The organism is Planctomycetota bacterium (genome assembly GCA_035574235.1).
Taxonomy (GTDB): domain Bacteria; phylum Planctomycetota; class MHYJ01; order MHYJ01; family JACPRB01; genus DATLZA01.
In genome coordinates, this window is sequence record DATLZA010000165.1 from 1 (window position 1) to 50,644 (window position 50,644).

At 68.2% G+C, this 50,644-nt stretch carries 53 protein-coding genes and 1 pseudogene; 16 read left to right on the forward strand and 38 right to left on the reverse strand.

What is annotated here, in order from left to right:
* The 13 genes from VNO22_15230 to VNO22_15290 form a co-directional block, all read right to left on the reverse strand.
* Nucleotides 1–380 (reverse strand): hypothetical protein (locus VNO22_15230; GenBank protein ID HXG62720.1); only part of this gene is annotated, 380 nt, incomplete at its 3' end.
* A 50-nt stretch (nucleotides 381–430) separates the two neighbouring features.
* Nucleotides 431–1,474: an L-threonine 3-dehydrogenase gene (gene tdh / locus VNO22_15235; GenBank protein ID HXG62721.1), complete on the reverse strand. Its 1,044-nt coding sequence runs from the start codon at nucleotides 1,472–1,474 to the stop codon at nucleotides 431–433.
* A complete protein-coding gene (locus tag VNO22_15240) occupies nucleotides 1,471–2,313 on the reverse strand; it encodes a deoxyribonuclease IV (GenBank protein HXG62722.1) in 843 nt (280 codons plus the stop codon). The genes tdh and VNO22_15240 overlap by 4 nt, the downstream gene beginning before the upstream one ends.
* A 49-nt stretch (nucleotides 2,314–2,362) precedes the next feature.
* Nucleotides 2,363–3,424 carry an HD domain-containing phosphohydrolase gene (locus VNO22_15245; protein ID HXG62723.1) on the reverse strand — a complete coding sequence of 354 codons (1,062 nt, stop codon included), beginning with the start codon at nucleotides 3,422–3,424 and terminating at the stop codon, nucleotides 2,363–2,365.
* A 65-nt stretch (nucleotides 3,425–3,489) separates the two neighbouring features.
* Entirely contained in the window at nucleotides 3,490–4,464 is a 975-nt protein-coding gene (bioB, locus tag VNO22_15250) for a biotin synthase BioB (GenBank protein ID HXG62724.1), read from the reverse strand.
* Entirely contained in the window at nucleotides 4,457–4,729 is a 273-nt protein-coding gene (locus VNO22_15255) for a NifU N-terminal domain-containing protein (GenBank protein HXG62725.1), read from the reverse strand. Before VNO22_15255 ends, bioB begins: the two co-directional genes overlap by 8 nt.
* Nucleotides 4,722–5,993 (reverse strand): Phenylacetic acid catabolic protein, encoded by a 1,272-nt coding sequence (locus tag VNO22_15260; protein HXG62726.1) that lies wholly within the window; start codon nucleotides 5,991–5,993, stop codon nucleotides 4,722–4,724. The genes VNO22_15255 and VNO22_15260 overlap by 8 nt, the downstream gene beginning before the upstream one ends.
* A 2-nt stretch (nucleotides 5,994–5,995) precedes the next feature.
* Nucleotides 5,996–6,586 (reverse strand): ABC transporter substrate-binding protein, encoded by a 591-nt coding sequence (locus VNO22_15265; protein ID HXG62727.1) that lies wholly within the window; start codon nucleotides 6,584–6,586, stop codon nucleotides 5,996–5,998.
* Nucleotides 6,587–6,613: 27 nt separating this feature from the next.
* Nucleotides 6,614–6,901, reverse strand: a complete 288-nt coding sequence (locus VNO22_15270; protein HXG62728.1) for a hypothetical protein — start codon at nucleotides 6,899–6,901, stop codon at nucleotides 6,614–6,616.
* Between the two features lie 41 nt (nucleotides 6,902–6,942).
* The gene (locus VNO22_15275; protein HXG62729.1) at nucleotides 6,943–7,734 is read right to left on the reverse strand and encodes an enoyl-CoA hydratase/isomerase family protein; all 792 of its coding nucleotides are present in this window, start codon (nucleotides 7,732–7,734) and stop codon (nucleotides 6,943–6,945) included.
* A 103-nt stretch (nucleotides 7,735–7,837) separates the two neighbouring features.
* Nucleotides 7,838–8,986, reverse strand: coding sequence for a M28 family peptidase (locus tag VNO22_15280; GenBank protein HXG62730.1), 1,149 nt, complete (start codon nucleotides 8,984–8,986; stop codon nucleotides 7,838–7,840).
* 7 nt (nucleotides 8,987–8,993) lie between these two features.
* Complete coding sequence (locus tag VNO22_15285; protein ID HXG62731.1) at nucleotides 8,994–10,325, reverse strand: thioredoxin-like domain-containing protein; 1,332 nt, start codon at nucleotides 10,323–10,325, stop codon at nucleotides 8,994–8,996.
* Nucleotides 10,326–10,529 carry a hypothetical protein gene (locus tag VNO22_15290; GenBank protein HXG62732.1) on the reverse strand — a complete coding sequence of 68 codons (204 nt, stop codon included), beginning with the start codon at nucleotides 10,527–10,529 and terminating at the stop codon, nucleotides 10,326–10,328.
* A gap of 60 nt (nucleotides 10,530–10,589) precedes the next feature.
* Between VNO22_15290 and kbl the strand changes: the two genes are divergently transcribed.
* Entirely contained in the window at nucleotides 10,590–11,789 is a 1,200-nt protein-coding gene (gene kbl, locus VNO22_15295; protein HXG62733.1) for a glycine C-acetyltransferase, read from the forward strand.
* Here the strand turns inward: kbl and VNO22_15300 are convergent.
* Nucleotides 11,770–12,285: a DUF309 domain-containing protein gene (locus tag VNO22_15300; protein ID HXG62734.1), complete on the reverse strand. Its 516-nt coding sequence runs from the start codon at nucleotides 12,283–12,285 to the stop codon at nucleotides 11,770–11,772. The genes kbl and VNO22_15300 overlap by 20 nt on opposite strands.
* A gap of 29 nt (nucleotides 12,286–12,314) precedes the next feature.
* On the opposite strand from VNO22_15300, the gene VNO22_15305 reads away from it, so the two are divergent.
* The 7 genes from VNO22_15305 to VNO22_15335 all read left to right on the forward strand — a co-directional run bounded on the left by VNO22_15305 (nucleotide 12,315) and on the right by VNO22_15335 (nucleotide 21,108).
* The gene (locus VNO22_15305) at nucleotides 12,315–13,010 is read left to right on the forward strand and encodes a methyltransferase (protein ID HXG62735.1); all 696 of its coding nucleotides are present in this window, start codon (nucleotides 12,315–12,317) and stop codon (nucleotides 13,008–13,010) included.
* Nucleotides 13,007–13,831, forward strand: coding sequence for a ChbG/HpnK family deacetylase (locus VNO22_15310; GenBank protein ID HXG62736.1), 825 nt, complete (start codon nucleotides 13,007–13,009; stop codon nucleotides 13,829–13,831). The genes VNO22_15305 and VNO22_15310 overlap by 4 nt, the downstream gene beginning before the upstream one ends.
* Nucleotides 13,828–14,859: a glycosyltransferase gene (locus VNO22_15315; protein HXG62737.1), complete on the forward strand. Its 1,032-nt coding sequence runs from the start codon at nucleotides 13,828–13,830 to the stop codon at nucleotides 14,857–14,859. The genes VNO22_15310 and VNO22_15315 overlap by 4 nt, the downstream gene beginning before the upstream one ends.
* Before the next feature lie 9 nt (nucleotides 14,860–14,868).
* Nucleotides 14,869–15,435 carry a Uma2 family endonuclease gene (locus tag VNO22_15320; protein ID HXG62738.1) on the forward strand — a complete coding sequence of 189 codons (567 nt, stop codon included), beginning with the start codon at nucleotides 14,869–14,871 and terminating at the stop codon, nucleotides 15,433–15,435.
* A gap of 68 nt (nucleotides 15,436–15,503) precedes the next feature.
* On the forward strand, nucleotides 15,504–16,808 hold the full coding sequence (locus tag VNO22_15325) for a YceI family protein (protein ID HXG62739.1): 1,305 nt from the start codon (nucleotides 15,504–15,506) through the stop codon (nucleotides 16,806–16,808).
* On the forward strand, nucleotides 16,808–17,263 hold the full coding sequence (locus VNO22_15330; protein ID HXG62740.1) for a hypothetical protein: 456 nt from the start codon (nucleotides 16,808–16,810) through the stop codon (nucleotides 17,261–17,263). Before VNO22_15325 ends, VNO22_15330 begins: the two co-directional genes overlap by 1 nt.
* A gap of 50 nt (nucleotides 17,264–17,313) precedes the next feature.
* On the forward strand, nucleotides 17,314–21,108 hold the full coding sequence (locus VNO22_15335; GenBank protein ID HXG62741.1) for an amidohydrolase family protein: 3,795 nt from the start codon (nucleotides 17,314–17,316) through the stop codon (nucleotides 21,106–21,108).
* 8 nt (nucleotides 21,109–21,116) lie between these two features.
* Here VNO22_15335 and VNO22_15340 read toward each other — a convergent pair whose 3' ends face one another.
* Nucleotides 21,117–22,274, reverse strand: coding sequence for a DNA methyltransferase (locus tag VNO22_15340; GenBank protein ID HXG62742.1), 1,158 nt, complete (start codon nucleotides 22,272–22,274; stop codon nucleotides 21,117–21,119).
* An 18-nt stretch (nucleotides 22,275–22,292) separates the two neighbouring features.
* Between VNO22_15340 and VNO22_15345 the strand changes: the two genes are divergently transcribed.
* Complete coding sequence (locus VNO22_15345) at nucleotides 22,293–23,288, forward strand: FAD:protein FMN transferase (GenBank protein HXG62743.1); 996 nt, start codon at nucleotides 22,293–22,295, stop codon at nucleotides 23,286–23,288.
* Nucleotide 23,289: 1 nt separating this feature from the next.
* Here VNO22_15345 and VNO22_15350 read toward each other — a convergent pair whose 3' ends face one another.
* Complete coding sequence (locus tag VNO22_15350) at nucleotides 23,290–24,576, reverse strand: Gfo/Idh/MocA family oxidoreductase (GenBank protein ID HXG62744.1); 1,287 nt, start codon at nucleotides 24,574–24,576, stop codon at nucleotides 23,290–23,292.
* A 177-nt stretch (nucleotides 24,577–24,753) separates the two neighbouring features.
* Between VNO22_15350 and VNO22_15355 the strand changes: the two genes are divergently transcribed.
* Entirely contained in the window at nucleotides 24,754–25,341 is a 588-nt protein-coding gene (locus VNO22_15355) for a DNA starvation/stationary phase protection protein (protein HXG62745.1), read from the forward strand.
* On the opposite strand, the gene VNO22_15360 is transcribed toward VNO22_15355, so the two are convergent.
* The 5 genes from VNO22_15360 to VNO22_15380 form a co-directional block, all read right to left on the reverse strand.
* A complete protein-coding gene (locus tag VNO22_15360) occupies nucleotides 25,342–26,616 on the reverse strand; it encodes a Gfo/Idh/MocA family oxidoreductase (protein ID HXG62746.1) in 1,275 nt (424 codons plus the stop codon).
* A 14-nt stretch (nucleotides 26,617–26,630) separates the two neighbouring features.
* Complete coding sequence (locus VNO22_15365) at nucleotides 26,631–27,578, reverse strand: PIG-L family deacetylase (protein ID HXG62747.1); 948 nt, start codon at nucleotides 27,576–27,578, stop codon at nucleotides 26,631–26,633.
* A 16-nt stretch (nucleotides 27,579–27,594) separates the two neighbouring features.
* Nucleotides 27,595–28,848, reverse strand: a complete 1,254-nt coding sequence (locus VNO22_15370) for a Gfo/Idh/MocA family oxidoreductase (GenBank protein ID HXG62748.1) — start codon at nucleotides 28,846–28,848, stop codon at nucleotides 27,595–27,597.
* Nucleotides 28,849–28,859: 11 nt separating this feature from the next.
* Nucleotides 28,860–29,507, reverse strand: a complete 648-nt coding sequence (locus VNO22_15375; protein HXG62749.1) for a DUF1080 domain-containing protein — start codon at nucleotides 29,505–29,507, stop codon at nucleotides 28,860–28,862.
* Nucleotides 29,508–29,568: 61 nt separating this feature from the next.
* Nucleotides 29,569–29,997, reverse strand: coding sequence for a hypothetical protein (locus VNO22_15380; protein ID HXG62750.1), 429 nt, complete (start codon nucleotides 29,995–29,997; stop codon nucleotides 29,569–29,571).
* Nucleotides 29,998–30,134: 137 nt separating this feature from the next.
* Between VNO22_15380 and selD the strand changes: the two genes are divergently transcribed.
* Together selD and VNO22_15390 are read left to right on the forward strand one after the other, a co-directional pair.
* Nucleotides 30,135–31,124: a selenide, water dikinase SelD gene (gene selD, locus VNO22_15385; GenBank protein HXG62751.1), complete on the forward strand. Its 990-nt coding sequence runs from the start codon at nucleotides 30,135–30,137 to the stop codon at nucleotides 31,122–31,124.
* A 7-nt stretch (nucleotides 31,125–31,131) separates the two neighbouring features.
* A complete protein-coding gene (locus VNO22_15390) occupies nucleotides 31,132–33,111 on the forward strand; it encodes a DUF5127 domain-containing protein (GenBank protein ID HXG62752.1) in 1,980 nt (659 codons plus the stop codon).
* A gap of 59 nt (nucleotides 33,112–33,170) precedes the next feature.
* On the opposite strand, the gene VNO22_15395 is transcribed toward VNO22_15390, so the two are convergent.
* Both VNO22_15395 and VNO22_15400 read right to left on the reverse strand, forming a co-directional pair.
* The gene (locus VNO22_15395) at nucleotides 33,171–34,982 is read right to left on the reverse strand and encodes a hypothetical protein (GenBank protein HXG62753.1); all 1,812 of its coding nucleotides are present in this window, start codon (nucleotides 34,980–34,982) and stop codon (nucleotides 33,171–33,173) included.
* 110 nt (nucleotides 34,983–35,092) lie between these two features.
* Nucleotides 35,093–35,551 carry a fibronectin type III domain-containing protein gene (locus tag VNO22_15400; GenBank protein ID HXG62754.1) on the reverse strand — a complete coding sequence of 153 codons (459 nt, stop codon included), beginning with the start codon at nucleotides 35,549–35,551 and terminating at the stop codon, nucleotides 35,093–35,095.
* A gap of 19 nt (nucleotides 35,552–35,570) precedes the next feature.
* Between VNO22_15400 and VNO22_15405 the strand changes: the two genes are divergently transcribed.
* A complete protein-coding gene (locus VNO22_15405; GenBank protein HXG62755.1) occupies nucleotides 35,571–35,969 on the forward strand; it encodes a peptide chain release factor-like protein in 399 nt (132 codons plus the stop codon).
* A 26-nt stretch (nucleotides 35,970–35,995) separates the two neighbouring features.
* Here VNO22_15405 and mscL read toward each other — a convergent pair whose 3' ends face one another.
* Together mscL and VNO22_15415 are read right to left on the reverse strand one after the other, a co-directional pair.
* On the reverse strand, nucleotides 35,996–36,403 hold the full coding sequence (gene mscL, locus VNO22_15410; protein ID HXG62756.1) for a large conductance mechanosensitive channel protein MscL: 408 nt from the start codon (nucleotides 36,401–36,403) through the stop codon (nucleotides 35,996–35,998).
* Between the two features lie 31 nt (nucleotides 36,404–36,434).
* The gene (locus VNO22_15415) at nucleotides 36,435–37,430 is read right to left on the reverse strand and encodes a DUF481 domain-containing protein (GenBank protein HXG62757.1); all 996 of its coding nucleotides are present in this window, start codon (nucleotides 37,428–37,430) and stop codon (nucleotides 36,435–36,437) included.
* Between the two features lie 156 nt (nucleotides 37,431–37,586).
* On the opposite strand from VNO22_15415, the gene VNO22_15420 reads away from it, so the two are divergent.
* Entirely contained in the window at nucleotides 37,587–37,793 is a 207-nt protein-coding gene (locus tag VNO22_15420; GenBank protein HXG62758.1) for a hypothetical protein, read from the forward strand.
* Between the two features lie 15 nt (nucleotides 37,794–37,808).
* Complete coding sequence (locus tag VNO22_15425; GenBank protein HXG62759.1) at nucleotides 37,809–38,117, forward strand: TlpA disulfide reductase family protein; 309 nt, start codon at nucleotides 37,809–37,811, stop codon at nucleotides 38,115–38,117.
* 12 nt (nucleotides 38,118–38,129) lie between these two features.
* On the opposite strand, the pseudogene VNO22_15430 reads toward VNO22_15425, so the two are convergent.
* The 11 genes and pseudogenes from VNO22_15430 to VNO22_15480 form a co-directional block, all read right to left on the reverse strand.
* Nucleotides 38,130–39,125 (reverse strand): annotated as a pseudogene (locus tag VNO22_15430) (serine hydrolase domain-containing protein).
* Entirely contained in the window at nucleotides 39,116–39,943 is an 828-nt protein-coding gene (locus tag VNO22_15435; GenBank protein HXG62760.1) for a D-amino acid aminotransferase, read from the reverse strand. Before VNO22_15435 ends, VNO22_15430 begins: the two are co-directional and overlap by 10 nt.
* Before the next feature lie 48 nt (nucleotides 39,944–39,991).
* Nucleotides 39,992–41,125 (reverse strand): M64 family metallopeptidase, encoded by a 1,134-nt coding sequence (locus tag VNO22_15440; GenBank protein HXG62761.1) that lies wholly within the window; start codon nucleotides 41,123–41,125, stop codon nucleotides 39,992–39,994.
* A 72-nt stretch (nucleotides 41,126–41,197) separates the two neighbouring features.
* On the reverse strand, nucleotides 41,198–41,566 hold the full coding sequence (locus tag VNO22_15445; GenBank protein ID HXG62762.1) for a hypothetical protein: 369 nt from the start codon (nucleotides 41,564–41,566) through the stop codon (nucleotides 41,198–41,200).
* Nucleotides 41,567–41,697: 131 nt separating this feature from the next.
* Nucleotides 41,698–41,988 (reverse strand): hypothetical protein, encoded by a 291-nt coding sequence (locus VNO22_15450; protein ID HXG62763.1) that lies wholly within the window; start codon nucleotides 41,986–41,988, stop codon nucleotides 41,698–41,700.
* A gap of 62 nt (nucleotides 41,989–42,050) precedes the next feature.
* Complete coding sequence (locus tag VNO22_15455; protein ID HXG62764.1) at nucleotides 42,051–43,499, reverse strand: NAD(P)(+) transhydrogenase (Re/Si-specific) subunit beta; 1,449 nt, start codon at nucleotides 43,497–43,499, stop codon at nucleotides 42,051–42,053.
* Nucleotides 43,496–43,786 (reverse strand): NAD(P) transhydrogenase subunit alpha, encoded by a 291-nt coding sequence (locus VNO22_15460; protein ID HXG62765.1) that lies wholly within the window; start codon nucleotides 43,784–43,786, stop codon nucleotides 43,496–43,498. Before VNO22_15460 ends, VNO22_15455 begins: the two co-directional genes overlap by 4 nt.
* Nucleotides 43,783–44,910: a Re/Si-specific NAD(P)(+) transhydrogenase subunit alpha gene (locus VNO22_15465; GenBank protein ID HXG62766.1), complete on the reverse strand. Its 1,128-nt coding sequence runs from the start codon at nucleotides 44,908–44,910 to the stop codon at nucleotides 43,783–43,785. Before VNO22_15465 ends, VNO22_15460 begins: the two co-directional genes overlap by 4 nt.
* 68 nt (nucleotides 44,911–44,978) lie before the next feature.
* Nucleotides 44,979–46,460, reverse strand: a complete 1,482-nt coding sequence (locus tag VNO22_15470) for an aldehyde dehydrogenase family protein (GenBank protein HXG62767.1) — start codon at nucleotides 46,458–46,460, stop codon at nucleotides 44,979–44,981.
* 37 nt (nucleotides 46,461–46,497) lie between these two features.
* Entirely contained in the window at nucleotides 46,498–48,153 is a 1,656-nt protein-coding gene (locus VNO22_15475) for an electron transfer flavoprotein-ubiquinone oxidoreductase (protein ID HXG62768.1), read from the reverse strand.
* Between the two features lie 64 nt (nucleotides 48,154–48,217).
* Nucleotides 48,218–48,649 carry a hypothetical protein gene (locus VNO22_15480; protein HXG62769.1) on the reverse strand — a complete coding sequence of 144 codons (432 nt, stop codon included), beginning with the start codon at nucleotides 48,647–48,649 and terminating at the stop codon, nucleotides 48,218–48,220.
* Nucleotides 48,650–48,845: 196 nt separating this feature from the next.
* Between VNO22_15480 and VNO22_15485 the strand changes: the two genes are divergently transcribed.
* Entirely contained in the window at nucleotides 48,846–49,223 is a 378-nt protein-coding gene (locus VNO22_15485) for an STAS domain-containing protein (protein ID HXG62770.1), read from the forward strand.
* Here VNO22_15485 and VNO22_15490 read toward each other — a convergent pair.
* Nucleotides 49,220–50,347: an NADH-quinone oxidoreductase subunit D gene (locus tag VNO22_15490; protein ID HXG62771.1), complete on the reverse strand. Its 1,128-nt coding sequence runs from the start codon at nucleotides 50,345–50,347 to the stop codon at nucleotides 49,220–49,222. The two genes, VNO22_15485 and VNO22_15490, sit on opposite strands and share 4 nt — an antisense overlap.
* Before the next feature lie 24 nt (nucleotides 50,348–50,371).
* Nucleotides 50,372–50,644: NADH-quinone oxidoreductase subunit B (locus tag VNO22_15495; protein ID HXG62772.1), on the reverse strand; the 273-nt coding region annotated here is incomplete at its 5' end.

Consider the following 50,644-nt stretch of genomic DNA (forward strand, 5'->3'; position numbering starts at 1 on the left):
CGCGCCCGCGAAGCCACGGGGAACATCGCCCCCGGAAGGCTCCTCATCGCTTCGAGGGCCGCCCCTTCCGCGCGGGTCCCCGCAGGAAAGGCCGTCCGGCCGCGAACCTCGCGGGCCAGGAAATCCGAGTCGCGCAGATCCGCGCCGGCGACCCGCGCGACCCCGAGCGCCGCGGCGGCTTCGTCGGGCTTCTCCCGCGGCTCGGTCACATGGACGCTCGGGATCGCCAGCTCCTGAAGGAGGCGCGCCTGGGTTCCCGACACGACGTCCCCCGGCGCGTGCAGTTCGATGCCCGAGACGTCGAAGACGTAGGTTTGCAGAACGACCGATCCGAGGCGGGCGATTTCGCCGCCCCAGGACTCCGCGTCGATCTCTCTCATCCCCGGTCTCGCTGCGCCCGAACATTATAACCGCTGATCCCCGGAACCCCTTATGGATAGAGAAGCACCTTTCCTACCGGGCGGTCCGAGGCGGCGCGCGTCTCGAACGCGCGCTCGTAGTCCTCGAGGGCAAACCGGTGTGTGATGAGCGGCGCCGGATCGAGCTTTCCGCGCTCCATCAGGCGCTGCATCAGTTCCCACGTGCGGAACATATGCCGGCCCACGATTCCCAGGATGCGACGGCCCGTGAGAATGACGTCGTTGGCGAGGTTCAGCTCCAGCGGCCCCGGAGGGATGCCGAACGCGACGAACGTCCCGCCTTTGCGCAGCGACCGGAGGGCCGTCACGATGGCCTGCGGGTTCCCGGACATGTCGATGGCGATGTCGAGTCCCGCCCCGTCTCCGTGGGACTCCAGGCGCGCCATGAGATCGGGATTGGCTCCGTCGAGAAGCTCGTCCGCCCCCATCCGGCGCGCCAGCTCCAGGTGATGGGGGTTGACGTCGATCGCCAGGACCTTCACCGCTCCCAGAGCCTTGGCGGCGGCCACGGTGAAAAGCCCCGCCGGACCGCAGCCGAACACCGCGACCGTCTGCCCGGCCACCTGGGCCTCCGAGGCGGCGTAGACGGCGTTCCCGAGCGGTTCCAGGAGCGCCGCGACGTCGGCCGTCATGCCGGGCGGATTCTTCCAGGCGCACACGGCGGGAACGGCCAGGTACTCCGCGAAGCCGCCCGGGCGGTGCACTCCGACGATCTTCAGGTTGTCGCAGATGTGCCGCAGGTCGTGGCGGCACTGGTAGCACTTGCCGCAGGGGATGTGGCTCTCCACGGAGACGAGATCGCCGACCGCGATCCCTTCGACGCGGGGGCCGGTCTCGACGACTTCTCCGGCGATCTCGTGGCCGAAGACGAGCGGCGGGCGGATCACCGATTGAGCCCAGCGATCCCAGCGATAGATGTGCAGGTCCGTGCCGCAGATCGAAGCGGCCCGCACGCGCAGAAGAACCTCGTCGGACCCGCACCGCGGCGGCTCCACCCGCTCCAGAGACGCCCCCGGCGCGGGCTCCTTCTTCACGACGGCGCGCATCAGGCTCATGAGGCGGCCAGCCCGCGAAGAAGCCCCAGGTTGACGGCGTCCATGTCTCCCTCCTTGGGCGTCTCGATGACCTTGGGAACGTCTCGAAAGCGGGGGTCGCGCATGAGGCGCCGGAACGGCTCCAGCCCGATCCGCCCGCGCCCGATATGCTCGTGCCGATCGACCCGGCATCCCAGGCCCTTCTTCGAATCGTTCAGATGAAAGGCCTCGAGGCGGCGAATCCCCACCGCGCGGTCGAAAGCGCCCAGGGTGTCCTCGAAGCCCTGAGGCGTGGACAGATCGTAGCCGGCGGCGAAGACGTGGCAGGTGTCGAAGCAGAACCCCACGCGCTCCGGCTCCGGCACGCGATCCAGAATCGCCCCGAGGTGCTCGAACCTCCAGCCCAGACATCGCCCCTGCCCCGCGTTGGTTTCGAGAAGCACCCGCACCCCGAAGCCGCGCGTCCGGCGCAGCGCCGTTCCGAGCCCCCGGGCCATGCGGCGGATCCCTTCGGCCTCGGAAGCCTCTCCGGGAGAGCCGGGGTGGGTCACCAGAAACGCCAATCCCAGCGCTTCGCACCGCTCCAGCTCCTCCACGAAGGCGCGAACCGACTTCTCCCACAGCGCCTCGGCGGGAGAGGCCAGGTTGATGAGGTAGGTGTCGTGCGCGAACGCCGTGCGGATGCCGCAGGCCGCCCGGGCCCTCCGGAACGCCGCGATCTCCTCCTCGGGGAGCGGGCGGGCCCGCCACTGGCGCTCGTTTTTCACGAAGATCTGAATGACGTCGCAGCCCGCGTCGCGTCCCCGCTCGCAGGCGCGCGCCAGCCCCCCGGCGATCGACATGTGGGCGCCTAGATTCATCGAGGCGCCGGAATTATAGGTCGGGGGGAGGCTCGAATCCAGAAGACCCTCAGGGGACCGCGGGGCGCGCGGCCGGGGCGCCCTGCCGGGCCCGCTCCATCTCGACGAACGCCCGCACGCAGTCGGGATCGAACTGCGTCCCGGCCGCCTTCTCGATTTCCCGGAGCGCCTCCTCGTGGCTGAGGGCTTTGCGATACACGCGATCGTAGACCATGGAATCCCAGGCGTCGGCCACGGCGATGATCCGGGCGCCCAGGGGAATCTGGTTTCCCCGAAGGCCGTCGGGATATCCCTGTCCGTCCCACCGCTCATGTTCGTGCTTGACGATCTCCACGATGGGCCGCAGTTCGTCGATCGGCGAGAGGATCTGCTCCGCCACGAGAGGGTGGAGCTTGATGTGCTCGTATTCGCTTTCGGTGAGGCGGCCCTGTTTGTTGAGAACCTCGTCGCGGATTCCGATCTTGCCGATGTCATGGAAGAGCGCCCCGAGCTCGATCTGGCGGATCTGCTCGCGCGGAAGGCCCATGGCGCGGGCGATCTCGACGGACTTCTCGGCCACGCGGCGCGAGTGCCCCTCCGTGTAGGGACTCTTGGCCTGGAGCGCCTTCTCGAGCGCGCGGATGGTGTTGACGAACTGCGTGCGCATCCGCTCGCGGTTCTGGAGCACCTCCTCCGTGCGGGTCGTGATCCGCTCCTCGAGGGCCACCGTGTACGCCCGCTCCTCCAGGCGCCGGGAATGCTTTTCGAGCGCCACCCTCAGGCGGAAGCTGGCCTTGCGCAGGTCCAGCGGACGCGTGATGAAGTCGTACGCTCCCAGGCGGGCGGCCTCCACGGCCAGAAGCTCGTCCTCGTCGCCGATGATGAGGAGGAAGCCCAGCGCCGGGTTGACCTTGAGGAGGCGGCGCACATGTTCCAGGGGGGGCTTGAGGAGCGAATCGACCACCAGGAGTTCCGCCGAGGCCGATCGGGCCGCGGTCCCGGCTTCCTCGGGGGTCGCCGCGCAGATCAGGCGCAGCCGGTCGAGAACCAGGCCGCGCGCGAAGCTCTCCCGCGTCGCCGCATCCGGCGAAAGGAGGATCAGATCGCCCCGATTGTCCTGCCCCGACCCCATTCCCGACTTCTTATTGTATAGCCCACACCGGGAAGGTCGAAGGCGGAAAATGCGCGCGGAGGCGCCTATTCCGTCTGTATTTCGAAGCCGAGGTCGCGGATCATCCGCAGATCTTCGGAGTCGGAATTGCCGCCCGTCGTCAGGTAGCCGTTGGTGAAAATGGAATTGCAGGGGTAAAGCACGAGCGCCTGCAGCGCCCGCAGGTTCACCTCCCGTCCTCCGGCGCAGCGAATGTCGCGCGAAGGATTGACGAAGCGGACCATCGAGAGGACCTTCAGGCAATACTTGGGGTCCTGAAGCGGGCGGTCGCCCATCGGGGTGCCCGGCCGGGGATTCAGGAAATTGATCGGGATCGAGCTTACCCCCAGACGCCTCAGCTCGAACGCCAGATCCACGACATCCTCGTCCGACTCGCCCATTCCGACGATGCCGCCGCAGCAGGACTCCATCCCGGCCTCCTGGACATACTGGACGGTCCGGACGCGGTCCTCGTAGGTATGGGTGGTGCAGATCTTGGGGAAATGCCGCGCGCTCGTCTCGAGGTTGTGATTGAACCGGTCCACCCCCGCCTCTTTCAGGCGGCGCGCCTGGTCCGGCCGGAGGATCCCGAGCGAGGTGCAGATCCGGATGCCCACCGTGCTCTTGATTTCGCGGACCGCGTCGCAGATGACGTCGAGCTGGCGGTCGCTGGGACCGCGGGTCGACGTCACAATGCAGTACTTCCACGCCCCGGCGGCCTTCGCGCGGCGCGCGCCCTCGACCATCTCCTCGCGGGTCTCGAGGCGGTAACGCTCGATGTCGCCCGTCGCGATGCGGGACTGCGAGCAGAAACCGCAGTCCTCCGGGCACATCCCGCTCATCGCGTTTTCGAGAACGTGGATCTTGACGCGGTTGCCGTGGAAGTGCCGCCGAACGCGGTAGGCGGCGTGAAGGACGGGCAGGAGTTCCTCGTCCGGAGCGCGCACGACCGCGAGAGCCTCTTCGCGGGAAGGCGCCTTCCCCGCGATCGACCGTTCCGCCAGAGCGTTCCAATCAGTCATGCAGATGCCTCGTCAGCGCGTCGGCGACCCGGGGTTCCAGGGCGGACCACTCGACGCCGGGATCCTTCGTGATCGAGATGAAATCGTTCAGGCAAAAAACGCTCCGCACGCCCGGAATTTCCAGAAGCGCGCGGGCGAGCGGCTGGCCTTCGGCCTGGGCGGCGGACGAAAAGCTCAGGGGGCTCGGAAACATCGCCCGTCCGAGTCCCACGCGGACGGCGTTCGGATTGGGCGTGGGGCCGATCCGAAACGGCACGCTACCCATAGAACGGAAGCCCTTCCTCCCTGACGTCCCGGCCGGCCCGGGAGGCACGCAGGTTGTCCACATAGACCTTGAAATCCGGCCCGGTGATATAAGCATCCGGAAGGCTCCGGCGCAAGACGGAAAGGTAGGCGGAAAGGTCCGGGATCGGCTTTCCCTCCACGTCGCAGGTCTCGAACGCGTGGACGCCGCGGCGCCGGAAGAAGCGCGGACTCGGGCGGTAAAAGAGCTTCTCCCGGGAACACCCCTTCCAGGCTTCGCCGGTCGCCCGGATCCGCGCCGCCAGCGCGGGCGCCTCGAGCCGGTCGATCGACGGATCGAACACCCGCAGCACCTCGTAATTGAGGGCGTCGATCACCTCCGTCTGAAGCTCCTCGTAATACTGCGCCTGGGCTTCCCCGTTGAGGCGGTCCTTGAAGCCCAGCTCGACGACGGTCTTCCCGCCCCGCTCGTCTCCGAACATCTCCAGGCCGCGGGGAATCCATTTGTTGAGGTGCTTCTGGATCATCTCGGTGGAAACGTTGCCCTCGTCTCTTGCGGCTTCCGCGGCCCAATGCCGGAGCGGATGAATGCCGGTCGAGATATGGAACGCCTCCTCGTAGAGCATGGGGCCCATCGAGCGCGCCATGGGGGCGTAGGAGAAGGCCCGCTGCATCTCGAGCTGGTACTTCCCCACGCGGTCGATCACCGCCGCGAAGACGACGTTGTCCACGAACGAATCGAAGAACAGGTTGAAGGCGTCCAGGACGTGCTCGCCCGTCCGCATCGCCAGAAGCTGCTCCACCGTCTCGCCGGCGACGTCCTTGCCCACCTTGGTCCAGTCGTCGGAGGCCAGCACGTAGAGCATCTGATAAGCATGCCGGAATTCCTCCGCCATGACGCGCATGACGTTGAACTGGACCCGGGGATCCTGCGCCTTGGCGAGGGATTCGCGATGCTGCTGGATCGACCCGAGCTCCGTCGAGCACTGGGCCTTGATGATCCGCGCCGTCTGCAGGATCATCTCGTCGTCGAGCTCCGCCGCGCGTTCGAAGCGCGGGCGGCCCCGAAAGCGGCCGACCTCGACCACGGGACTCGGAAGCGGTCCGAGCTTGGCCACGAGCCGGAAGGGGGGCTGGGAGGGATAGAACTCCGACCACCGGCGCAACAAGTACTCGTATTCGTCGGGGAACGTCCGGCGCTGCCAGTCGAGGATGCGGCGGTGCAGAGGTTCGGGAAGCGTGCGGATTTCGAACTCGTCTTCGGAGATCCAGCCCCGGGACGGCATCGCTAGGGCCTCACTCTCCGCCACCCCCGCCGCCTTCGGCGGGGAAAGGCTTCCGGGTGGAGGATTTCGGCCAGAATCTCCAGCCCGTCCACCAGCCGCGGTCCCGCCCCGTTGAAGTACGACGGTCCGTCCACGAGATACACCTCGCCGGCCCGGACCGCCGGGAGGCGGCCCCACTCCGGCCGCGCCCGCAGGACGGGCAGCTCCCTCTCCGCCCGTTTCATTGTAAACCCGCACGGCATGAGGATCAACGCCTCCGGGGCGAAGGCCTCGATCTCCGACCACTCCACCCGGCGCGAGTCCCTCTTTTCGAGCGCCAGACCGTCCCGGCCGCCCGCCATCTCCACCATCTCCGGAACCCAGTGGCCGCTCGTGAAGGGCGGATCGAACCACTCCATGCAGAAAACCCGCCGACGCGGAAGGCCCCGCGCCCTCCGCCGGACGCGCGCGATCCGGTCGCGGAGCCGCCGCTCGAGCGGACGGGAATCGAGCCCGAGCGCGCGCCCCAGTTCGCGCAGGTCGCGGAACATGCCCTCGAAATCGTGCGCATGGAGGGCGAGCACCCGCGGGCGCGCGTTCAGCCGGTCGAGCACCTGCTCGACGTCCCGGGGGGCCGTCGCTCAGACGTCGCAGAGGTTCTGCGTGAGAAGGAGATCCGGCCGGAGCTTCCTCACCCGCTCCGCTTCGATCCGATAGAGGCTTTCCCCCGAGCGCGCGGCCTGCCGAACGAGACGGTCGATTTCGGCGCTGGAAAGCCGCTCCGGATCCACGATGCTCCGCGACACGACCGGCTTGCGCCGGGCGGCCGGCGGATAGGTGCATTCGTGAGAGACGCCCACGAGACACCGACCGGCCCCGAGGGCATAGACCATTTCCGTCGCCGTGGGCTGAAGCGAAACGATCCGCACGCCGCGATTGTAATCGAGCGCGTCCGCGGCGTGAAGCCTCCCTATTGCCCCCGGAACGAGGGAGGCCGTTTCTCGACGTAGGCCCCCAGACCCTCGCGGGCGTCGTAACTTTCGAAGAGCTGCTGCTGAAGCTCCCGTTCGAGCGCCAGCCCGTCGGCGAAATCCACCTCCGCGCCGCTCTGGACCGCGCGCTTGATGAGGCCGACCGCCTTGGCCGCCTTGTGCGGCGGACAGAAGCCCCGGACGTACTCGTACACGCGCCCGAGGAAGGCCGCACGGTCCGGCGCCTCGTAAACGAAGTTCAGGATTCCCCGCTGGAGCGCCTCGTCGAATTCGAACAGGCGGCCGCTGGCCATCATTTCGATCGCGGCGGATTTTCCCACGACGCGCGCCAGGCGCTGGGTGCCGCCGGTGCCGGGCAGGACCCCCAGGTTCACTTCCGGAAGCCCGATCTTGCCGGCCCCCTTCCGCGCGATCCTCAGGTCCGCCGCCAGCGCGATTTCCAGTCCCCCGCCCACGCAGGTGCCGTTGATCGCCGCGACGACGAGCTTCGGGGTCTGCTCCAGACGGTTGAGCGTCTCGTTCGCATGGAGGCAGAAGAAATACTTGAAGCGCGGCGTGACGGACTGGAGCATCCGGATGTCCGCCCCGGCGGAGAAAAACCGCTCTCCCGCCCCCGTCAGAACAATGGCGTGCACCGCGTCGTCGAACCGGGCCTTGAGAATCGCCTCGTCGAGCTCCCGCATGAGCTCGTGCGTGTAACAGTTGGCCGGGGGGTTGTTGAGGGTGAGGGTGGCGATCGGGCCGTCGGACGAATACTCGACGAGCGGCATGGCGATCCCTTTCAGAAGACGGTTTGATTGTAGGAACGCCCGCTCGGAACCGTCAAGGCGGGCTCGTTTCCGGGCCCCCTCTCTTTTGCAGGCCGCTCCGCCGTTATTCCTCCGACCGCGGGCGGCGGGCGGACAGGGTCGCCTTCGCGCGCAGCCGGCGCCCCTCGCGCTCGAATTCGACCTCGATCTCCTGCCCCGGGCGGCGCGAGAAGAGAAGCTGCGAGTACGCCCGGACGTCCGGCACGTCCCGGCCGTCGAGCGCCACGATGACGTCCCCTTCCCGCAATCCCGCCTTCTCCGCGGGGCTCCCCGCGGAGACGCCCGACAGGCGCACCCCCTTGCCCTCGAAGCCGTAGTCGGGAACCGACCCGAAATAAGGCGTCGCCCCCGAGGGCGCCGGGCCGCCCGCCGCCGAGGGCGAAGCGACCTTCCGGAACGCCATCCGCTCCGGAGCGTCCGCGATCCTCCGGACCAGGCCTTCGACGAGATCCGCGACGCGCGCGAGGCCGTCGTAATTCACCCGATCGGCCGTGTCGGTGGGCTTGTGATAGTCCGCGTGCGCCCCGGTGAAGAGATGAACGGCCGGCACGCCCTTGAGATAGAACGAGGTGTGGTCGCTCGGCCCCACGGGGTCCTGGTTAAAAGCCACCGGCACCGGACTCGCCGCCAGGTATTCGCGGAAGCGGTCCCCGCTGTCGGCGCCGAACACGATCAGCCGGTCCCGCAGCCGCCCCACCATATCCAGGTTCACCATGGCTACGGTCTTCTCGATCGGGACGATCGGATGATGCACGTAGTGGCGCGATCCGTGAAGACCGGTTTCCTCTCCGCTGAAGCAGGCGAAAATCACCGTGCGCGCCGGAGGCCGCCGCGCCAGACGCGCCGCCGCCTCCAGAACCACGGCCGTGCCGCTCGCGTTGTCGTCCGCCCCGACGTAGATCCGCTCTCCGTCCTTCCCGAGATGGTCGTAATGGGCTCCCAGGACGACCGCCTCGTCCGAGCGTCCCCTCAGAACGCCGGTCACGTTCCGCCCGCGCCCACCGTGGCCGGGAAACTCCTGAACATGGACCTCAAGCCCCAGACGCCGCATTTCGCCCGCCAGATACTCCGCCGCGCGCCGCTCGCCCTCGGTCCCGGCGGCCCGGCCCTCGAATTCCGGCGACGCCAGAACCCGCACATGCCGCTCGAGAGCCGAAGGCGCCGCTGCGCAACCGGCGGCGACCAGAACGCCCAGGACGCGAAGGAGCTTCATCCGGACCTCAGCGTTTCTCGACCGGAACCGTCGTCACCTCCCCCGTCCGGGCGTCGTACCGACGGATGGCGTGGTTGTTCTGATCGGCGACGTAAAGCAGGTCGTTGACCGCCCAGAGCCCGCTCGGTTCGTAGAACCGCGGGTTCTTGCCGTCTTCCCGCCCCCGCTTCCCGTCCCCCAGGAACGTCCGCACCTCCCGCGTCTCGGGGTCGCACACCTTGATCTTGTGGTTGTAGGCGTCCGCCACGTAGAGCTTGCCGTTCCAGGCGTGAACGGCCAGAACGTGCTGCATCCGGACTTCGGGGCCCTTCCCGTCGCGGTCGCCGAAGTCGAAAAGCCCGGTGCCCACGATCGTGCGCACCCCGCCGGCCGGATCGAGGTCCACTTCGCGGATTCCGCTCACCTCGGAATCGGCCACGTAGAGTTTTCCGTTCAGGATCGTCAGGCCGCTCGGCTGGTTGAAGGCCGCCGTCCGGTGATCGCCGTCGCGGAGCTGCTCCCGGCCGCTTCCGCTGAAGCGCCCGATCTTCCCCTCCGCCAGATCCATCGCCCAGATCTGATGATTTCCGGCCATCGCGATGAAAAGGCGGTCGCCGTCGAGCGCGAAATCCCACGGCGAGTTGAGCGGCGTCTGGAGGGCCTCCCCGAAGCCGCGCGGGTTGTACCGCTGCTCGCCCGTCCCGGCGATCGTCCGGACGCGCCGCGACTCGAGATCCACCTCCCGGATCCGATGATTCTCGGTATCGGCCACGAAGAGCGTGCGGCCCCTCAGAAGCAGGCCGTGGGGCTGATGGAAACGCGCGGTCCGGAAATCCCCGTCCTTCCATCCTTCGTCCGGACCTCCGATGACGTCGTGGACTTTGCCCGTCGGATCCGCGATGACGATCCGGTTATGGCGGGTGTCGCTGATGTAGAGCCGGTCGGGCGTCGCCACAAGCTTGGCGGGGAAGAACAGGGGCCCCGCGGCGAGTTTCGATTTCTCCAGCACGAACGTCCGCGGCGTCCGGTCGATCTTTCCCTCGAATTTCCGGATCAGCCCGTCGATCGCATGGGCCAGGACGTCGTAGTTCCCCTCCCCCGAGGCGTGTCCCACGATGTTCCCTTCCGGATCGATGAGGACGAAATGGGGCCACCCCTGCGCCCCGTAGGCGCGGAAGATCTTGAAGTCCGCGTCGTTGACGACCGGATGCTCAAGATCGTGCCGCAGGATCGCCTGGCGGATGTTCTCCGTGTCCTTCTCGTTGGTGAACTTGGCCGAATGGACGCTGATGACCACCAGCTCCTTCGCGTATTTCCGTTCCAGCCGCTTGATCTCCGGAAATACGTGGTGGCAGTTGATTCAGCAGTACGTCCAGAACTCCAGAAGAACGATCTTTCCCCGAAGCTCCGCCAGCGTTAGGGGCCGGTCGGTGTTGAGCCAGCCCACGCCGCCTTCCAGCTCAGGGGCCCGGATCTTGCGCTCCTCCTGCACGGCTCCCTCCGCCAGCGGCCCGAAAAAGGCGGCAAGGACTCCCAGGATCAGGGCCTTCCCCATGCGGTCCACCTCCGCATTATATACGCCCGCCCGTGGACGCGGGCCGGGGATTCTTCCTATACTTGCGCCATGGCCGACCTCCTCGGTCCGCTCCTGCGGGAGGAACTCGACCGCCTCCGGCGCGACGGGCTGTACAAGGAAGAGCGCGCGCTTCTCGGACCCCAGGGGCCCGTCGTGCGCACGGAACGGGGCGAGGTCCTCAACTTCTGCGCCAATAACTACCTCGGGCTGTCTTCCCACCCCGAGATCCTGCGCGCCGCGCGCGAAGCGCTGGAACGCTGGGGATACGGGCTCTCCTCCGTCCGCTTCATCTGCGGCACCCAGGACCTCCACCGGACGCTCGAACGGAAAATCGCCTCCTTCTTCGGCGCCGACGACGCCATCCTTTACACGAGCTGCTTCGACGCCAACGGAGGGCTTTTCGAGACGCTCGTGGGCGAGGAGGACGCGGTCCTTTCCGACGCCCTCAACCACGCCTCCATCATCGACGGCATCCGGCTCTGCAAGGCGGAACGGGTCCGCTACGCCCACCGGGATCTCAAGGATCTCGAAGAGGGACTGCGCCGGACCCAGAGCCGGCGCCTGCGTCTGATCGCCACCGACGGCGTCTTCTCCATGGACGGCGATTACGCACCCCTGGCCGAGATCTGCGAGCTGGCGGATCGCTACCGGGCGCTCGTCATGGTGGACGACTCCCATGCCACGGGCTTTGTGGGCCGCACCGGCCGGGGAACGCCCGAGCGGTTCGGCGTCCAGGGGCGCGTGGACATTCTCACCTCCACGCTCGGAAAGGCTCTGGGAGGCGCGGCCGGCGGCTTCACCACCGGCCGGGGAGCGGTCGTGGAGATGCTCCGGCAGCGATCCCGCCCGTACCTCTTTTCGAACTCCCTCCCGCCGGTCATTTGCGGGGCGGCTCTCCGGGCGTTCGACCTGCTTTCGGAAACGACCGCTCTGCGCGACCGCCTGGAAGACAACACCCGCTATTTCCGCGCCGAAATGACCCGGCGCGGCTTCGAGATCCGGCCGGGGGACCACCCCATCTGCCCGATCATGCTCTACGACGAGAAGCTCGCCCATGAGTTCGCCCGGCGGATGCTGGCGGAGGGGATTTACGTCGTGGGGTTCAGCTATCCGGTCGTTCCGCGCGGCCAGGCCCGCATCCGGGTGCAGATCAGCGCCGCGCACGAGCGCGCTCATCTCGACCGCGCCCTCGAGGCGTTCGAAAAGGTCGGGCGCGCCCTCGGCGTCCTCAAGGCTCCAGCCGGATAAGCGGCGGCGAGCCGCGATCCTCGTCGAGGTGATAGTCGTGCACGCCTCGAATGAAGGGACCGATCTCGAGCCCCATGAATCGCCGCCGCCCCACCGAGGCCAGTCGGGCCACCGCTTCCCGCGCCAGCCGCCGGGCTCCCTCGAGGGCGCCGGCGTGGCGCTTCAGGTTGGCCGCCGCCGTCTGGATGAGTCCCTGGTAAAATTGCGCCTCCGGCCCCTTCCGGCCCGCCTGGTGCCAGAGCCCTTCGAGCGCCTCGTGACACTCCCACCAGTACGCGAAATTGTAGAGATCCACGCCGTAGAGATATGTCTCGTTCTCCCGCCAGCGCTCGGGCGGAACAAAGGGCGGCGGGACTTCCGGAGTCCCGTAGGCATGCCCGCGCGGGTCCCGCCGCGGATGCGGATGGAGCCCCGCCACGAACCGGTACGGCGGAAAGGGCCGCGTGCTGTAGCGCGGCCAGGACGGATCCGGCGGCGCAGGCTCGACAAGCGTCACGCGCGCATGATACAATCCCCGCTCGGATCATGACGGAAGTTCTCACCGTCGAGCAGCCCTGCCGCCTGGAACTGGAATGCCTCCCCGACGTCCACGTCCCCGGCCCCTCGTCTCTCGAGCTGGCGCGGTACCTTTTCTCCGTGAAGGGGAAGACCGTCCTCGACCTCGGCTGCGGCACGGGTCTTTTCGCGCTCGTGGCGGCCCGGCTGGGCGCCCGCGAGGTCTGGGCCACCGACCTCTCCTCCGCCGCCGTCGAGGCGACCCGGCGCAACGCCGCCCGCAACGGCCTGGAGATTCACGTCAAGCAGGGGGACCTTTTCGAGCCCGTCCGGGGCCGTCGCTTCGACGTCATCGTCACCAACCCGCCTCAGACGCCGGCGCCGCCGGAGGCCCAGGGACCCAAGTTCGGCGGCGAGGACGGCCTGCGCTACTTCCGCACGATCCTCCGCGAGGCGCCGCGGTACCTCGACGACGGCGGCCAGCTTCTCACCTTTCTCCTCTCTCTGGCCGACACCGCCACCTTCGAGCGTCTGCTCGCGGAAAACTTCCGCTACCGGCCGCTCCCCAAATCCCGGCGCGAATTCAGCCGCGAGGAATACGACGGGTATTGGCCCGGCCTCTTCGAGTTCCTTCTGGAGCGCCGCCGGCGGGGGCGGGCGGAATTCGAGGAAGAGAACGGGCGCTTCTTCTGCTGGGTCCGTTACTACATGGCGATGAAAAAATGAGGCGCCTGGTCGTCAACGCGGACGACCTGGGCGCGGGCGAAGCGCGCGATCGCGGGATCCTCGAGTCCCACCGGCACGGCGTCGTCACCTCCGCCTCGGTCCTGGCCCAGGGCCCTTCGTGGCGCGGCGCCCTGCGGCTTCTGCGCGAACATCCGTCGCTCGATCCCGGCGTCCACATCAACCTCAGCGAAGGGCGCCCCCTGTCGCCGCGCGCCCGGACGCTCGTCGATCCCAGGACGGGTCTCTTCTGGGGCAAGCGCGAAGCCCGCCGCCGGGCGCTCGAGGGTCTCTTCGATCCCGAGGAAGTCGAACGCGAGGCCGCCGCGCAGATCGACCGGCTTCGGGACGAGGGAATCGCGCCCAGCCACGTGGACGGCCACCAGCACCTCCATGTGTACGGCTGCGTCGCGGCTCCCGTGGCGCGGGCCGCGGCCGGCCGTGGCGTTCGCCGATATCGTCTCCCCTTGGACCTTCCCCCTCCGTCGATGCCCGTGAACGCCGGCCGAGGAGACGACCTCGAGGAGTATCGCCTCCAGGCGCTCCGCGCCCGCGAGATCTTCGCCCGGGAGGGCCTGCGTTCCACCGACGCCTTCGCCGGCGCCGCCCTGTCCGGCCACCTCTCGTTCGAAACCCTGGCGGCGGTCCTCCGGGGTCTGCCCGAAGGAACCACCGAACTCATGGTTCACCCGGGCTATGCCGAGGCGCCCCACGGCTTCTCGGGCCCTGCCCGCGACGCCGAACGCCGGCTCCTGACGGACCCCGCCGTGCGGGTGCTTCTGTCCCTCTTAGGCATCCGTCTTGTCCGGTGGGCCGACCTGTGAAGATCCTGGCCTTGTCGCCCTTCCCGCCCAACACCGTCAGCGGAAACGTCGCCACGCTCAAGCGTCTGCAGGAAGGGCTCCGCGATCGCGGACACGACATGGAGATTCTCGACGTCTCCGGTCCCGCGGCGGCGGAACGCGTCTCCGCGGCCTTGGGGTCCGTCCGCCCCGACGTCGTCCATCTCTACCATGCCTACAAGGCCGGCCGGTTCGCGGCGCTTCTCGAGAGACGACCGACCGTCCTGACCGTCTCCGGAACCGATCTCAACGATTACGTCGCCGACCCCGAACGGGCGCGCGTGATCGGCGAGGCCCTCCGGCGGGTCCCGGTCCTCCTCACCTATAATTCGTCGCTGGCCGAACGCGTAACCCGCTTCTTCCCGGACGCGGCCGGCCGGCTGCGCGTGATCCCCAAGGGCGTCCGGCTCGGAAACGATCCCTTCGACCTCCGCGGAGCCGCGGAAATCCCCCAGGGCTCCTTTCTTTTCGTCCAGGCCGGCGGCATCCGGCCGGTCAAGGACAACCTGGCGGCGCTGGACGGCCTGGCTCCGCTCAAGAGCCACGCCGCGCTCGTTTTCGCGGGTCCGATTCTCGACGCCGACTACGGCCGGACGTTCGCGGCCCGCCTGGCCGCCGAGCCCTGGGCGCGCCATGTGCCTTTCGTGCCTCCCTCCGCCATGGCCGCCGTCTACCGCCAGGCCGACGCCGTCCTCAACACCTCCCGGTCGGAAGGGCTCTCCAACGCGCTCATCGAAGCGATGGCCTGCGGTCGCCCCGTCCTGGCCGCGGACATTCCGGGGAACCGTGACCTCATCCGCCCGGAGGTCACCGGCCTGCTTTACTCGGGCCCGGAGGATCTCCGCCGCCAGGCACGCCGCCTCGTCGAGGACGCCGATCTCCGCCGCCGCCTCGGCGCCGCCGCGCAGGAATTCGCCCGGCGTGAATTCTCCACGGAGCGCGAAGTCGGCGCGCTTCTTTCGGCCTATGAGGCGGCGAGGAGCTTGAACTCGGAGGCGGAGGGCCCGTAAACTGCTTATATGACCGCAATCGCCGCCCGGCGGCTGTTTTCCGTCGAAGAGTATCATCGCATGGCCGAGGCCGGGATCTTCACGCCGCACGACCGCGTCGAACTGCTCGAGGGGGAAATCGTCCAAATGTCGCCTATCGGCAAGAGCCACGCCGTCTGCGTCGACCGCCTCAATCGACTGCTTTCGGAAAGAATTGCGCGCCGCGGCATCGTCCGCATCCAGAATCCCGTGCTGCTTGGGGGGCGTTCGGAGCTTCTTCCGGACGTGGCCTTGGCGCGACCCCGGGAAGACGAATATGCCGGCGGTCATCCGCAGGGTGCGGATCTCCTCCTCGTCGTCGAAGTGGCCGATTCAACTCAGGAGTATGATCGCCTGCTGAAGGTCCCGGCGTACGCACGAGCGCAGGTTCCGGAGGTGTGGCTGATCGATCTCAAGGCCCGCGCTCTCGAAGTCTACCGGGACCCTTTCTCCGAAGGCTTCAAAACGGTTCTCGCCGTGCGCCCCCCTCAATCCGTCGCGCCCCAGGCCTTTCCGGATATCCTCATCGAAGTCGAACCTCTTCTTCGGGGCCTTTAAGCCTTGCGGCCCCCGCGGCGCTCCGCTAGAATCGCGGTCGCTTTCGCGGCTCAAGGAGATTCTCGACCATGAAACGCACGGCTCTCTGGGCGATCCTTGGCGCGCTGGCCGCCTGCGACGCGCCGAGCGCGCCCTACGCGGGTTCTTCCGCTCCGGCCGCCTCCCCTTCCGCCGCCCCGGCCGCGGATGCAACCCCCAAGGGGGAGGTTACGTACCACTTCGGGACTTCCGACGCCCGCACGACGATCACCTTCGAATCCAAAACCGAAATCACCAACATCCTCGGCAAGACCACCAAGGTCGAGGGAAGCGCCACCATCGATTTCGAAAAGGGGACCGGCCGCTGCCGGCTGCGCGTGCCTGCGTTCTCGCTCAAGACCGGCATGGATGACCGCGACCGGGCCATGTACGGGAAAAGCTGGCTCGACGCCAAGCAGTTCCCCTGGATCGAGTTCACGGCGGACAAGGCCCAAATCGTGCGCCCCTCCATCTGGCGCGTGGACGGGCGGTTCACCCTGCACGGCGTGACGCGCGACCTGTCCGTCGAAGTCGAGGTGAAGCCCGTGCCCGACCTTCTCGGAAAGCATCTCGGCGAAGGCCGCTGGGTGCGCGTCCGCACCCCGGCGCCGTTCAAGATCCGGCTCGAGGATTTCAACATCAAAATCCCGGAGAGCGCCGTGGCCACCGTCGAGCCCGTCTGGAACGTGAGCCTTCAGCTCTTCGGAACGACCGCCCCGCCCGCCGGCCCGACGGCCGCCGCCACGCCTCCCTCGGAAGACGAAGACCTGCCGGTCCGCGTCGCCCGCGTGCCGAAGGTTTCGGAAGAGGGCATCACGGGGACGAAATACGTCTTCGGCCTGAAGCCTCAGCTCACGACCCTCAAGGCGGAATCGGTCACCGACCTCGAGAATGTCACGGCGGTGACGACGTCGCTCTCCGGAATCGTAGGTTTGGACAAGGAAAAGGGAACGGCTCAGGTCCGGATGCGGACGCTCGTCTCGAGCCTCAAGACCGGCATCGACAAGCGCGATGAGCACCTCCAGGGGCCGGACTGGCTCGACGCGGCGAAGAATCCCCACATCGAGTTCGAATCCACCCGCGCGACGCGCAAGGACGACAAGACCTGGACCGTGGAGGGCAACTTTACCTTCCACGGCCGGACGCGCCCCTTGAAACTCGATGTCGAAGCGGTCGAAATTCCCGCGGACCTCGTCAAAAAGGCCCACTGGGGCGACAAGCCCGGGCTTCGCTGCACCGGCCAGTTCAAGGTGAAGCTCTCCGACTACGGAGTGAAGATTCCTTCCGTCGCCCTGGCGAAAGTCAACGACGAATGGACCGTGTCCTTCTCCCTCGTGGGACTCCTGGCGGACTGATGGCGAAGCTCCTGCGTCTCGGGTGGATCCTGGCGTTCGCCGCCGCCGTGCTGGCCTATCCCGTGGCCTGGCTGATCGGCCGCGGCGCGGTGGAAGTCTATTTCGTCACCCCGTACGACGCCAAGACCGTTGAAGTCAACCGCGGACTTTTCCAGCTCGACCAGCCGGACCCGAAGGCTCCGGACTACGACCGGAAAGTCATGGGCCTCTACGGACTGCCGAACGAGAATCCCGATGTCGTGGTCTTTCCGTCCAGGGAACGGCTTTTTTCCCCGCCCGAAAAGCCCTCGCTCAAACTCCTCTTCGTGGATAAAGACAAGGGGGAAAACCCCCTGCAGCTCAAAACCGTCTACTTCTTCGCCAAGTGGATCCTGAGGGCGGCGCTCGCCGGCGGCGTCCTGCTCCTGGCGCTTTGGCTCCTCGTCTCCCGGCGCCGTCCCGCCCCCGCGGCCTAACGGCAACGCCTCCGTCCGCGTTCTATAAGTAGTCCTTCTGGGGAGAACTCATGCGCCTCCTGGGATGGGGATTCCTCCTCGCCGTGTGGGCCGTGCCCGGCGCCGCGCCCGTTTATGCCATCCGGAACGCCACGGTCGTTCTGGCCCCCTTCTTCACGCTCGAAAAAGGCACCGTCGTCATCCGCGACGGGCTCATCGCGGACGTGGGTCCCGACGTCGAGCCTCCCCCGGACGCGGAGGTCCTGGACGGAAAGGGCCTTTTCGTTTACGCCGGATTCATCGACGGCCGCACGACGCTGGGGCTTCCGGACACCAAGCGCCCGCCCGACGCCCGGCGGATCGCCGAGGGGGACAAACCCGACTTCGCCCGCGACGCTCCGGCCTCCATGGAGCAGGCCAACCGCAAGGGAATCCGGCCCGAACTCGACGCCGCCGAGCTCGTCCATATCTCCGATGCGGACGCCAAAAAAGCCCACGCGGGCGGTTTCGCCGCGGCGGTGGTGGCCGCCGCCGAGGAATATCTTTCCGGCCGCGGAGCCGCGATCACGCTTTCCGGCGCCCCCCGCCGGAACGCCCTCCTGCGCGCGGAGACGGGTCTCCACGCTTCCTTCCGCTCGTATGGGGACGGATACCCCACCACCACGATCGGCGTTCTCGCGCACCTCCGGCAGACGCTCCTGGACGCCGCCCACTACCGGAAACTCTGGGACGCCTATCGTCCCGGTCGCCCGCGCCCGGCCGTCGATCCGTCCCTCGAAGCGCTCCAGCCTCTTCTCCGCGGCGAGGTCCGGCTCTTCTTCGAAGCCGACACCGAGACCGAGATTCATCGCGCGCTCGATCTGGCGAAGGAATTCGGACTCCGGCTCGTCCTCGTCGGAGGCGCTTCCGCGGGCCGCGTGGCCGCGCTCCTTCGGGAAAAGGACGTGCCGGTCGTGCTCTCCCTGAAGCTCCCCCGCGAGGAGAAACCCTCGCCCGAGGATCCCGAGAAGCTGCGTCGGGAGCGGGAACGCCTTCGCCACGAGGAGATCGACGCCGCTCTGCGGCTTCATGAGGCCGGCGTGCCCTTCTGCTTCTCGACGGCGGGCCTTGCGTCCCCGGCCGAGGCGCTCTCCGCCATCCGCCGCCGGATCGAGCGGGGGCTTCCCGCGGAGGCGGCCCTGGCCGCCCTGACCACCTCCCCCGCCCGGCTCTACGGCCTGTCGGCCACCCATGGAACCCTCGCCCGGGGAAAATCGGCCAACGTGACCGTCCTCACCGCGCCGCTGGGAGATCCCAAGGCGGCCGTGCGCTACGTCTTCGCCGACGGACGCAAATTCGAGCTCGAAGGAAAGCCCCCCGCGGAGAAGGAGAAGAAAGACCCTCCCGCGGATTCCAAGATCAAGCCCCTGGCCGACGACGACGTCGAGATCGAGGCCGACCGGCGGCCCTCGACGCGCACCGGCGGCAACGTCTTCATCCGAAACGCCACGATTCTCACCGTCGCCCGAGCGGGCGCCATCGAGCGCGGGTCGATCCTCGTCCGCGACGGCAAGATCGTCGAGGTGGGTCCCGATCGGCGCGCCCCCTCGGACGTTCCCATGATCGACGCGAGCGGGCTTTACGTCATGCCCGGCATCGTGGACTGCCATTCCCACATCGCCGTCCAGGGCGGACTCAACGAGTCTTCGCAATCGATCACCCCCGAAGTCCGGATCGCGGACGCCCTGGATCCGCGGGACGTGGCGATTTACCGGGCGCTGGCCGGAGGCGTCACCTGCGCCCAGATTCTTCACGGCAGCGCCAATTCCATCGGCGGCCAGAGCGCGCTCGTCAAGCTCAAGTACGGCATCTCGCCGCCGCGGGCCATGCTCATCCCGGACGCGCCGCGGCACGTCAAGTTCGCCCTCGGCGAGAACCCCAAGCAGTCCAACTGGGGGCAAAACCGCGGCAAACGTTTTCCGAACACGCGCATGGGCGTGGAGGCCGTCTTCCGTCGCGCCTTCGCCGAGGCCCGCGCGTACGAGGAGGCCCGCCGGCGCGATCCGCTCGTGCGACGGGATCTCCGCCTGGAGGCCCTGGCCGACATCCTGCGCGGGGACCTCCGCGTTCAGTGCCACTCCTACCGCGCCGACGAGATCCTCATGTTCCTCGACGTCGCGCGCGACTTCGGGCTGCGGCCGCCCGTGTTCCAGCACGTCCTGGAAGGGTACCGCGTGGCGCCGGAGCTGGCCGCCGCGGGGGCGGCGGCTTCGACCTTCAGCGACTGGTGGTCTTACAAGATCGAGGCCTACGAGGCGATCCCCCACAACGCGGCGCTCCTGACCCGGGCGAGCGTCCTGACCTCCGTCAACTCCGACAGCCCCGAACAGATCCGGCACCTCAACATCGAGGCGGCCAAGGCCATCAAGTACGGGGGCCTCTCGGAGGCCGAAGCGTTGGCGCTCGTGACGCTCCATCCGGCCCGCCAGCTCGGCATCGACGACCGGGTCGGCTCGATCGAACCGGGAAAGGACGCCGATCTCGCCTTCTACAACGGCCATCCCCTCTCGTCCTACAGCCGGTGCGTGCTCACGCTGATCGAAGGGGAAGTCTACTTTGAGGACCGTTCCGGGCCCGTTCACGCCACGGCTTCGTTCCGTCCCGAAACCCGCCCTCGCCGGGATCCTCTTCCCCTGCCGCGCGGCCCGCGCGTGGCCATCGTCAACGCCCAGGTCCACCCCGTCCTCCTTCCCCCCTTCCGGGGCGCCGTCCTCATCGACGGCGGCAAGATCGTCGGCCTGGGCCCCGACGTCCGGCCGCCCGACGGTTTCGAGATCCTGGACGCCGAAGGGCTTTCGGTCTATCCGGGCCTCATCGATCCCCTGACCGCGATCGGCCTGCTCGAAATCGGCTCCGTCGCCGGCACCCGCGACGAGGCGGAAATCGGGGAGGTCCAGCCGGACCTGCGGGCGATCGCCGCGATCAATCCGCACAGCGAGCACGTGGCCGTCACGCGCGCCAACGGGATCACCGCGGCCCTCGTGGTTCCCCAGGGAGGCAAGATCGCCGGCCAAAGCGCGCTCGTGCGCCTGGACGGCTGGGTGCCCGGCGAGATGTCCGTGCGCCACGTCTTCGCCCTTCACGTCCACGTGCCGCCCCGGCGCGACGGCGAGTCGAATTCCAAGGAGGAAGACGACCGCCGGCTCAAGGACATCCGGGACATTTTCCGCGAAGCGCAGGGCGCCGCGGCGGCCGGCGGCGCTCGGGATCCGCGTCTGGACGCCCTGGCGCCCTATCTCCGGAGGGAGCGTCCGGTCGTTTTCCACGCCCAGTCGGCCCGGGAGATCCGGGAGGCTCTCGAACTGGCGGCCGAGTTCGGCCTCCGGCCCATCCTCGCGGGCGGCCGCGAAGCCTGGAAGGTCGCCGATCTCCTGGCCGAAAAGAACGTCCCCGTGATCCTGGCCGGCGTCCTGCAGCTGCCGCTCAACGATCATGATCCCTACGACGCCGTTTTCGCCAATCCGGCGCGGCTGGCCAAGGCGGGCGTCCGGTTCGCCGTCAGCGCCGCGGAGATCTTCAGCGGAAACAGCCGGAACACGCCCTACCACGCGGCATGGGCGGCCGCCTACGGGCTGGATCGTGACGAGGCCCTGCGGGCCGTGACGGTCTACCCCGCGATGATCCTGGGGGTCTCCGAGAGAATGGGCAGCCTGACGCCCGGCAAGGACGCGGACCTGATCGTCACGACGGGCGATCCGCTCGAAGTCGTGACCGACGTCGTCGCCATGTTCATCCGCGGCCGGCCGGTGCCGCTGGAGTCCAAGCACACGCGGCTCTACGAAAAGTTCCGGCGCCGCCTGGAAGACCGGAGCGCGCAGCCCCGGTAACGGCGCCGCTACGGCCGCGCGATCAGCAGAAGATGCTCCCGCCGCGGGGGCCCGCCGGTCCAGTCGCGCCGCCGCTGCGAGGCCGCCGCGACGAGGCGCAACCCCGCCTCCGCCGCCAGCCCGGCGAACAGGCGGTCCGCGCGCAGGTCGCGTCCGTCCCCCACCAGGAGGAGCAGCCGGCCGCCCGGGGCCAGTGCCGCCGACAGACGTCCGAGGACCTTCCCCATATCCTCCTCGTATCCCGCTCCGCCCGCCCGTCGGGCCCCGATCTCGTGCGCTTCCTCGAAGGAAGGATCGATCCCGAAGAGCGGGTACCGCCGCGCCTGGTGCGCCGCGTAGTCGTAGGTGCCCGGATACGGCGGCGAACTCAGCACCAGATCGAAGGCGGCGGCCGGGATTTCGACCGTCCGCGCGTCGCCCCACCGCAGATCCGGCTCGCGCCGCGGAACGCCCCGCTTGTGGAGATCCGAGGAAAGCCGCAGAAGCATCCCGGTCAGCTCGTGGGCACGCGACGCGAACGCCCGGAAGGTCGCGTGCCGGGGCCGGGGCCGGCGCCGCGGGTCGATCCGCACGTCGCTGTCTCCCGCCTGACGGGACAGCTTCACCACGATCGAGGACAGGACGACCGCGAACATCCGCCGGAACTCGGCGTCCGGTTCCTCCTCCAGAAGCGCCTTGAGAAGGCAGATTTCCCGGAGAATATGCGGGTCGTACCAGGCCCGCTCCGCGACGGCCCAGGGGGGAAGACGGAAGGCGCGGTCGGACTCGGCGGCGGCACGGGCCGCGCGCCGGCGCGCGGCCGCTTCGAAGCGGCGGCAGCGCTCGGGAGGCCACACGCGGGTGCGCGCCCACGCGATCTCGAGCGCGACCCGCGAGACGTCGATTCCCGTGAAGGCCCGCCCGGACCGGAGGGCCTCGAGCGCCGTCGTCCCGGACCCCACGAAGGGATCGAGAACCCGCTCTCCGGAAAACGCCGCCAGCGCCCGCCGGGCGGTCTCCGGGTGCATGCGCGCCGGATAGGCGTGGAACCCGTGCGTCCAGGGAAGCTCCGCGGCGGGATCCACCTCCAGGCACGCCGCTAGAGCGCGAGCCGCCGCCGGCTCCCCGGACGTCTCGACGGGTCCGCCCGTCTGACTGAGGCTTCGTCTCTTGCGGTCTCGGGGCATCGCGGCTAAGGTAGGCGCATGCGTCGGGCCTTGCGAACCGGACTGGCGGTTTCCCTTCTGGCGGGCTGCATTGTACCCGGCGAGGGTTCCCTCGCAAGGTTCGAGTTCACGGAGTCCCACATGGGGACGCCCTGCCGGGTCGTCTTCTACGCCGCCGGTCCCGGGGAAGCGGAGCGCGCCCGGCGGGCGGCGTTCGCGGAGCTGGCGGCGGTCGACGAACGCATGAGCGATTACCGCGAGGACAGCGAGATTTCCCGTCTCAGCCGGCGGTCGGGGGTCGGCCCCGTGCCTGTTTCGGAGCCGCTCTTCGAAGTCCTTTCGGCCGCCCGTAAATTTTCCGAGCTTTCCGGGGGCGCCTTCGACGTGACGGTGGGCCCGCTGGTCGAGCTCTGGCGCAAAGCTCGGCGCGAGGGTCGCCTTCCGCCTCCGGAGGCGGTGCGGGAGGCCCTGGAACGGACCGGCTGGACGAAGCTCGTGCTGGATCCGGCGGCCCGGACCGTCTGCCTCGAGCGGGCGGGAATGAAGCTCGACGTGGGAGGCATCGCCAAGGGGTACGCGTGCGACCGGGCGCTCGCGGCGCTGGCCCGCCTCGGGATTCGCCGGGCCATGGTCGACACCGGCGGCGGCATGGCTCTCGGGGATCCTCCCCCGGACCGCACCGGCTGGCGGATCCAGGTGGCCGACCAGTCGTCGAAGGTGCTCGTTCTTGCCCGGCGCGGGGTGGCGACCTCCGGGGACTGGGAGCGCTACGTCGAGATCGACGGCGTTCGCTATTCGCACATCGTGGATCCGGCCACGGGCGTCGGATTGACGAACCGCATCCTCGTGACGGTCGTGGCGCCGGACGGAATGAGCGCGGACGCCCTGTCCACGGCGCTCTCGGTTCTGGGGCCGGAGCGCGGGCTGCGGCTGGCCGAGGATCTCCCCGGCGTCGAGGCCTGGATGCGCTGGCGCGAGAACGGCGCGATCCGGACCGCCCAGACCTCCGGCTTCGCCGCCCTCCTGGAGCCTTAAGCTACTTGATCCCCTCGCGCGGCTTGCCCGGAATGGGCATCGGCCGGACGGGGTTGGGGCCGAACTCGTACTTGGGCGGGCTCAGATCGAGCTCCGCGGTCGCGAGATCCGCCCAGGCGATCGCTTTGCCGGTGTATGCCGCTTCCCGCCCGAGGATCGCGGTGAGGGAGCTTTCGGCCACCTGGGTCGCCTCGTTGATGGGCTTGCCGGCGCGGATGCTCTCGATCCAGTCCGTATGCTCCTGGACGTACGCCTTGGCGATCGAGGGCTTTTCCTTGAACTCGTCCTCGAAGCTCCAGTTCTTCTCGCCGCGGATGACGCCGTTGTAGACGTCCACCTCCCCCTTCGTGCCCCGGAAGTAGGCGGCCACCTGTCCGGGGCAGCCCGGCCACTGGCGGCACATGCTCGTGACGTGGACCCCCTTCGGATACTCGTAGTCCACGCAGAAGTGATCGTACACGTTGCCCCACTGTTCGCCCACGCGGGTCTGGCGACCGCCCACGGCGACGGCCCGGACGGGCCGGGCGTTCATCACCCAGTCGGTGACGTCGATCGTGTGAATGTGCTGCTCGACGATGTGGTCCCCCGAGAGCCAGTCGTAAAAGAGCCAGTTGCGGATCTGCCACTCCATGTCGCTCTCGTTGGGCCGGCGCGCCTTGGGCGCCCAGGGCAGGCCGGTGTTGTAATACGCGCGTCCGGCGACGATCTCGCCGATCCAGCCGTCGTGCACCCGCTTGATCGTTTCGATGAAACTCTTCTGATGGCGGTACTGGGTCCCGGCGAGAACGGCGAGCTCCTTCTCCCGCGCCTTCTTTCCGACCTCGATCACCTTGCGGACGCCCGCCGGGTCCACGGCGACGGGCTTCTCCATGAACACGTGCTTTCCCGCCTCGACCGCGGCGGCGAAGTGGAGCGGCCGGAAGCCCGGCGACGTGGCCAGGAGCACGACGTCCACGCCGCTTTCGAGAACCTTCTTGTAGGCATCGAGCCCCGTGAAACAGTTTTCCGGGGTCACCTTGAACCCCTCGGTCCCCTCCAGCTCGCGGCCCACGGACTTGACGCGGTCTTCGAAAACGTCCGCGAGGGCGGTGATCTGCACGTTGGGGGCCGCCGCCAGGAAGTTTCCGGCCGCCCCTTTGCCGCGCCCGCCGCAGCCGATCAGGCCGGCCTTGAGAGTGGGAGTGCTCTGTCCGGCGTGCACCAGGGGCACGCGGGCCATGAAGGCGGCCGTTCCGGCGGCCGCGCCGGAAGCCACGAAGTCCCGGCGGCTGATCTTCTTCTGCGGCATCGCGCGATTCCTCCTTGGACGTTCCCCGCCGCTCCCTCCCCGGGAAGCGCTCGGGCGCGTCCTCGAAATATACGCCGCCCGGCCCGCCGTGGCCAGCCTTTTTCCCGTAACGCCGGGGCTTCGGGATTATCTTTTTTGAAGGGGACGCATGTCCCGTCCTGCCGAAGGAGGCCCTCCATGAAACAGATCCACGCCGACCCCGAGACCCGCCGGATCCGCGGAACCAACCGGTCCCAGAGGGTCCGCTCTTCCGCTCCTTTCGCGGCGGAGAAGCGCCCCGCCGTGGCGGAGCTCCTCAACTCCCTCCTGGCCGACGAATTCGTCCTCTACGCCAAGACGCGGAACTACCATTGGAACGTCCGTGGAATCCACTTCCGCGAGCTCCACAAGCTCTTCGAGGAACAGTACGAAAAGCTCGACGAGATCCTCGACGAGGTCGCCGAGCGCGTCCGCACCTGCGGCGGGCTGGCGCTCGGGACCCTCTCGGAGTTTCTCGACGGCAGCCGGCTCCGCGAGCAGCCGGGCCGGTACCCCGACTCCCGCGCCATGATCGGAGATCTTCTCCGGGATCATGAGGAGGTCATCGATTTCATCCGGGAGGCCGTCGTGCGCTGCGACGACGAGTTCGGGGACGTGGGGACGTCCAACTTCCTGGCCGACCTGCTCCAGGATCACGAAAAGATGGCCTGGATGCTCGAGGCCACGATCGAGAACGACGTCCGCGAGCGCCGCGAGGAGGAGGCTCCCGCCCGCGCCCGCCGGTGATCAGGCGTTGCGTCCCGGGACCCGCACGGGCCGGACGGGATTCGGACCGAACTCGTACTTCGGCGGACTCAGGTCCAGGTCGGAAGCGAAGACCTCGTCCCACGTGAGAGCCTTGCCCGTATAGGCCGCCTCGCGGCCGAGAATCGACGTCAGCGTCGTCTCGGCGATCCGGCGCGCCTCGTTGATGGGAGTTCCGGCGCGGATGCTCTCGATGAGATCGCGATGCTCCTGAACCTGGGCCGGGACCTCCGCGCCCTCGAACCGCCACGGATTCCGTCCCTCGATGACCCCCGATTTCTGCGGGTGGTGCAGGTACGCCGTGCCCTGGGTCCCCACGTACCAGGCCGCCACGAGGCCCGGAACGCGCGGCCATTGCCGGCACATGCTCAAGACATGGACGCCGTTCGGATATTCGAAGTCCACGGCGAAGTGATCGTAGATGTTGCCGTACAGCTCCTCCACGCGGACCTGCCGCCCCCCCACCGCCGTGGCCCGCACCGGATGAGCCCGCAAAACCCAGTCCGTCAGGTCGATCTGATGGATGTGCTGTTCGACGATGTGATCCCCCGAGAGCCAGTCGAAGTAGTACCAGTTGCGGACCTGCCACTCCATGTCGCTCCAACCGGGGCGCCGCTCGTAGCTCCAGAGGTACCCCGTGTTGAAGAAGATGTACCCGGCGACGACGTCGCCGATCTGACCGTCGTGTATGCGCCGGACCGTCTCGCGGATTTTGCGCGAATGCCGGTTCTGCGTGCCTGGCACCACCCCCAGCTTCTTCTGGCGGGCTTTTTCCCCATATTCGATCACCTTCCGGACGCCGACCGGATCGACCGCGACGGGCTTTTCCATGAAGACGTGCTTTCCCGCCTCGACCGCGGCGGCGAAGTGAAGCGGCCGGAACCCGGGAGGCTCGCAGAGCATGACGTAATCCACGCTGGTGTCGAGAAGGCGCTTGTAGGCGTCGAAGCCGGTGAAGCAATGGTCGTCCTGAACCTTGAAGCCCGCGAGCTCGCGCTCCGCAGCCAGCCGCCGCGCGGTTTGGATGCGGTCCGGGAACATGTCCGCCAGCGCGATCACCTGGACGTTCGGAGCCGCCTCCAGGACGTTCTCGATCGCGCCCCGCCCCCGGCCGCCGCAGCCGATCAGCCCCACCCGCAGCGTCGGGTGATCCTGGGCGCCGCCGTGGACGAAGGGAATACGCTCGACCCACCCCGCGCCGAGCGCCGCCGAACCGGCGTTCAGAAAGTCCCGGCGCGAGAAGACGGGTTCGTTCATGGTCTCCCTCCGGGCTAACGGTGCGGGAAGAACGGGAAAAGTTTCCGGATCTCCTCCTCGTCCGGCCGGCGGCCGTATTCGCAGATCTCGAAAGCCTCGGCGTAGCGGACCTCGGCGGCCCGCTCCCGGCCGTATCGGGCCTCGAGCTGGGGCCGGAACCGGTCGGCCGTGGCGGCGAACCGGCGGGCGAACTGTTCGCGCACGTCCCGCCTGCGGGCGGCCACGGCGGCCGCGTCCTTCGGATCGGGCACCAGATGCGGCCCGCCGTTGCAGCCGCCCTCGTAGAACTGGGACTCCAGCGCCTCCACGCAGGCGAGCTTCTTTTCGATCACGTCGTCGATTGCCACGACGATGTCCGCCGTGAACGGATTGGGCCGGCGGAAGCCGTCCTCGGAGAAGAGAAACACCGGGTTGCGCGTGAGATGCGGCGTATCCGGACAGAAGTACGGCACCGTCACCATGTACGCCGCGTCCATGACGAGGATCCCGACGTACCGGTGATCCGGGTGATAGTCGTTGGGCCGGTGGCTGATGACGACGTCCGCCTTCCACTCCCGAATGAGGCGGCAGATCGTGCGCCGGTTCTCCAGGGTCACCATCAGCTCCCCGTCATGGATGTCGAGCACCTCCGTCCGGATCCCCAGGATTTCCGCGCACCGGCGGACTTCGGCCAGGCGCCGGCGCGCCAGCGGCCCGCCGGCCGTGCCCCAGTGTCCGATGTCTCCGTTGGTCACGGAGACGAACTTGACGTGGTGTCCGAGCGCCGCCCACTTGGCGGCCACGCCGCCTTCCCGCAATTCGCAGTCGTCCGGATGCGCCCCGAAGGCGATGATGCGGAGCTTCCCATCCTCCGGCGCCTCCGCAGGAACCGGGCCGGAAGAAGCCATGGGGCTCGTGCCTGCCGCCGAGGCGCATCCCCCGGCGAGCGCGGCGACCGCCCAGAGTCCGAGAATCGATCGCATCGCCCCCTCCTTGGCCCTACCGCGGCTTGCCGGGGACCGGAATCGGCCGGACCGGGAGCGGTCCCGGCTCCAGCTTCTCGGGCATCAGGTTCATGTCGGAGGCATACATCTCGTCCCACGTGATGACCTTGCCCGTGTACGCGGCTTCGCGGCCGAGGATGGCGGTCAGGGTGCTTTCGGCGATCTGGCGCGCCTCGTTGAGCGGACGTCCGTTGCGGATGCTCTCCAGAAGATCCATGTGTTCCTGGACGTACGGGTTGCGTCCTCCGCCTTTGAAGCGCCAGGTTTCGGGCCCTTTGATGTAGGAATGGCAGTCGCTTTCCCCTTTCGTGCCCACGACCGCCTCGCTCACGTTGCCCGGCGTGTTGTTCCAATGCCGGCACATGCTCAGGACGTGAACCCCCTTGGGGTACTCGAAGTCCACCGCGAAATGGTCCCAGATGTGGCCGTACTCCGGTCCCGTGCGGACCTGGCGCCCCCCCACGGCCACCGCCTTCACGGGATGCGCCTGAAGCGCCCAATTGATGACGTCGAGGTTGTGAACGTGCTGCTCGACGATGTGGTCCCCGCAGAGCCAGTCGAAGTAGTACCAGTTGCGCAGCTGGTACGTGAGGTCGTCCCAATCCGGCTCGCGCTTGCGGACCCAGACGCCGCCCGAATTCCAATAGCACCGGCCGGCGACGATTTCGCCGATGGCTCCCTCGTGGATGCGCCGGATGCATTCCACATATCCGGCCTGATGGCGCCGCTGGGTGCCCGTCACCACGGCAAGCTTCTTCTCCTTGGCTTTCTCGCCGTATTCGATCACCTTCCGGACACCCACCGGGTCCACGGCCACCGGCTTCTCGAAGAAGACGTGCTTGCCCGCCTCGATCGCCGCCGCGAAGTGAAGCGGACGAAACCCCGGAGGCGTCGCCAGGATGACGAGGTTCACCCCCGAATCCAGAACCTTCTTGTAATTGTCCAGACCCGCGAAGCAGTTCTCGTCGGTCACCTTGAACCCGGGGTGCTTGCCGAGCTGACGGCGCGAACCGTCGATCCGATCTTTGAAGACGTCTCCGAGGGCGACGATCCGGAGATGGACCGGCGGATTCATGGCCGCGGCGGCGTCCAGGATGTTTTCCGCCGCGCCGGTTCCCCGGCCGCCGCAGCCGATCACGCCCACGGAGATCGTGGGCTCCTGGCCGCCGGCGTGAACGAGCGGCACCTGCGCCATGAACGCGGCCGTGCCGGCCTCCATGAATTCCCGTCGAGTCAGCGCGTCGGTCATGAGGGGTCTCCTTACAGAGGCTTCAGGCGCACGCGGCGCCAATGGATCTCGGCGCCCTCCGACTGGAAGGCGATGGGACTCTCGAAAGGCTCGAACTCCGCGAATTCGCTGATCTTCGCCCCGTTCAGGCGGCACGTCATCCGGCCGTCCTGGGAGACGATCTCGACCTCGTTCCATTCGCCCAGCGGCCGGCGGACCCGGACGCGGGCGTCCCGGTCCTCCGACACGCGCTTCACCTTGAACCCGCCGATGGCGATCAGGCCCAGAACGTCCCGGTTCATTCCCTGGACCTCGAGGCTTCGCGGCCAGACCTTGTGCTCGGCGAAGTAAAAGAGGTATCCGCTGTTTCCCGCCCAGCGGGACTCGTCCACCTCCCCGGAGGGCCGCTTGAAGCGGTATTCGAAGCGAAGCACGAAGTCCTTGTATTTCTTCTCGGTGTACCAGTACCCGGCGGGACGCCCGGAGCACACGAGAACGCCGTCCTCCACGCGAAACGTCGCCGCGGGATCGGCCGTACCGTCCTTCCCGAGATAGAACTTCATCCCGGAAAAATCCTTGCCGTTGAAGAGAGGCTCGAAACCCGCCTCGTCGTCCTGCGCCGCCCACCCCGCGGCCAGCGCCAACCCCAGAAGCGTCCGAATCACGGTCCCTCCCGCCAAGCCGACCCACTATATAACGACGCCCGGGGGCCGGGCGAGAAGAATTCCCCGCGGTCCGCCTTCAGCCGCGTCCGGCGCGGACGGCGGACGGCGGGTACTCCGGCACGATCACGTGCCGCTTCTCCCGCACGTGGTACCGGAGGGCCAGGTACATGGCGCTGCCGCAGGCCGTGCAGACCGCGGTGCCCCCGTACATCCAGGAATGCGCGGTGATCCGGTGGCCGCACCGGCAGCGGAAGTCGATCGCGGGCGGAGGCATCGGATTCTTGAGGTTGCGCGCCGCGGCCGATCCCGTCTCGCGCGGCTTGATCGCCTGCACGCCGGGGTCCAGATAGATCGGCACGAACCCGTCCGGCGGCTGGTGGGTCAGGACGAACCGGCGCCCGCAATCCGTGCACTTCCAGTGCGCCACCCCCAGCCCGTCCAGCGCCCGCTCGCGCGGAAGCGCGTGCACGGAACCGCACATGCAGCGGAATTTCGCGGCCGACATGGATCAATCGGAAGTATACCATCCCGAAGCCCGCTTGCGCCTCCGCCCCGCTTCCGCTATCATCGAGCGACCGGAGGAAACGAACCATGGCTTGCGACATCCGAGGATTCGCCCGCAGCGGCGGCTGAGCGGGAAAACTGAGTCCGTTGGACTTACAGGGTCTTTTCACCAAGCTCGAGCTGCGCCGCAACGACAACCTGCTCGTCGGAATCGAAACCAACGACGACGCCGCGATCTACAAGCTCACCGACGACCTGGCGCTCGTCATCACGGCGGACTACATCACGCCGTTCATCGACGATCCGTACCTGTACGGACAGGTGGCCGCGGCCAACTCCCTGAGCGACGTCTACGCGATGGGGGGCCGTCCCATCACGGCGCTCAACCTCTGCATGTTCCCCGTGGCCGCCGGGGCCGACGTCCTCTCGCGCGTCCTGCAGGGGGGCCTCGACAAGATCCACGAGGCGGGCGCCCTCCTCGTCGGCGGCCATACGGTCAAGGACGAGGAAATGAAGTACGGCCTGTCCGTCAACGGGATCGTCAACCCGCGGCACTACACCCCGAACTCGGGAGCGCGCCCGGACGACCGCTTCATCCTCACCAAGCCGGTGGGCAGCGGCGTCTACATCACCGGCGCCCGGCGCGGCGTCATCGCCACCGAAGACCTCCTCCCGGTGGCCCGCACGATGGCCGAGCTCAACCGCGTCGCCTGCGAAACAATGATGGAATTCGACGCTCGGGGCGCCACGGACATCACGGGCTTCGGCCTGGGCGGACATACCCTGTCCATGGCCCGGGCCTCCAGGATCGGCATCCGCTTCTTCTACGACGCGATCCCGCGGTTCCCGAAAACCCTGGACCTCATCGGCATGGGCGTGATGACGGGTCTGACGGGCCCCAACTTCAAGCTCATCGAAAGCGGCATCGTCTTCCGGGACGGCTTCAGCGACGTCGAGAAGGCCCTCTTCTGGGACCCCCAGACGTCGGGCGGACTCTTCTTCGGCGTGCGCGCCAGGGACGTCGAGGCGTGCCTCCGCAAGCTTCATGAACGCGGCGTCACGGACGCGCGCATCGTGGCGGAGGCGTTCCCCGCGGACAAACCCCGTCTGGAAGTCGTCCGCGGGTAATCCGACGATGCCCGCCGGCCGCAGCGCGCTCGGGCTTTTCGCGTGCGCGGTCCTCCTTCTGCCGGCGGCCTGCGCGGGAGGCGGCGGCGGACCGAGCCGCGATTTCGCGCCCTCGGAGGCTCCCGCCTTTCGCGCCCCGGCCTTTCCCCTTTTCGTCCAGACGCCCTACCTCAACATCTGGCTCTGCGGGGACCGGCTGGCCGACGACTCCCCCAAGCTCTGGAACGGGGCGGTCAAGGGGATGGCCGGCATGCTGAAGATCGACGGTCGCGCGTACCGGTTCCTCGGACTCCCCGGCTCCCCCCTGCCGTCCCTGCGGCAGGACTCCGCGCGCGTCCTGCCCACCCGCACGGAATTCCTCTTTTCTCAGGACGACGTCGCCCTGCGCCTGGAGTTCCTTTCCCCGGCCGACCCGCGGGATCTCGAGCTCCTGGCGCTCCCGGTGGGATACCTCCGCGCCGAGATCGCCTGCGCCCGTCCTCGCCGAATCGAGCTCTACCTCGACCTCACCGCCGAGTGGGCCGTGGGATCCAGCGACCGCCGCGTCACCTGGGACGGGCGCTTCCGGCTGCGGCCCTCCCAGCCCCGCCTCTTCCGCGAGACGCACAACTGGCCCGACTGGGGCGAGGTCCATTGGGCCGCCCTCGACGAACCGGCCGCCTCGTACGTCGGCCCCGCCCAGGATCTGCGCCGCGCGTTCGCCGAGGGAAAGCCCCCGGACCGGGACGCCCGCTTTCCCCGCGCCGCCAGCGACGGGTGGCCCGCCTTCGCGCACGTCTGGGAGCTGGGAAGCGTGAAGGAGCCCGTCACCCGCCGGGCGCTTGTGGCGCTGACCCGCCGCGAGGCCGCGCTCTTCTACGGAGACGTCTGTCCCGCGGCCTGGACGCGCCGGTTCCCCGACGGAGAGGCCCTCGTCCGCTTCGCTTCCTCCGCCGCCGAGGAGATCCGCGCCCGCGCGGCCCGCGTAGACGCCGAAGTGCTGGCCCGCGCCCGGGCCGCCGGAGGAGAACCCCTGGCCGCCCTGGCGGCGCTCGCCTTCCGCCAGGCCCTCGCCGCCGGCGAGCCCGTCCGGCACGGCGATCGAACCTATGTCCTCTCCAAGTCCCTCGAAATCGGCGGGCCCAGCCCCGTTCAAAGTCTGGAGACGCTCTACGTCGCCTCGCCCCTCGCGCTGGCCTTCAACCCCGATCTTCTGCGGATGCACATCGAGCCCATCCTCGAGGCCGTCCGGCGCGGGTTCTGGCGGGAGCGCTTCGCCCCGCGCGACCTGGGCACCTACCCCCTGGCCACCGGCCCGAGCGCTCCGTCCGAGCCAGGCCTGGACGCCACCGCCGCCCTCCTCCTTCTGGCGACCGCGGCGGGCCGCCACGATCCCGAGTTCGCCCGCGAATACGCCGCCGTCCTCCGAAAGATGGCGGACTTCCTCCACGACGCGCTTTCTTCCCCGCAGGCGGCTCCCTCCGCCGTGGTGCCCGAAGGCGACGCCGGCCCCGTCCTCCGGGCCATCCTGGCTCTGGCCTGTTTCCCCGAGTTGCGATCCCGGGCGGAGGCGCTTCTGCGCGACTGGACGACCCGGGCGCGAGCGGAGGTCCACACGGCCCGGGCCCTGAACGATCCCTCGGGATGGAGCCTCAAGCCCGACCTGTTCGCGGATCGGATGCTCGGCCTGCACTTCTTCCCGTCCGACTGGGGTCCCCGTGAGGCGGCCTTCGCGCGCGCCCGCTCCGGCCGGTTCGGCGCTCCGGCCGATCACCTGAAAAACCAGGCCCGGGCGGACGCTCTCCTCTGGATCGCCGGACTCGCCCCTCGGGACGGACGCGAAGCGCTGGCGGCCGATCTCCTGCGCCTGTACTCGGAAACGCCCACGCGGGTGCCGCCCGCCGAGCGTTACGAGACGGATTCGGGACGCCAGACGGGCACGCCCGCGCGGCCTGCCCTGGGCGCCGTCTTCGCCCCCGTCCTGGCCGCCGAGCGCGAGGGACGCTGAATCCCCGACGCCGTCACTTCGAAGCGGCCACGTGCCGGGCGTGGCTTCTCCGACACCCCCTACCGAAGCACATGGAGCGCGCCGACGTTCCGGAACAGCGCCGTCAACCCCTCGGCCGGCACCGCGACGACCAGCCGGAGCCTGAACACGTCCCCACCCCGCGGCGTGGACGGGAAAAGCACCGCCGCATAGTCCGGAACCAGGCGCTCGTGGACCACCTCAACGTCCTTGCCCTGCACCGTCCCTTGCGGGTCGCGGCGCGGCTTCTGAATCGGACGGCGGTCGACCTTCTTGACGTACGCCGCCTTCATCCGGATTTCCGCCACGAAGTCCAGCGCCCGCATCCCTCGCACGAGGTCGGGCAGCCTGTGGTAGCTTTCGTCCCGCGACGTGGCGGTGTAGAGCTTCACCCGCCGGCCCTGGTGCAGGAGGCACATCGCGATCGAGGCGCCGTCCTTCACCTCGGCTGCAGCCTGGACGGATCCCTCGAGGATGACCTGTTCGAGCGGGATGCTGAGAAGAACCTCTCCGTAGAGTTCCGTACCCGGGGAGGTCTTGGCGCGGTCCACGTCGTACCACACCTCCCGGGCCGGACCGATTTCGGACCGGAGCATGTCCCTTTGGGTCGTCACGACCAGGGGAATCGTATAGAACCGGCGCTTGATCTGAAGATCGGTGGCGTACCGAACCTGGCCCGTTTGCGGATCCGGGGAAGAGCGCCAGAGGATGTCCGCGTCGTGCGTGATCCCGGCGCCATGCTCCGCGCTGATCGAGACGGCCTTCTCCGAAGCCTCCTCGTACGCGAAGAGGTTCGGAACGGCGATGAGACGATCCCTGCGCGTGTACCAGGCGCCGTCGAAGAGCACGTAGCCGTCCTTGAGCAGCTTGTCCCGCAGCTCCCGGGGCGTCCACGTGCGGTTCTCGTAGGAGATGAAGCCTCCCTGGTCGATCGCCTCCAGGGCGCGCTGAACGGGATCGGGGGGAAGCTCTGCCTCCTCGCGGGCCTTCGGATGCTCCGGCTGGGCCGACAGGAGCGTGAACGCGACCAGCCTGGCCTGAAGAGTAAGCTTCTTGACCTTGCACCATTCCATCAGGGCCAGGAGATCCTGCGCCGATCCCGACCGCGCCTTTTCCCAGCGGTCGCGGAACTCCGCGCCGGGGCCTTGGCCGCGGCCGATCGCCAGGATTTCGCCGCGCGGAACGTTCACCGTGCCGGCGACGCCTCCGGCCGGGCGGCGTTCGACCCGGACGAGCTCCGCGGACTCCTCGACGATCCGTCCCACGATCGTGCGCCCGTCGCGCAGCTTCACCTCGTCCGCCGGCAAAGCCTCGAGCGCCTCCTTCTCCAGGCGTTCCCGGTTCTCGGCGATCCACGCCCACTCCTCGCGCGCAAAGCGCACCTTCGGGGACGCCGCGAGCGACTGGAGGAACGCCACGTCCTCAGGGCGCCCTTTTCCGACCCCGACCAGCCCTTCCGCGCGAAGCCGCTCGTCCGGGGTGAGACAGAGGTTCCGGTAAAACTCGGGAAGGCCGAGCACCTGCTCCCGGACGGCGCGCAGGAGGTCGGCGGGAAGATCGTTCGCCGAACGCGCCGCGGCGACACGGTCATCCCTCGGGTCGGCCGGAACGACCGCAGGCGGCGGTTCCGGAAACGACGCCGCAGGCGCCGGAGGAAGAACGGAAGGCTGCACGGTCGGGGACGGAGCCGGCGCTCCTTCTTCGGCCGGCGGAGGGGCGGGAGTCGGGGACGGGAGATCGATCCGGATCGGAGGCGGAGGAGCGGCCTTTTCGGCCTCGCAGGCGCCGAGGACCACCGGCCAGGCCGCCGCCAGCGCAACCCGGAGCGCCCGACCGCAACGGCCCCGATCCACGGAAGCTCCTTGCCGAACCGAGAAGACCTCAGGAAGACGCATCGGTCGCCCGGTTGTCCGGCCTCGTGAAAGTACACCAGGCTCGCACCCACTTCGAGAGGTTCGAGAGTTCATCTTTTCACCGCCCGCCGCGCTCCCGCCCAGGCGAGAACGGCCAGCGTGACCGCCCCGACGGCTCCCCACGGCCCCGGCGGGCGCGCCGACGAAGAGACGTGGCACTCCCAGAACTCGAAGTCGTCGTCCAGGTCCTCGAGCGCGATCACTTCCAGATAGGCCGCGGTGAGGCTGAGCTCCCCCTGGGAGTTGCTCGTGAACACCCAGTACCGGTAGGACCGGTCCGGGCGGGTGGACGCATCCGTAAAGGAGGTAACCGGAGCGGAGATATCGAAAATCACCAGATCGTCCGGCCCGTCCAGCCGCTCGCGTTCAATCCATATCCCCGCGACCGACGGGTCCGAGGGCAAGGTCCAGAAGACCGTGATCGACCCGTCCGGGTTCCGGTCGCCGCCGATCGAGGTCACCGGGCTCGGCGGGGCCAGGAGAAACACCGTAGCCGCTGCCCACCTCATCCTCATACAATTCTACCGGATGAAGCTGAACGAGCGTTTCGATGTGTCGCCCTCCAAGGTCCGGGAGCTCATCGATCGGATGAGGCGCCTGGGCATCGACCCGGACGCCATCGAGGAGCATTTCACGCGCGGAAGCGGACCGGGAGGACGCAAGGTCAGCACCACGTCGAACGCGGTTCTCCTGCGCTATCCGCCCCTCGACCTCGTGGTGCGCTGCCACCGCGACCGGCGGCGGAACGTGAACCGATTCCTGGCCCTGCGGGAGCTCGTGGACCGAGTCGAGGAGCGGCTTTCGCCCGGCACTTCGAAGCGTCTCCAGGAAGTCGAGCGTCGCCGGCAGGCCAAGGCCCGCGCGGCCCGGCGCGCCCGGGCCCGTCACCGCGCGCCGCAGGCTCCCCCCGAGACCCAGGGCCTCTGACCTCTTCCCCGCGTCTCCGGGCGCCCTCAGGCCGCCGGCAAGGTCGAGGCGCACGCCCGGCACCGCCGCGCCGCCACCGGCACGCTTTCCAGACACTCCGGACACGTCCTGACGGGCGGCGGAGGAGGAGGCGCCTGCGCCCGCAGGAGGGCCTTCGTCACCACGAACACCGCCGCGGCGATGATGACGAAGTCCACTACCGTCCCGAGAAAGCTTCCGATGTTCAGCGCGGCCCCGCGCGCGAGCGGAATCTGAAGGAGGCGCCATTCGCCCTGCGGCGCGACCATGCCGATTACGGGCATGAAGAGATCCTTCACGACCGAATCCACGACCTTCGAAACGGCGTTTCCGATGACCACCGCCGTCGCCAGCGCGAACACGTTGGACTTGAAGAGGAAGTCGCGAAACTCACGCGCCATCGCCTTCGCGTTCATGCCCCGGTCTCCTCTCAGGAAGCCCGCCCGATCAGAACGTGAATCCCAGGCCGACGAAGTAGGTGTTGTCGTATTCCTCGAGCCCCTCGGGAGGCTCGTTGTCGAATTCGGTGATGACTCCGCCCAGGAGATTCCAGCCTCCCCCGAGGGCCGTCCCCAGCGTCGCCTCGTTGCGGATCTGCCAGTCCGCCGAGTCCTCGAAATTCGGATAGTACGTGAAGAGATCCTTCAGCTCGAAGCCCAGGGGAAGGGCCAGCCTCAGGCGGGCCGCAAAACGGCCGCCCATGTGGGACTCGTCCTCGCCCTCCCGGAAATTGTTGTCGAAGTACGCCAGGCCCGCCTCCACGGCCAGATCCCCCCACGGCTCCTTGAAGACCTCGTAGCCCGCGCCCACGCTCACCACCGTGCCGAGCCTCAGGTCCTTGAAGCGGTCCGACAAGAGCTCCACGCTCGCGTACACGTACAATCCGTCATAGATCCGGTAGAGATACTTCGCCAGGCCGTACGAATTGCGCTCCTGAAGATCCCCGCTGCGCTCGCCGTACCGGAAGATGGCCCGAAGGAGAATCAGGTCCGCTTCGGTTTCGCGGGTGGCCTCCCCGGCCGCCAGAAACGACGTCGTATGGGTGTTTCCGTCCGTGGCCCGAACCGCCAACGTGACGCTTCCGTGCCACTGCGTGGGAGGTTCGTTAAAGTGGGTCACCTTGGCGAACTCCACGTCCACCGGGGGCACGGGGCCTTCCGTTTCCACACGGAGCTTGCCCTCCTGAGGGGTCGAGAGCTTTCCCTCGAGGACTTCGCCCGTGGCCAGCCGGACCCGCACTTTCCCGTCGGTGCGGACGGACGTGACCTGCCCCCAGTCGATCGCCAGCTTCCCCGAGTGCGGCGTCTCGAAGTGGAGCTTGCCCTTGGCGAGCTGGAGAAGCTTTCCGGAAACCCGGTCGCCGTTTTTGAGCTTGACTTCGTCGTCCGCCCGGAGGGCGGGCCCGAGCAGGAGTAAGAGCGGCAGGATCGCGAAGCGTTTCATCACACCCTCCCCGAGTACCGCCGGGACCCTAGCATCTTTCGCAGGGCGCGGCAAGAAAGACCGTTCCCCGCCCCGGCCCGGGGGAATATAATGGCGAGGGCGGCGGCTGCGGGGACAGAGGGGCTTCGGCCGGGCCGAGAAGGGAAAGGAGAACGTATGACCGGACGTGGAATAGCCCTCTGGGCGGCGCTTGCGATGCTCGGAGCGGCCCAGGAAGACCCGCTCTTTTCGAATTCGTACAAGGGAAAGGCGCCTCCCGAAATCGTTTCCGAACCCGGCGCGTGGATCAACGCCTCCGAACCTCTGCGGCTGGAGAAGCTTCGCGGCAAGGTGGTCTGGCTCGAATTCGGGTTCCTCAACTGAGGGGCCTGCCGGCGCATGAAGCCCCACCTGGTCAGGTGGCATAAGGAGTACGCGGAGAAGGGACTCGTCATCCTCGACATCGACGACGGCTCTCAGGACTCGCTCGCCGACCTCAAGGCATCGGTGGAAAAGGAAGGGATCCGCTACCCCGTCCTCTGGGACAAGGACGCCCGCAACATCGGCGCTTACGGCGTTCAGGCCATGCCGGCGGCGTACCTCATCGGAGCCGATGGAAAGGTGGTCTGGGAAGGAGTCCCCGACGCGGGCAAGCCGGAGGAGTACGAGAAGCGGATTCGGGCGGAGCTGGACAAACTGAAGAAATGAGCGGGGCCCGCCCTACCCTCTCAGGGCGGCGACGACCTCGCGGCGCAGGCGCCGCACGTCCGTGGCCTCTCCCGAACGCACCCGGTTGGTCAGGAGGACGACGAAGCGGCGGCGCGCCGGATCCATCCAGACGAGCGTGCCGGTGAACCCGGTATGCCCCACGCCGGGGGCGAAGGGGGGCTCGTCGAAGATGTCCCAGCCCAGCCCGCGGCGATCGCCTCCGGGTCGATCCTGGGGCGAGAACATCGCCTGCAGAGTTTCCGGACGGAGCAGCCGGCCCGCCAGGAGCGCCCGGCAGAACCGGGCCAGGTCGTCCCCCGTGGAAAAGAGCCCCGCATTGCCGGGCTGCCGATCCGCCGTCTCGTACGCCCGCGCGAGCGGGTCGTGCACGCGACCCGCCGGCTCGTCCGACGTGGGGGCGCACCGGGCCGGGTCGGGGTCGAACCCGGTATCCTTCATCCCGAGGGGCTTGAAGATCCTCTCCTCGGCGAACCGGCCGAGGGGAATTCCCGCCGCCTCCTCGACCAACCGGCCGAGGACGATCATGTTGAGTCAGCTGTAGACGGGCTTTTCGCGCCGCACGGGAAGCACCGCGATCTCCTCGAGGATGCTCTCCGGACTCCGCCGGCGTGGGGTGAGGTACGCGGGCAGGCCCGAACGGTGCGCCAGGAGATCGCGGACCGTCACCGGCCGGCCCGCGAGGGCCGCCAGGAATTCGCCCACCGGCCGGTCGAGCGCCAGCCGCCCTTCCTCGACCAGCATCATCGCCGCCGTCGTCGTGGCCACGACCTTCGTCACGGAGGCGAGGTCGAAGACCGTGTCCGGACGCGCCTCGCCGAACGCCTTCCGGTACAGGATGCGGTCCCCCTCCCCCGCCACGACGACCGCCGCCGGAATGCGGTCCTCCTGAAGAATCCGCGCCACGAGCGCGTCGAGCGGAGCGTCCGCCGGCGCGCCGCGGCACGCCGCCAGCGCCGCCCCCAGAAGAAATCCCGCGGCTATCCGCATTCGCTTCCGACCAGCTCCCGGAACGCGGCGCGCAGCCGGGCCGTCACCGGCCCCGGAGCCAGAGGCTTCCCGTCCAGGGCCGTCACCGGCATGATCTCGGCCGTCGTCCCGGTCATGAAAATCTCGTCGGCCTGCCGCGCTTCGGGAAGCTTCACGGGGCGTTCTTCGACGGAAATGTCCAGCCGGCGGGCCAGGAAGAGCGCGATCTCGCGGGTGATCCCGTTGAGGATCCGGGAATCGGCCGGATGCGTCCGCAGGACGTTCTTGAAGACGAAGAAGGCGTTCGACGCCGTGCCTTCGGTGACGGATCCGTCGTCGCGCACGAAGAGCCCTTCGTCGCATCCGGACTCCACGGCTTTCTGGCGCGCCAGAATGTTGGGCAGCAGGCAGATCGTCTTGAGGTGGCAGCGTCCCCAGCGGTCGTCGGGAACGGAGCGGAGCGTGTAGGTTTTGCTCTCGGGAGCGGGCTGGAGGGGACGCGCGTACGCCAGCACAGTGGGCCGGATCCCGGACGGAAACGCGTGGGCCCGGGGAGCCGCCCCGCGCGTGATCTGAAGATAGATCGTGGCCTCCTTGAGGGACCCGAGGACCTGCCGGCAGATCTCGGCCAGCCGCGGAAGCGGTTCCGGCGGCGGGATCCGCACGCCTTCCAGGCTCCGCTCCAGCCGGGCCAGGTGCGCGTCCAATCGAAAAGGCCGGCCGTTGTAGACCCGGATGACTTCGTAAACGCCGTCGCCGAACTGGAACCCGCGGTCCTCCACGGACACGCGCCCTTCCTCCAGCGGAAGCAACGAGCCGTTCAGATAGAGCGTCGTCATGGCCCCCGAGTATACTTCGGCGACGGGGCGACTGCACCGATCCGACGTTCAGGGGATCGGCCGTTCGTAGATGCGCGCCTCCCGCAACCCCGCGCGCGCGTCCAGCTCGTTTTGGATGCGAATGCGGGCGGGGACATCGAACGTCTTGTGGTAGTGCGGCCGGAGCTCCTCCCATCGCTTCCAGAGAATCTCCCCGTCCGCCGAGTCTCCGAGCTGCCCGGTGCGGTGCAGGGTGCGCGCCACCAGAATCTCCTCGCACCAGAAGCAGAAACGGTCGAGGTCCCGCAGCATGGCGCCGCGGCGGCTCCGATCAAGGGTCCAATTGTCGTGCGTTCCGTTCATGAGGCACCGGGCCTCGCTGTGCCAGGCCCCTTCTTCGGCGACGCCTCCCACCCAGAGCACCCCGATGACGCTTTCGGGATCCGGGTTGATCTCGCTCCCCGGCGAAAGATGGGCCCAGGGAAGCAGGCGCCGCTCTTTCGTGTGGGCGATGTTGGAGACGGTGAAGAGCGAAGGCCGGTCCGGCGTGCGCCGCTCGGCCCTCAGCCCCGCCGCGCGGATGTATTCGTCCCGCAGCCCCCCATAAGCATGCCCGAATTCGTGATGGGCGTTGGCGGCGAATCCGACCGCCACGGAGAGGGCCCCGTCCGGAGAGGCGATCTCCCGGGCCAGTCCGCTCGGTTGCATTCCGCGCTCGTTGAGGACGAGCATGACGACGGTCGTGTGCGTGAGCCGCCCCCCGGTCCGCACGCGCGCGGCGTCCAGACGCTCGAGCGCCCGGAAGATGCCGGCGCGGGTCTGCGGTCCGGCGACATCCCCGACGTCGAACGGGGTGGACGCGATCGCGTAGCGGGAACGCCGTTCCCGGGAGGCCCGGGCGGCGCCCGGGGTCCAAAGCCCCCGAACCCGGAAGGCTCCGCGGAACTCCCTCCAGGGAACGTAGGTCAGGAAGCGATCGTACCAGCCCAGGACGTCGCGCTCGAAGCGCTCCCGCTCGTCCTCGAGATATCCGTCGCCCAGGATGACGACCTCGAGCCGGCGCTCCGGGGGGATCTCGACCCGCCGCCCGGGATTTCGCAGGTCGGGCACCCAGGGGCGCTCTTCGGGACTGGCCGCGATGACGTCTTCCTGGGCGGCGCCGGTGCACGCCAGGACGAAGAGGCCGGCGACGATCAGGGGCATGGAATCGGTCCTTCCGGGGACGGCCGGAGCCTCCGGGGCGGCGGCCCCGGAGGCTCCGGTTGGATTCGCGAACTACCCTTTGGCCTCCGACACCTGAAGGAGGGTCAGCGTCTGATTGCCCTTGGCGTCCTCCGAGAGAACCCCGTACAGGACGAAGGGGCCCTCTTTCCCTTTCAGGCCGCTCAGGAAATCCTGGGCGCCCTCTTCTTTGGAGTTGGCCAGAAGGAGCGATCCCGCGTACAGCTTTCCGCCTTTCTCGGTCACCTTGGACGTCACCTTGAGTTTCACCTGGCCGACCTTGTACCGGCCGACGGCCTTGGTGATGTCGGCCATCTTCAGCTTTGGAAACTCCCCGAAGCGCACGATATACGTCCCGGTTCCCGACTGAAAATCATCCTGCTCCACCGCTTTAGAGCCTGCCAGGCTCTTCAGGCCGTTCATGACGGCCTTGCCTCAGCTCGTCGGTCAGCTCAGGCCGCTGACCGTGACCCGAAGCTCGTGCACGTCCTCCAGGGCCGCCCCCGCGTTCGCCGCCGCGAGCGCAAGGACGCCCGCCACCACTGCCGCTGTCTTCATCGCTTACCCTCCTGAAAAGAACCGTTTTTTTGACCGCCGTCGGCCTTGCTTTCTTCCTGCATTCGCGCGATCTCGCGCCGGAGCGCTTCTTCCGCCGCGCCGTGAGACTCCCGAAACCCGCGCGCCGCAACCCGAACGGCGAGCGCCAGGATTCCTGCGCCGGCGCCCAGGGCCGTGAGGCCCGCGGCGACCCAGGCGGTCCGGTCCAGAACTCCGCCCGCACCCGCCGCCAGCAAACCGCCGGCGACCAGGCCCGAGCCCAGCCACGAGCGCGCGCGGAGCGTCACCTCAGGTATCCGAAAAGGTTATACGGATGGGGTTCTTCCCCGTTCGACCCGGACCGAAGGATTTATACCGCCCCGTCTTTGAGCGCCTGGGCGAGTTTGGCGAGGGTCTGCTTGGCGTCGCCGAAGACCATCATCGTGTTCGGCTGAACGAAAAGCTCGTTCTCGATCCCCGCGAATCCGGGATTCATGCTTCGCTTCAGGACGATGACGGCCTTGGCCTGGTCCACGTTCAGCACGGGCATCCCGTAGATCGGGCTGCCGGGCGTATTCTTGGCCGCCGGGTTCACGACGTCGTTGGCGCCGACGACCAGCGCCACGTCCGTGCGCTGGAATTCGTCGTTGATCGTCTCGAGTTCGAAGAGACGGTCGTAAGGAACGTTCGCTTCCGCCAAAAGAACGTTCATGTGGCCGGGCATGCGCCCCGCCACCGGGTGAATGGCGTACTTCACCTGAATGCCGCGCCGCTCGAGCAGGTCGGCCAGCTCGCGCACCGCGTGCTGCGCCTGGGCCACGGCCATGCCGTAGCCCGGGACGATGATGACGGACTGGGCATTCCCCAGGATGGTGGCGGCCTCTTCCGCCGAAGCTTCCTTGACCGTTCCCTTGGCCGCGGCGGCCGAGACGCCCGCGGCCGACGGCGCCGCTCCGAACCCGCCGAACATGACGTTGGCGAGCGACCGGTTCATGGCCTTGCACATGATCTGCGTCAGGATGATGCCCGAGGCCCCGACGAGCGATCCGACGATGATGAGTACATTGTTGCGCAGCACAAATCCCGTGGTCGTCACCGCCATTCCCGAGTACGAATTCATGAGCGAGATCACCACCGGCATGTCCGCGCCGCCGATCGGGATGACGACGAGCCATCCGAGAACCAGCGAGAGCACGACCAGCCCTCCGAAGAGCGCCAGGCTCGCGTCGGCGGCCGGACGCGCGGTCAGAAACGCTCCGATCGCCAGGGCCCCCAGGAGAAGCGCGAGATTCAGAAAATGCTGGCCCGGGAAGAGAATCGGACGGCCCGAAATCAGTTCCTGAAGCTTGGCGAACGCGGCCATCGACCCCGTGAAGCAGACGCCGCCGATCAGGACCGAAAGATGCACGGGAATGGACCCCGCCACGTCCAGCGCCTCGGCGCCGGCGATGCCCTGGCGCATGAGGCCGTGCTTGTGCACGAACTCGACCACGGCCACGAGAAGCGACGCCGCCCCGCCGAAGCCGTTGTAGAGCCCGACCATCTGCGGCATGGCCGTCATCTTCACCTTGTAGGCGGACACCAGGCCGATCGCCGAGCCCAGCGCGACGCCTCCGAGAATGATGACCAGATTGTTGATGAGCGCGCCGCCCCGCGTCCCTCCGACTCTCCAGAAGAACGTGGGCACCACCGTCAGCGCCATCGCCGCCATCGAGATGAAGTTGGCGCGCCGGGCCGTCCGGGGAGACGCCAGGCCCTTCAGGCTCAGCATGAAGAGGAGGGAGGCGAGAAAATAACAGATTTCGACGGGAATGTTCATTTCTTCTTCTTGAACATTTGAAGCATGCGGTCCGTCACGGCGTAGCCGCCCACCACGTTGATCGTCGCCAGCGTCACCCCGAGGAAGGCCAGCACGCCCTTGAAGTCCCACGAGGCGTAGACCGCCGCCAGGATCGCGCCCACCAGGGTGATGCCCGAGATCGCGTTCGATCCGGACATGAGCGGCGTATGAAGAAGCGGCGGCACCTTGGAAATGAGTTCCACCCCGGCCGCCACCGCCAGCGCGAAGATGTAAAAGACCAGGACCCAGTAATGCGCTTCCGTCATTTCATCGCTTCCTTCACCTTCGGGTGCACGACCTCCCCTTCCCGCGCGATGACGCACCCGCGGGTGATTTCCTCGTCCAGGTTGATCTTCCAGGCTCCGTCGGCGGTCAGATGGAGAAGGAGCTTTTCGATGTTCCTCGAGAAGACCAGGCTCGCGTTCTGGGCCACCTGGCTCGGGGCGCTCATCGGTCCGAGGATCGTCACCCCGTGCCGGACGACTTCCCTGCCGGGCTCGGTCCCCACGACGTTGCCTCCCTGTTCGGCCGCCAGGTCCACCACGACCGATCCCGGCCGCATCGACCGGAGATGCTCGTCCGTCACGAGCGTCGGAGCCTTCCGTCCCGGGATGAGGGCGGTCGTGATCACCACGTCCGCCTTCGCAATGGCCTGCGCGATCAGCTCGGCCTGCTTGCGCTTGTACTCCTCCGACTGCTCGGCGGCGTACCCGCCCTGACCGGTTTTCACTTCCACGCCCTTGACCTCGAGGAACTTGCCCCCGAGGGACTCCACCTGTTCCTTCGTCTCGGGACGCACGTCGGTGGCCTCCACCACCGCGCCCAGACGGCGCGCCGTGCCGATCGCCTGAAGCCCGGCCACCCCCGCGCCCATGACCAGCACGCGCGCCGGCGTGAGCGTCCCCGCCGCGGTCATCAGCATCGGGAAAATCTTCGGCAGCTTCGCGGCCGCCGCGACCACGGCCCAGTAGCCGGCCAGATTCGCCTGCGACGAGAGAACGTCCATCGCCTGGGCGAGCGTCGTCCGAGGGATCATGTCGAGCGCCACGACGAGCATCCGCCGCGCCGCCAGCGCGCGCACAAGGTCCGCGTTGGACAGCGGGTAAAGGAGACTCACCAGCGCCGTCCCTTCCCGGAACCGGGCGATCTCCTCGGGCGCGGGCTTATTCACCTTCACGATCGCGTCCGCCCGGGACACGAGCTCCTCCACCGAGGCCACGACCGTGGCCCCCGCGTCCCGGTATTCCGCATCCGACACGAACGCCCCTTCGCCCGCCCCGGCCTGGACGAGGACCTCGATTTTCCGGGGAGCCAGCTTGCGGACCGTCTCGGGAACGATCGCCACGCGGCGCTCGAACGGAGCGATCTCCCGCGGAATCCCGATTTTCATGGCGAGCCTTCTTACCTTTTCGGGGCGGAGAAATCAAACATTTGATCCGCCGCCCGCGCCGCACGGGCTCATTCCGCCGTGTCGATCTGGGCCTTCTGGAGCCGCCCGCTGTAGTCCACGTAGACCGTCTTCCACTCCGTGAAGACCTCGTAGATCGGATGGGCCCCTTCCCGGTGCCCGTTGCCGGTGCTCTTCGTGCCCCCGAAGGGAAAGTGACACTCCGCTCCGATCGTCGGCGCGTTCACGTACACGATTCCCGCGTCGATCTCCCGGACGGCGGCGAAGGCCCGGTTGACGTCGCGCGTGTAGATCGAACTCGACAGCCCGTACTCGACGTCGTTGAGCACCCGAAGCGCCTCGTCCAGGTCGCCGACCGTGAGGACGGCCACGACGGGACCGAAGATCTCCTCCCGCGCGATCCGGGCCTCCGGCCGGACGCCGTCGAAGATCGTGGGCTTGTAGAAGCATCCTTTCCGCAGGGCCCCTTCCGTCGCCGGCTCTCCTCCCAGAACGAGCGATCCTTCCTTGCGGCCCACTTCCACGTAGGCCTGGACCGCTTCGACGCGGGCGGGGTTGATGAGAGGGCCCACGTCGGTTTTCTCGTCCAGGCCGTTTCCCAGCCGAAGCGTCCGCGCCCGCGCGAGGAACCGCTGGAGGAAGTCGTCGTGGATCTTCCGATGGAGGATGAGCCGGGACGTCGCCGTGCAGCGCTGGCCCGTCGTGCCGAACGCCCCCCACAGCGCGCCCTCCAGGGCGAGATCGAGGTCCGCGTCGTCCATCACGATCTGAGCGTTCTTGCCGCCGAGTTCCAGGGACAGCCGTTTGAGGGCCGGCCCGGCGGCGCCGGCGATCTCGCGCCCCGCGGCCGACGACCCCGTGAAGCTGAGGACCCGCACGTCGGGATGGCGCACGAGCGCCGCGCCGACCTCGGAGCCGCGGCCGTGAACGAGGTTGAAGACGCCGGGGGGCACGCCCGCCTCGGCGAGCACCCGGGCCAGAAGCTCCGCGCAATAAGGCGTATCGCTGGCGGGCTTGAGAACCACGGTGTTCCCGGCCACGAGCGCGGGAAAGGTCTTCCAGGCGGGGATCGCCATCGGAAAGTTCCAGGGCGTCACCAGGCCGGCCACGCCGATCGGCGCGCGCATCGTCCATCCCGCCTTGTCGGGAAGCTCGCAGGGGGCGGTGAAGCCGTGCAGGCGGCGACCTTCTCCGGCGTGCAGAAAGGCCGTGTCGATCGCCTCCTGGACGTCGCCCCGGGCTTCCTGGATCACCTTGCCCATCTCGCGCGTCATCGCCCGGGCCAGTTCCTCCTTGCGCGCGCGGAGCAGCTCGCCGGCGCGGAAGAGGATCTCTCCGCGCCGGGGCGCCGGGGTGCGGCGCCACGCGGGAAACGCCCGGCGGGCCGCCGCGACCGCGTCCTCCACGTCCTCGGGACCGCTGGCCGGGAACTCCCCGATCACGTCTTCGAGATCCGCCGGGTTGCGGTCCTGGAAGGTCCGGCCGCTCCGCGCCGGGACCCACCGCCCGTCGATGTAGTTGAAGCATTTCATGGCGATCCGCCTTTCCTCCCTTCCCGTTCCCCGCGGGTCACAGGTTCTGGTACGACGGGCCCCCGCCTCCCTCCGGGGGCACCCATCGGATGATGCCGTAGGGATCCATGATGTCGCACGTCTTGCAATGGACGCAGTTGGAGGCATTGATCTGAAGGCGGCCCACGTCCTTCTCGTCCTTCCGGACCCACTCGTAGACCGCCGCGGGACAGAAATGCTGGCAGGGGTTCCCGTATTCGCGCACGCAGCGGGACACGCAGAGATCCGGCTCGAGAACGAGCAGGTGGCACGGCTGATCCTCCTCGTGCATCGTGCCCGACACGTAAAGGTCCGAGAGCTTCGAAAACGTCAGCCGGTCGTCGAACGCAATCCGCGCCGGCCGCGCCTGGGGGGTGCCGTGGTAGCGCTCGATCGTCTGCATCCGCGTGTGACCCGGCGCCAGACGAACGCCCGCGAAGGGGCTCCAGCCGCCGGATACCTCGGCGAAGGCGGCTCCCAGAAGACCGGCGGCGAATCCGTATTTGAATCCCTTCTTAAAGTGCCGGGACTTCCAGAGCTCCCGGCGGATGAAGCTCCCTTCGATGCGCGCGCCGTACGACGCCAGCGTCCGGTCGGAGAAGTCCCCCTTCTCCAGCGCCTCGAACGCCGTCTCCGCCGCCAGCATGCCGCTTTTCAGGGCCAGATGGACGCCCTTGAGCCGCTGGGGATCCAGGAGCCCCGCGCCATCCCCGGCCAGGAGCGCCCCCGGCATGTGCAGGCGGGGCACCGAATACCAGCCCCCCTCGGGGATGGTCTTGGCGCCGTATTCGACGAGGCGCCCGCCTTCGAGCATCGACCGGATCTTCGGGTGCGTCTTGAAGCGCTGGAACTCGTGGTGCGAATCGGTGAACGGATCCTTGTAATCGAGCCCGACCACGAACCCGATGTCGAGCCGGTCCCGGGACATGGAGTAGATGAATCCGCCGCCGAACTGGTCGTTCCGCAGCGGCCATCCCATCGTGTGGATCACGCGGCCGCGCGGAACGGTCCCGGCAGGAAGCTCCCAGATCTCCTTGACCCCCGCGGCGTAAACCTGAGGCTGGCGTCCTTCGTCGAGCCGGAAGCGCTCGACGAGCAGCCGCGTGAGCGATCCGCGCGGGCCTTCGCTCACGACGGTGACCTTCGCCCGAAGATCCACCCCGGGCTCGAAGTTGGGTTTCCGCTGTCCGCGGCGATCCACCCCCTTGTCGCCCGTGCGCACGCCGACCACGCGCCCCTCTTCGATGAGGGGCTCCACCGCCGCGAAGCCCGGGAAAAGATTCACCCCCAGCGCCTCCGCCTGCCGGCCGAGCCACCGCACCAGCTGCGCGAGCGACACGATGAGATGTCCGTGGTTGCGGAGGGAAGGCGGCGTGAAAGGCAGCGCCGCGCACTCGTCCCGAGTGAGAAACCAGACGTAGTCCTCTTCCACGGGCGATTCGATCGGCGCCCCCTGAGATTCGAAGTCCGGGAAAAGCTCCCGAAGCGACTTCGGGTCCATGACCGCGCCGGAGAGGGTATGAGCTCCGATTTCCCGTGCCTTGTCGAGGACCGCGATGTTGACCGCCCGGCCGGACGCCTTGGCAAGCTGGGCCAGGCGGATGGCTCCTCCCAATCCGGCCGGACCGGCGCCGACGAAAAGAACGTCCACCTCGAGGACTTCGCGCTCGGCCATGGCGCCGCGTATTGTAGGAACTCCGACGGGTCGGCGTCCACCCCGCGGGACGCTCGACGGAATCCTACGGGTCGGGCGCCCCGCTCAGAGGGGAATCCTCGGGGTTGAACCGGAAGGGCACTTCAGGGAGAGGCTCCACCGGACGCGTTGGAAGATCCGCGGGCGGAGATCCGCGCATCTGCCTCAGAAAGGCCCCATGAAGGGTGTGGAACTTCTCGCGCTCCTTCTGGACTTCGATCGCGTCCACGAGGGCGGCGACGAGCATCCCCGCCCCGGCGGCGGCCGCGGCCGCGCCAGCCGCCCGCGTGCGGGCCGAGCGGCGCCGATCCTGCGCCAGATCCGTCCCGATCGCGGTCGCCATGACGCCCCCGGCGGCCATGAGGGTGGAGCCCGGAGAGTGAAGGGCCTCGGGAGGGACGTACGGGTTCGGCGATGCGGCCCGCCCGGCGCAGCCCGCCAGCACCGCTCCCAGCAGCCCCACGACGGCCTTCTTCATGGCTTTATCCGCCGGGCCAGGATGGCCCGACGCTCCCTCTCTGGATGGCTTCCCGTCGCCGGTTCTCCTCCGAGCGCTTTCCGCCGCCCCATCCACCTCCGTCCGGGCCGGCATGAATTTCACAGTACCACCCTTCCGTCCCTCCTTCAAGCCGAGCCCCACCGAGGCCCCTCCGGGGTATAATCTCTCTCGAACCATGACGCACGGCCCGGGACCGATCCTGAAGATCCGCTCCGAGGACCTCGAGCCCGGCGTCGGGCTCATCGAGCTGCAGGGGTCCCTGGACGCTTCCAATGTGTCCCTGTTCCGCTCGCTCGCCGAAGGCTTCTTCCTCCGGGGAATCTACCGCCTGGTGGTCGATCTCGGAAAGGCGAATTACGTGGCCTCCGCCGGGTTCAGCGCGTTTCTGGCCTGCCTGGACACGGCGCGCAGGCGGGGAGGCGGCCTTGCCTTCGCCCGGCCGACGCTTCAGGTCCGGGAGGTCTTTTCGCTGATGGGGCTTCTGGACTCCGTGACGGTGGCCGAGGATGTTCCTTCCGCGGCGGCCGCGCTGCGGGGAACGCGGACGCGCTAGCGGTCGATCTCGCCGAGGACGATGTCGATCGATCCGAGGATGGCGATGAGATCGGCGATGAGCACGCCCTTGCCCGCCTCCGACATGATCGCCAGATTGACGAAGCTCGGCGCGCGGACCTTGACCCGGGTGGGCGTCTCGGAACCGTCCGAGATGATGTAGAACCCCAGCTCCCCGCGGGGGTTCTCGATGCACGTGTAGGCTTCACCCTTGGCCGGCTTGATCTTGCGCAGATCGGCGGCCACCTTCCCCGCCGGCAGCCCTTCCATGGCCTGGCGCACGATCTTGCAGGATTCGATCATCTCCTCGATCCGCACCCAGTAGCGGTTCCAGCAGTCGCCCAGAACCCCCACCTTGTCGCTGCCGAGACACGTCTTGAACTGGAACTTGTCGTACCCCGAATAGGGCATGGCCTTGCGGACGTCGTAATCGACCCCGGACGCCCGAAGGTTGGGACCCGTCAGCCCGTAATCCACGGCCATCGCCGCCGGAATCACGCCGAGTCCCCGCGTCCGCGTGATGAAGATCTGGTTGTAGCTGAGCAGCTCGTTATAGTCCTTCAGGCGGTCGTCGAAGATGTCCAGGAAGTTGAACACCATCTCGGCGAACTTCTTGTCCACGTCGCGCATGACGCCGCCGACCTTCACGTAGTTGTACGTGAGCCGCGCCCCGCAGACGTACTCGAACATGTTCAGGATCATCTCGCGCTCGCGGAACGCGTAGAGGAACGGCGTGAACGCGCCGATGTCCAGACCGTACGTCCCGAAGGCCAGCAGGTGCGAGGCGATCCGGTTGAGTTCCGCCATGATGACGCGGATGTACTGCGCGCGCGGCGGGACTTCCACCTGAAGCAACCGCTCCACCGCCAGGCAGAAGCCCAGGTTGTCGCTCATCGACGAGAGGTAATCCATCCGGTCCGTGTACGGCACGAATTGCTCGTACCGGAGGTTCTCGCCGATCTTCTCCGCGCACCGGTGGAGGTACCCCACGACGGGGGTCACCTCGCTGACCAGCTCGCCGTCCGTGCGGATCATGAGGCGCAGGACCCCGTGGGTGGAGGGGTGCTGCGGCCCCATGTTGAGCAGCATGTCCTGGGTTTCGAGCGCCTTACCCGCGTGGGTCATGGAGCGGATCCTCGGATCCCCGGATCAGTTGAGGGGCTTGACTTCCGCGTAGGAGCCCTTGCGGCCCGGAAGCGCGGGGGTCACGAGATACGCGTCCCGGTCCACCTCGGGGTCCTTGGCCAGCGTCTGCCGCTGAATCTTCTTCTGCAGCTTGATGATTCCGTCCAGAAGCGCCTCCGGCCGCGGGGGACAGCCCGGCACGTACACGTCCACCGGCACCACCTTGTCCACCCCCTTGACCACGGAGTAGCCCCACTTGTAATAGGGCCCGCCCCCCACGACGCAGACGCCCATGGC

Excerpts from the sequence above, each read along its gene's own strand:
- tdh (HXG62721.1), bottom strand. The coding sequence starts at position 1,474 with ATGAGCCTGATGCGCGCCGTCGTGAAGAAGGAGCCCGCGCCGGGGGCG.
- VNO22_15240 (HXG62722.1), bottom strand. The coding sequence starts at position 2,313 with ATGAATCTAGGCGCCCACATGTCGATCGCCGGGGGGCTGGCGCGCGCC.
- VNO22_15245 (HXG62723.1), bottom strand. The coding sequence starts at position 3,424 with ATGGGGTCGGGGCAGGACAATCGGGGCGATCTGATCCTCCTTTCGCCG.
- bioB (HXG62724.1), bottom strand. The coding sequence starts at position 4,464 with ATGACTGATTGGAACGCTCTGGCGGAACGGTCGATCGCGGGGAAGGCG.
- VNO22_15255 (HXG62725.1), bottom strand. The coding sequence starts at position 4,729 with ATGGGTAGCGTGCCGTTTCGGATCGGCCCCACGCCCAATCCGAACGCC.
- VNO22_15260 (HXG62726.1), bottom strand. The coding sequence starts at position 5,993 with ATGCCGTCCCGGGGCTGGATCTCCGAAGACGAGTTCGAAATCCGCACG.
- VNO22_15275 (HXG62729.1), bottom strand. The coding sequence starts at position 7,734 with ATGCCGCTCGTCGAGTATTCGTCCGACGGCCCGATCGCCACCCTCACC.
- VNO22_15280 (HXG62730.1), bottom strand. The coding sequence starts at position 8,986 with ATGAAGCTCCTTCGCGTCCTGGGCGTTCTGGTCGCCGCCGGTTGCGCA.
- kbl (HXG62733.1), top strand. The coding sequence starts at position 10,590 with ATGGCCGACCTCCTCGGTCCGCTCCTGCGGGAGGAACTCGACCGCCTC.
- VNO22_15305 (HXG62735.1), top strand. The coding sequence starts at position 12,315 with ATGACGGAAGTTCTCACCGTCGAGCAGCCCTGCCGCCTGGAACTGGAA.
- VNO22_15310 (HXG62736.1), top strand. The coding sequence starts at position 13,007 with ATGAGGCGCCTGGTCGTCAACGCGGACGACCTGGGCGCGGGCGAAGCG.
- VNO22_15320 (HXG62738.1), top strand. The coding sequence starts at position 14,869 with ATGACCGCAATCGCCGCCCGGCGGCTGTTTTCCGTCGAAGAGTATCAT.
- VNO22_15325 (HXG62739.1), top strand. The coding sequence starts at position 15,504 with ATGAAACGCACGGCTCTCTGGGCGATCCTTGGCGCGCTGGCCGCCTGC.
- VNO22_15330 (HXG62740.1), top strand. The coding sequence starts at position 16,808 with ATGGCGAAGCTCCTGCGTCTCGGGTGGATCCTGGCGTTCGCCGCCGCC.
- VNO22_15335 (HXG62741.1), top strand. The coding sequence starts at position 17,314 with ATGCGCCTCCTGGGATGGGGATTCCTCCTCGCCGTGTGGGCCGTGCCC.
- VNO22_15340 (HXG62742.1), bottom strand. The coding sequence starts at position 22,274 with ATGCCCCGAGACCGCAAGAGACGAAGCCTCAGTCAGACGGGCGGACCC.
- VNO22_15345 (HXG62743.1), top strand. The coding sequence starts at position 22,293 with ATGCGTCGGGCCTTGCGAACCGGACTGGCGGTTTCCCTTCTGGCGGGC.
- VNO22_15350 (HXG62744.1), bottom strand. The coding sequence starts at position 24,576 with ATGCCGCAGAAGAAGATCAGCCGCCGGGACTTCGTGGCTTCCGGCGCG.
- VNO22_15355 (HXG62745.1), top strand. The coding sequence starts at position 24,754 with ATGAAACAGATCCACGCCGACCCCGAGACCCGCCGGATCCGCGGAACC.
- VNO22_15360 (HXG62746.1), bottom strand. The coding sequence starts at position 26,616 with ATGAACGAACCCGTCTTCTCGCGCCGGGACTTTCTGAACGCCGGTTCG.
- VNO22_15365 (HXG62747.1), bottom strand. The coding sequence starts at position 27,578 with ATGCGATCGATTCTCGGACTCTGGGCGGTCGCCGCGCTCGCCGGGGGA.
- VNO22_15370 (HXG62748.1), bottom strand. The coding sequence starts at position 28,848 with ATGACCGACGCGCTGACTCGACGGGAATTCATGGAGGCCGGCACGGCC.
- VNO22_15380 (HXG62750.1), bottom strand. The coding sequence starts at position 29,997 with ATGTCGGCCGCGAAATTCCGCTGCATGTGCGGTTCCGTGCACGCGCTT.
- VNO22_15390 (HXG62752.1), top strand. The coding sequence starts at position 31,132 with ATGCCCGCCGGCCGCAGCGCGCTCGGGCTTTTCGCGTGCGCGGTCCTC.
- VNO22_15400 (HXG62754.1), bottom strand. The coding sequence starts at position 35,551 with ATGAGGTGGGCAGCGGCTACGGTGTTTCTCCTGGCCCCGCCGAGCCCG.
- VNO22_15405 (HXG62755.1), top strand. The coding sequence starts at position 35,571 with ATGAAGCTGAACGAGCGTTTCGATGTGTCGCCCTCCAAGGTCCGGGAG.
- mscL (HXG62756.1), bottom strand. The coding sequence starts at position 36,403 with ATGAACGCGAAGGCGATGGCGCGTGAGTTTCGCGACTTCCTCTTCAAG.
- VNO22_15415 (HXG62757.1), bottom strand. The coding sequence starts at position 37,430 with ATGAAACGCTTCGCGATCCTGCCGCTCTTACTCCTGCTCGGGCCCGCC.
- VNO22_15420 (HXG62758.1), top strand. The coding sequence starts at position 37,587 with ATGACCGGACGTGGAATAGCCCTCTGGGCGGCGCTTGCGATGCTCGGA.
- VNO22_15425 (HXG62759.1), top strand. The coding sequence starts at position 37,809 with ATGAAGCCCCACCTGGTCAGGTGGCATAAGGAGTACGCGGAGAAGGGA.
- VNO22_15435 (HXG62760.1), bottom strand. The coding sequence starts at position 39,943 with ATGACGACGCTCTATCTGAACGGCTCGTTGCTTCCGCTGGAGGAAGGG.
- VNO22_15440 (HXG62761.1), bottom strand. The coding sequence starts at position 41,125 with ATGCCCCTGATCGTCGCCGGCCTCTTCGTCCTGGCGTGCACCGGCGCC.
- VNO22_15445 (HXG62762.1), bottom strand. The coding sequence starts at position 41,566 with ATGAACGGCCTGAAGAGCCTGGCAGGCTCTAAAGCGGTGGAGCAGGAT.
- VNO22_15455 (HXG62764.1), bottom strand. The coding sequence starts at position 43,499 with ATGAACATTCCCGTCGAAATCTGTTATTTTCTCGCCTCCCTCCTCTTC.
- VNO22_15460 (HXG62765.1), bottom strand. The coding sequence starts at position 43,786 with ATGACGGAAGCGCATTACTGGGTCCTGGTCTTTTACATCTTCGCGCTG.
- VNO22_15465 (HXG62766.1), bottom strand. The coding sequence starts at position 44,910 with ATGAAAATCGGGATTCCGCGGGAGATCGCTCCGTTCGAGCGCCGCGTG.
- VNO22_15470 (HXG62767.1), bottom strand. The coding sequence starts at position 46,460 with ATGAAATGCTTCAACTACATCGACGGGCGGTGGGTCCCGGCGCGGAGC.
- VNO22_15475 (HXG62768.1), bottom strand. The coding sequence starts at position 48,153 with ATGGCCGAGCGCGAAGTCCTCGAGGTGGACGTTCTTTTCGTCGGCGCC.
- VNO22_15480 (HXG62769.1), bottom strand. The coding sequence starts at position 48,649 with ATGAAGAAGGCCGTCGTGGGGCTGCTGGGAGCGGTGCTGGCGGGCTGC.
- VNO22_15485 (HXG62770.1), top strand. The coding sequence starts at position 48,846 with ATGACGCACGGCCCGGGACCGATCCTGAAGATCCGCTCCGAGGACCTC.
- VNO22_15490 (HXG62771.1), bottom strand. The coding sequence starts at position 50,347 with ATGACCCACGCGGGTAAGGCGCTCGAAACCCAGGACATGCTGCTCAAC.